The organism is Enterococcus sp. DIV1682a (genome assembly GCF_051711005.1).
GTDB classification, from domain to species: domain Bacteria; phylum Bacillota; class Bacilli; order Lactobacillales; family Enterococcaceae; genus Enterococcus_B; species Enterococcus_B hirae.
Genome location: NZ_JBIOLT010000001.1, coordinates 1,687,059 through 1,744,729, shown reverse-complemented (window position 1 = coordinate 1,744,729; position 57,671 = coordinate 1,687,059). Strand labels below are relative to the sequence as shown.

The window sequence follows — 57,671 nt, the reverse complement described above, 5'->3', positions numbered from 1 at the left end:
TTGTTTGGTGGCGCTCATTATGAGAAAAGTTTTGCGAAAGATTTATTAGATAGAGAATCTAATATTCTTTTGCTGGATGAATTTGATAAGGCACATCCATCCTTTCATAGTGCTTTTTATCAGCTTTTTGATGAAGGTATATACGAAGACCAAAACTATTATTTGGAATTAAAAAAATCAGTTATTATCTGTACGTCTAATTATCAAGATTTAGACGAAATAGAAAAAGAGCTTGGCAGTGCAATCTTTAATAGATTTGATAAGATAATTGAGTTTACTGATCTAAGTAATGACGCAAAAAAAGAAATAGGTAAAAGATGGTTTTTAGAACTAAGCACTCAGTATGAAGAGCAATATGGAAAAAAATTACCTCAAGTCATAAAAGAAAGGTTAGAGAGTTCCTATAGTGAGTGTGAAAATGCTCGACAAATTAGACATTTAATAGAAGATACATTTTCTCATTATCTAGTTTCTGGAATTGAATAGAATCTCTAAATTAATATTTAATAAGCTTATAGTGTAGTTTAAGTTCTGGTGATTTACAAGTTCACAGAAAATTTTACTTAATTCAAAATTTATTTCGTGCTTGGATTATACTTATATCTTCACAAAGTAAATAAGAAGTATATACAGAACATGATTTCTGTATGCAGTCATATTTTATGGAAAAAACTATAGTAACTTGAACTCGTTTTTATAGTAATATTTTTTATATAATATATACGCTTTCTCAGCTGTATATCCTTTAGAAAATTCCAAGTACTGGAGGATTCTTTTTCGTAGTGCTGCCTTGCTCATAAAAAAGTAGTTGGCTACTTCGTCAAAGTTTCTAAATTTTCTTAGTGCATAGGAAAGCGCTTGATCGTTCGCCATAAGAATACTGACGCCTATATTGGCTCTAAGTTCTTTTTCATAGTCTTCTGGTAAACAGGTGTCTTCTAAATTCATATCAAAAAATGCATGAGATTCTCCAAGATAGGGTATATCCCTATAGTAATGGATGATCTCATGCATTTTTTATAAAGTTTTGGCGTTCAAGCATTATATTTTGATTAATGGTGGTAATAAGCTCACCATATACTTTCGTAATTGATCCAAGCATTTTCTTACTTAAGTTATTTTGAATAGTAATAAGTCACTTCATCTGAGCGTTCATTATAAATAAAGTAGAGAATTAAAAAAATTACTTAAAACAGGAAATGTCCAAACGTCGCTATATGTATTTGTAGATATCTTATTCTTTACTGTTACTACTTTTTTAATAAAAAATGGGCTTGGAAAATTTGCGGTAATTGATATTAAAGAGTAGGAAGAATACGAAAATTATAAAATAGCGAAACAAGTTTCTCAAGAATTAATGAAAGCGGAGCAAATTGGTTGTGTGCAACAAAGAGATGGTGAAAGAGTTTGGATTATAGTTGATAGTTTTTCAAATTAGAGTGACAGATAGATTACAATATAATTCTTTATAAGATTGAGGTAGAAAAACAATTGTTGATTTTGAGAATTTACTCAAATCGAGAAGATCTTGTCAAAAAATGTCTGCTCTTTGTGGAAGGTTAAATGTAGAATGATGAAACAATTGAACAAAAGAGAAAGGATATGCTATAATGAACATGAAAAAAGGAACTGCGCTAACAGTTCCCTTTTGACAGCACCGTTTAAGACGGTGGCTCAGTTTAATAATAGTTACAAAAAATAACCGTTCAAACTGCCTAAATTTAAATTGCGGTTATTTTTTGTCGTTTTTGTGATTGCTGATTGTCAGAACTAACGTTGCAAAAGCTATTGCAAACATTAGCGCTTCAAAAACAGACAAGCTTATTCCTTTCTAGGGATCAAGCCACAAATCAACATAGGCATCACCCCATTTCTATTGGGATTAGCCACCGCATAAACTTTACTGTCTCAACTATTATAGCATATAGACCTAGTTATTTCCTTGGAAATCCAAGCATAACTAGGTCTATTTTTTTTGCCTAAAATAAGAAACCAGGAGGAACTATGAATTTAAAAAAGATCAAGAAAAAGGAGAAAAAAGAGAAACGTCCGAAAGTGAAAAAATTGTCACAACAAAAAGCGAATAAAGTGGTTTTTACTGGCGTTTGTTTGCTAGTGATTGGCTTCAACTATTGAAGTAATTCGAGCAAATGTTGTGACAACTAATTTTGATCAACTATCCAAACAGGTGGGTCAATTAGCTAAGTACAAAAATAAATAAGAAATCTAAGAAGAAGGTTTTATCAAATTATCTTTATAGATATGTAAACGGAAATTCCTATAGAAAATCCAGAAAATCGTTCATTGGCAGAATCAGATGAGCTAACTCTCGAACAAGAGCTATCACTAGATGAGAAAGAGGCGAAAGAGGAGTTTGATGAACCACAGAATCCTGAAGAGATGGATAATCTAAATGTGACCGTGGATAACTTGGAAGAACTTGCATTAACCCAAGCAGGAAAAGCTTATTTTGATCAAGAACAAGATCAAGAATTACTAACGAAGTATGTGCTACCTATGAATCGAATGGAACAATTAGAACCAGATTTTAGAAGTTTGGAAGAATCAGAAAAACTTTTATTTAGTTCAATCGCAGAACAAGAAAATGAGAAAGAGAACACAAAAAATTCCTTCAATTGATATACGCCCTGGTTTAAGCTATACTGTATATACGGTATAACTTAAGGAGGCGTTTAAGATGGAAATCAAGGAAAGAAAAATTAGAAAAAGTGGAAATTCAATCGTTTTGACTTTGTCAAAAGAAGTATTGGAAAAAATTGGTGTAAAAGAAAATGATTTTGTTTATGTAGATGAAGAAAAGTTAATTGAAGCCATCAGTAAAAAAGAGCCAAAATCTTCACACGACTTAAAAATAGACCAATTGATTAATGATTCATTTCATGACTATGAACAGATGTACAAGGAGTTGGCAAACCATTGATCAACTACCTGACAGAAAAAGATATCATTAAAATGAATGTCCACTTAATCAGCTGGCAAACACCAGGTGAAATGACCGGTGTAAGAGATGCAAGTGCATTAGCTATGGCTGTAAACCAGCCGCGTCAGGAAATATTTGGTCAAGAGTTGTACGAAACGATTGAAGAAAAAGCAGCCATCTTAGGAATCAATCTTATTAAGAAACACCCCTTTCAAAATGCAAATAAACGTACCGCTTTTATGGCGATGGATGTCTTTTTACGGTTAAATCAGGTCAAAGTATCCTTTAAACAAAACGAAGCCATTGATTTTGTTGTCAAGATAGCTACGCATGATTCAGAAGATTTTGATCAATTAAAAAGAAGTGTTGTCGACACAATTAATGATCATATGATGAACTAAAAATTTATAATTAAGTGTTTTATAAAAAAGAAAGAAGATTGATGAGGAAATCAGTCTTCTTTTTTTGCGTAACAGAGGTGAAAAATGAAAAAAATTGCGTATTTAATTATAGCTACTTCTTTTCTCATGTTATTTCCATTTCAATTATTCTAATAAACATGTGACTACGCATACTTTTCGCTACACACATATTTCTCTCTTGGCAGAAGCAGGCGTTCCGATCAAAGCGATCATGGAGCGAGTGGGTCATTCCAACATGAAAACAACTTTAGAAATTTATAACCAGGTAACCAATACAACCAAAGAAAAACGAATCCAAGAAGTCGATTCTTGGATTTTTTAGTGGATTTGTTTGGAAAATACGGTTAGTATGCGTATATGAGAGGTTGTGAAAGCGATGGTTTGCTTCAAGAATTAAGAGCGAAAAATCGAAAATAGCTTTCCATATTTTTGAATTTTTTGAACTTAATTCCGCAGAAGCAATCGCTTGAACACCGTTTAAAGAAGGTCGAAAACAGGTACGACTTTTCGACGTAAGGAGAATTTAGTTTAATGAATGAAACAACCAATCCCGCAGAACAAAAGGTTTCTGCGTATATCCATATCCCGTTTTGTGAGCATATCTGTTATTACTGTGACTTTAATAAAGTATTTTTAGAAGGTCAACCCGTAGATGAATATGTCGAGATGCTTCTAAAAGAAATGGAAATCACACTTGAACAACATCCTGTAAAAGAATTAGAAACACTGTATGTTGGTGGTGGGACACCTACGTCTTTGACTGCAGTGCAATTGGATCGTTTGTTAGCAGGCGCTATGGAAATATTGCCTTTTAAAGAAGGAAAAGAATTTACGGTTGAAGCGAATCCTGGAGATCTAACGAAAGAAAAGCTTCAGGTCATGAAAAATTATGGAGTGAATCGTTTATCAATGGGGGTGCAAACTTTTGATAATCGGTTGCTGAAAAAAATTGGGCGGAAACATACCGCAGAGGATGTTTACCAAACAATGCGTTTTTTAGAAGAAGAAAACTTTACGAATGTGAGTATTGATCTGATTTATGCGTTACCTGGACAAACGTTAGAGGGCTATCGAGAGACATTGAATCAAGCACTTGCACTTGATTTGCCCCATTATTCATTGTATTCATTGATTTTAGAAAATAAAACGATGTTTATGAATTGGGTGCGGCAAGGGCGTTTAGAACTGCCTGATCAAGAAACCGAAACGCGAATGTTTGAAGAAACCATACAAGCGATGGAAAAAAAGGGACGTCACCAATACGAGATCAGTAATTTTGGGTTGAAGGGGCATGAATCAAAACACAATTTGATGTATTGGAACAATGATCATTATTTCGGCTTTGGCGCAGGTGCAAGTGGATATCTTGGGAATAAACGATACCGTAATAAGGGACCGATTCAACATTATTTACGTCCATTAAGAGCAGGAGAACTCCCTGTTTTGGAAACTGAAGTACTTTTAAGAGAAAATCAAATCGAGGAAGAAATGTTTCTTGGGTTAAGGAAAAAGATAGGAATTTCCAAACAACATTTTTACGAACGTTATCAGCAAACAATCGAATCGCTTTATTCAAAGGTTTTGACAGATTTAGAAAAAGAAGGATTATTGGTCAATGAATCCGATCGAATTTATTTAACGCCAAAAGGAACTTTTCTAGGAAATGAAGTATTTGAACGTTTCTTGCTTGAAAAATAGTTGTGAGAGGTTAATAAAACCTTTAAATTTCTTTATAGATCGATTAAATAATGGAAGGTATTAAGAAACCTATTTATCTTTAGTGTTGATCTATCAATGTATTTATCAGAGAATGCCGCTTTTAGCACTCGTTAAATGAGAGTGCTAAAAGTGGTGTTCTTTTTCTTGACACACTATGCGCTTCTTGCTATATTAGTAAGTGGGTTAGCACTTAGAAGATATGAGTGCTAATGAGAGGTGAAGAAGATGTTAACACAAAGACAAAGTGAGATTTTACGTCTGATCATCCAAAACTATACGAGTAGCGGTATACCCGTCGGCTCCAAAACCTTAATGGAAGATGGAGTCAAGGCGAGCTCAGCAACGATCCGTAATGACATGAAAGCCTTAGAAGACGCTGGGTTGTTACTTAAAACTCATTCTTCATCAGGAAGGATTCCTTCAGCATTAGGTTATCGGCATTATGTGGACCATTTGCTAAAACCTGCTCGTGTAACCAATGATGATCTGCAGCAGATTCGGCTGTCTTTAAGCAAAGAATTTCATGAAATTAACGAGATTATTCAACAATCTGCTGAGATTTTATCCGAGCTGACTAGTTACACAACCTTCTCGTTAGGCCCAGAAATTAAAGACCGCCGTTTGACTGGTTTTCGTATCGTTCCTTTAAATAGTCGTCAAGTGATTGCGATTGTAGTAACCGATAAAGGAAATGTTGAAAGCCAAGTTTTTACACTTCCTGAAAATCTAGGAAGCCAAGATTTAGAAAAAATTGTTCGCATTGTCAATGAACGATTGGTGGGAGATCCATTGATGACTGTCTATCATAAATTGCGGACAGAGATTCCAATGATTTTGCATAGATATTTTCAGACAACTGAAGGGATATCAAATCTTTTTGATACGATACTCGGACATGCGTTTGAAGACAAAATTTATGTAAGTGGACAAATGAATCTACTAGATTATGAACTCCACCAAGATCTGGAGCAGTTCAAATCGATGTTTTCGTTTATGACAGATACTTATGAATTAACCCAAATGATCGTCCCAACGGATAGTAACATCCACATCAAAATTGGATCTGAATTAGGAAATGAGCTTTTACAAAATATGAGCATGATCCAAGCAAGTTACGAGATTGCTGGACACGGTCGAGGTACAATAGCCTTGTTGGGACCAACCAGTATGCCTTATTCAAAAATGCTGGGTCTGGTAGATGTCTATCGTCAAGAATTAGCGAACAAGCTTGCTGATTATTATCGATCAATTGATTTGACTGGATCTTAGCATGAAAACGAATCACTGACTGATTAACGAAAAGGAGTGTGTCTTGTGAAAGAAAAAAAAGAAGAGTTAGAAAAAGACGTAGCGGATATTCAAGAAGATACGGAAATCGATACGGAAGCGACGGAAGACTCAGGTGTCTCTGACGTAGAAGCTGAAGAATTTGAGCGTTTAAATTTAAAGGCTGAAATGGAAGAGTTGGAAGATAAATATTTACGTGCTCGAGCTGAGATTGCAAATATTGCAAATCGAAGTAAAAATGAGCGTGAACAATTACAAAAATATCGTTCACAAGATCTTGCTAAAAAATTATTACCTTCAATTGATAACTTAGAGCGTGCTTTGGCTACAGATGTGGCTGATGATCAGGGTGCAAGTTTGAAAAAAGGTGTCGAAATGGTACTAGAAAGCTTGAAACAAGCACTTAAAGAAGAAGGAATCGAAAAAATCCCAGCAAAAGGAGAGGCTTTTGATCCGAACCTCCATCAAGCTGTACAAACCGTGCCAGCGACTGAGGAACTTCCAGCTGACACAGTCGTCGAAGTACTACAAGAAGGTTACAAATTACATGACCGCGTATTAAGACCAACAATGGTTATTGTTGCGCAATAATGTCATGATATAAAATTAACTAAGATAAGGAGACGTTAATTATGAGTAAAATTATCGGTATTGACTTAGGTACAACCAATTCAGCAGTAGCTGTTTTAGAAGGAAACGAAGCAAAAATTATTGCAAATCCAGAAGGTAACCGTACAACTCCTTCTGTTGTCTCATTTAAAAATGGGGAAATTCAAGTGGGTGAAGTTGCTAAACGTCAAGCAGTAACGAATCCAAATACGATTTCATCGATCAAACGCCATATCGGTGAACCAGGCTATAAAGTAGAAGTAGAAGGAAAATCATATACACCACAAGAAATCTCTGCAATGATCCTTCAATATATCAAAGGATTCGCTGAAGACTATCTAGGTGAAAAAGTTGAAAAAGCAGTTATTACTGTGCCTGCTTACTTCAATGATGCACAACGTCAAGCAACAAAAGATGCTGGTAAAATTGCTGGCTTAGAAGTTGAACGTATTGTAAATGAACCAACTGCTGCAGCGCTTGCTTATGGCTTGGATAAAACAGATCGTGATGAAAAAATCCTAGTATTTGACCTTGGTGGTGGTACGTTCGACGTATCTATCCTTGAATTAGGTGATGGCGTATTTGATGTACTATCAACAGCTGGAGATAACCATCTAGGTGGGGATGACTTCGATAACAAAATCATTGATCACATGGTAGCTGAGTTCAAAAAAGAAAATGGCATTGATTTATCACAAGATAAAATGGCATTGCAACGTTTGAAAGATGCTGCAGAAAAAGCGAAAAAAGATTTATCTGGAGTATCAAGCACACAAATCAGCTTACCGTTCATCACAGCTGGCGAAGCAGGTCCTCTTCACTTAGAAATGACATTGACTCGTGCGAAATTTGATGAATTAACCGCTGATTTAGTAGAGCGTACAAAAATTCCAGTACGACAAGCCTTGAAAGATGCTGGTTTATCACAATCTGAAATTGATGAAGTTATCTTAGTTGGTGGTTCAACACGTATTCCTGCAGTTGTTGAAGCAGTAAGAAAAGAAACTGGAAAAGAACCAAACAAATCTGTAAACCCAGATGAAGTAGTAGCGATGGGTGCTGCTATCCAAGGTGGGGTTATCACAGGTGATGTCAAAGACGTTGTGTTACTTGATGTTACTCCGTTATCATTAGGTATTGAAACAATGGGTGGCGTCTTTACTAAATTAATTGATCGAAACACAACGATCCCTACAAGTAAATCACAAGTGTTCTCAACGGCTGCAGATAATCAACCTGCTGTAGATATCCATGTCTTGCAAGGTGAACGTCCAATGGCTGCTGACAATAAAACATTAGGAAGATTCCAATTAACAGATATTCCTGCAGCACCACGTGGTGTGCCACAAATCGAAGTTACTTTTGACATTGATAAAAATGGTATCGTGAATGTTTCTGCTAAAGACCTAGGTACACAAAAAGAACAAAAAATCACGATTAAATCTTCTTCAGGTCTAACTGATGATGAAATCGAACGCATGGTAAAAGATGCAGAAGCGAATGCAGAAGCAGATAAAGCACGTAAAGAAGAAGTGGATTTACGTAACGATATTGATGCTTTACTATTCTCAGTTGACAAAACACTAAAAGAATTAGAAGGTAAAGTTGACGCAGAAGAAGTGAAAAAAGCGGAAGAAGCTCGCGATGAATTGAAAGCTGCTGTTGAAGCAAACAATATCGAAGAAATGAAAACAAAACGTGATGCATTGAATGAAATCGTGCAAAATTTGACAGTTAAATTGTATGAACAAGCTGCGCAACAACAAGCACAAGAAAATCCAGAAGCAGCGCAAACAGGTGCAGATGATGTAGTAGACGCTGACTTTGAAGAAGTCGACGGAGACGACAAAAAATAATCTCATTAAATAATCGTTAGCTGTTTAGTAGAAATGACAAGTTTCAGTAGAGAAGGTTTTCCCCTTCTCTAGCTGGGACTGTTATCATACAATACAACCTTTTGAATACGTTGTTAAACAATATTAAGCAGGATCTAAAAGACGAGTGAATCGAAGTTTATATAACAATTTACTTTACCATTCGTTTTTAGTGTTAATGCTTGAAAGAAGGTTTAGCAAAAGAGATCAGCTCTAAGAAATAATCCGAAGAATGCGAAAATAGATTCTCATATTTTCGAGATTCTTCGGATTATTTTCCGATAGTGCTACATTTAGAGTGGTCTAAAAGGTTAGTAGGCGTTCACTTTCAAGAATGATGCGCAAAATAGAGACCTTATTGTTTGGAGATTTGATGTGCATGATTATGCCTGTTGAATAACAGAAGTCATAAGAACAATGGGAGAATTTCTTGGACAATAGCTGTTGCTTTGAGGTAGTTCGATCTGGTCATAAGATAAGATTTGAGGAACATTCTTTCTTCAATTTGGAAAACTTGACTTAGGTATGAGCCTTAAACTAGCTTCCTTTTTTAAATACTTGAAAGTAGCAGTTTTTGTTTTCGTAAAAGTATGATATGATAACAAGCGACGTGGAAATGATGAGAACCAATAGGAGGAAAGCCTATGGCAACAAAACGTGATTATTATGAAGTCTTAGGGCTCTCAAAAGGAGCTTCTGAAGATGAAATTAAAAAAGCTTATCGAAAGCTATCAAAAAAATATCATCCAGATATCAATAAAGAAGCTGATGCAGAAGAAAAATTCAAAGAAGTATCAGAAGCTTATGAAATTTTAAGTGACCCGCAAAAACGGGCAGCTTATGATCAATATGGACACGCAGGTACCGATCCAAACTATGGCGCTGGTGGAGCCGGTGGAGGCTTTGGTGGTTTTGGCGGCTTTTCAGGTGGCGGTTTTGGTGGCTTCGAAGATATCTTTGATTCATTCTTTGGCGGTGGTGGTCGTACGGTAGACCCTAATGCGCCAAGACAGGGTGCGGATTTACAGTATACGATCGATCTTTCTTTTGAAGAAGCGATTTTTGGCGTAGAAAAAGAAATCAAGTATAACCGAGAAGAAATTTGTCATACTTGCCATGGAAATGGTGCGAAACCTGGAACACAACCAACAACTTGTCATAAGTGTCATGGATCAGGGACAATCAATGTGGAACGTCAAACGCCACTTGGCCGTGTGATGAGTCGTCAAACTTGTGACGTTTGTCATGGTACTGGTAAAGAAATCAAAGATCCTTGTCCAACTTGTCATGGTTCTGGTCACGAAAAGAAAGCACATTCTGTTAAGGTGAATGTACCAGCAGGTGTAGAAGAAGGACAACAAATGCGTCTGGCAGGTCAAGGTGAAGCTGGAGAAAACGGCGGACCATTTGGTGATCTATATGTTGTATTCCGTGTGGAAGAAAGTGATATTTTCGATCGTGATGGTTCAGAGATCTATTACGAATTGCCATTGAGTTTTGTACAAGCTGCTTTAGGTGATGAAGTAAAAGTGCCAACCGTTCATGGAGATGTCAAACTTAAAATTCCGGCAGGTACGCAAACAGGAACGAATTTCCGTTTACGTGGCAAAGGAGCGCCTAAACTTCGTGGAGGAGCTACTGGGGATCAACATGTGAAAGTGAAGTTGATCACGCCGAAGAACTTAAATGAACAGCAACGTGAAGCATTGCGTGCTTTTGCTGAAGCTGGTGGCATCAAAGTAGAAGAACAACAAGAAGATGGCTTCTTTGATAAAGTGAAAGATGCCTTTGGCGGTAAGAAAAGAAAATAAAAGAAAAGCAAATCAATAAATTCAGTTAGTGTCTCTGGCAGTTAGACCAACATCTAATTGCTGGAGAATCGCCAGCCTCTTATTGATTTGCTTTTTTTATTTAGACAGGAGAAAGTGGCAAACAAATAATTAAAGCAGGGACGAAAGAAGAGGACAAAAAGGAATCAAGTGTTTTTTTGTCAATTTTATAAATGCCTTTAAAATAAAGACCGTTGCAAGGGATAGGCATCCTTTTGCAACGGTCTTTAACAATTTCATCATCTTAAGGTTAAATATCTAGTACTTTATCTAGGAAATCTTTTGTTCGTTCATTTTGTGGATTTTCAAAGATTTGTTGTGGTGTGCCATCTTCTAGGAAATTCCCTCCATCAATAAACATGACACGATTGGCAACTTCTTTAGCAAAGCCCATTTCGTGTGTAACGATAACCATCGTCATCCCTTGCTTAGCTAATTTTTTCATGACGTTCAAGACATCTCCGACCATTTCCGGGTCTAGTGCAGAAGTTGGTTCGTCGAAGAGCATGATATCAGGATTCATCGCTAGAGCACGAGCGATAGCGACCCGTTGTTTTTGTCCACCAGAAAGCATTTCTGGATACATGTCTTTTTTATCTTCAAGGCCGACGGTTTGTAGCAATTTGATTGCTTTCTTTTCAGCGGCTTCTTTTGATTCTTTTTTCAAATCCATAGGTGCTAATGTAATGTTTTCTAGCACTGAAAGATGTGGGAATAGATTAAAATGTTGGAATACCATTCCAATGTGTTGTCTTACCAAATTGATATCGGTGTTTTTGTCCATTAAGTGGGCCCCGTCAATGATGATTTCGCCGTCTGAAGGCTCTTCTAGACGGTTTAAGCAACGTAGGAAGGTACTTTTCCCTGAACCGGAAGGACCGATGATACAAACAACGTCACCTTCGTTGATTGAAACATTGATATCATTTAAAACGGTATTTTCACCGTATTTTTTTACAAGATGTTCAACTAGAATTTTTTCAGCCATCTTATTTCACCTTCTTTTCTAAAACTTTTGCTAATTTTGTCAGAATAGTAATGAGGATCAAATACATGATAGCAATAATTAGATAGACGTACGTACTTTGTGTCGTACGTGCAACGATAATTTTACCAGTTTGCAGTAACTCTACCACACCGATCGCTGAGATGATTGTTGTATCTTTCAATGAAATAACGAATTGGTTCACGAAAGATGGCAACATGATCTTGATTGCTTGTGGTAAGATGATTTTTTGCATGGTTCGATTATATGAAAGTCCTAAACTGCGAGAAGCTTCCATTTGACCAACTGGCACAGCTTTGATCCCACCACGAACGATTTCTGCGATATAAGCGCTGGCGTTCAAAGTTAGTGTGATAATCCCGGCAATGAAGTCGGGAATAGTAAATCCGACGATACCTGGTAATCCAAAGAAGATGAAGAATGCAAGAACCATCATTGGAATACCGCGGATGACATCGACATAAATACTTGCAATTGTTCGTAGGGCTCTGATTGGCGCTACACTGAATAAACCAAAGATAACACCAACAACTAATGCCAAGGCGAATGAAATTAAAGTTAATAAGATCGTTTGCCATAAACCTTTTAGTAAAACTTTGTAGTTGTTTTGTAATAGACCAGTTAGTGTAGATTCATCTTTGCTGGCTTTAGTAGGCGTATTATCTGTTGAGATATATTTGTTGATGATTTTATCGTATTCGCCTGTTCGTTTTAATTCTTTTAGACCTTCGTTGAACATTTGTAATAGTTCAGGATTTTGGCCTTTTTTCACAGCAAAAGCGTATTTACCACCAGATTCTTTAGCAATCGGTGTTTCTAATTGTTGATTGTTTTTAATTGCATAGCCGATAACAGGGTAGTCGTCCATCATGGCGTCAATTGCGCCAACTCTCAATCCGTCATATAACTGATCTGCAGAATCGAAGTACTTGATGGTATAGCCGTACTGGTCTTCGTGGGCATTTAAGAAATCAGCACTTTCAGTTCCAACTTTGGCACCTACTGTTTTTCCTTTTAGGTCTTCATAGGACTTGATTGAATTGTCTCCTTTTTTGACAGCGATTTGAATCCCGCTTTCAAAATAAGGATCTGAGAAATCATAGCTTTTTTTTCGTTCATCGGTCACAGTCATTCCTGCGATCATTCCATCTGCTTGACCAGATTCTAACGCTTGTAGCGCAGCAGAGAAACCACGATAATCCATACGTAGGTTAAATCCTTGCAGTTTGGAGATTGCCTCCATTAATCCAACATCAATTCCCTCGTATTTGCCTTCAGCGTTTTGAAACTCGAAAGGTGCAAAAGCTGAATCGCTGGCAATGACATACGTCTCTTTCTTAGGTTCTATTTTTTGCATCGTCTCGCTCGTACTTGAGTCAGCAGTAGTTTTATCGTCAGCTTGTACAGGATTGCTAAGCGCAAATGTGACAAGTCCTGTCATTATGAAAATAATCGTATGAAGCAAATGCTTTTTTTTCATAATTAACCTCCTAAAATTTCAATAACTTTTCATATTTTCCTATTATATGCGAAAACTAATAATAGATACAAGCTGAGTTGCTGAAAAAAATAAAAAAAATGTCATTTTGTGACAATTTATGTTATAAAATGTAACATAATGAATGTAGAGAGGAATCTGACGTAAGATAAATAATTACTTAAGGGACATTATTGATATATAATTTTGCTGCCTAATTTACTACTTAATACATGTATGAATTTATATAATATAGTAGAAAAGAAAAAACTTAAAAGTAGCGAAAGTATGTTCGGTGTGGTATAATAAATCAACAAGGAATGCCTTTGCTTTCCTTTTCTTTTTTGTGGTCGTAAAATGAAGAGGAAAGAATGAAAAGGAGGATGAAATATGATAGAAAGAGATACCTCCCGACACTTTGAGTTGGTGTCAAAATATCAACCAGCAGGAGATCAACCCGAAGCCATTACACAGTTAGTTGATGGGGTAGTTGGTGGAAAAAAAGCTCAGATACTTTTAGGAGCAACTGGTACAGGGAAGACGTACACCGTTTCGAATTTGATTGAAAAAGTGAATAAGCCAACATTGATTATTGCCCACAATAAAACATTAGCTGGACAATTATATGGGGAGTTCAAAGAATTTTTCCCCAATAATGCAGTTGAATATTTTGTATCTTATTACGATTATTATCAACCTGAAGCTTATGTCCCTTCAAGTGATACTTACATTGAAAAGGATTCTAGTGTCAATGATGAAATTGATAAATTACGACATTCGGCAACCAGTTCGTTATTAGAACGAAATGACGTGATCGTGATTGCTTCTGTTTCTTGCATCTTTGGTTTGGGTTCACCTTTTGAGTATCAAAAACAAGTCGTTTCAATTAGACAAGGAGCTGAGCTTGATCGTAATCAATTGATTCGTGATTTAGTTAGTATCCAATTTGAGCGCAACGATATTGATTTTCAACGTGGTCGTTTTCGAGTACGTGGGGACGTTGTGGAGATTTTCCCAGCCAGTCGGGATGAACGTGCGTTGCGTGTTGAATTTTTTGGTGATGAGGTCGAAAGGATTCGTGAAGTCAATGCGTTGACTGGTGAGGTCTTGGGAGAAACTGAGCATGTGGCGATATTTCCAGCGACTCACTTTGTTACAAATGGTGAACACATGGAACATGCGGTTGCAAATATCAAAGCGGAACTGGAACAACGTTTGACAGTTTTGCGGAATGAGAATAAATTGTTAGAGGCCCAACGGCTAGAACAACGAACGAACTATGATATTGAAATGATGTTAGAGATGGGTTATACATCTGGGATCGAAAATTATTCGCGACACATGGATGGTCGAAAAGAAGGTGAGCCACCATACACATTACTTGATTTCTTTCCCGAAGATTCATTAATGATTATTGATGAATCGCATGTGACAATGCCGCAAATTCGGGGAATGTACAATGGTGACCGCGCAAGAAAACAGATGTTAGTCGATTATGGTTTTCGTTTACCATCGGCATTAGACAATCGTCCGTTACGATTAGAAGAGTTTGAAAAGCACGTGAATCAAATCGTTTATGTATCTGCTACGCCTGGTCCATATGAGTATGAACAAACGGATACAGTGATTCAACAGATCATCCGACCAACTGGGCTACTAGATCCAATCATCGAAGTGCGGCCGATCATGGGGCAAATTGATGATCTGGTAGGAGAAATCAATGAACGAGTTGAAAAAGATCAGCGCGTGTTTGTAACTACATTGACAAAGAAAATGTCTGAAGATTTGACTGATTATTTTAAAGAATTAGGAATCAAAGTCAAATATCTGCATAGTGATATCAAAACATTAGAACGTACCGAAATCATTCGTGATCTTCGTTTAGGTGAATTCGATGTACTTGTAGGAATCAACTTGTTACGTGAAGGACTTGATGTACCGGAAGTTTCGCTAGTAGCGATTTTGGATGCAGATAAAGAAGGCTTTTTACGGAGCGAACGTTCTTTAGTACAGACGATTGGACGTGCAGCACGGAATGCAGAAGGAAAAGTGATTATGTATGCGGACAAAGTGACTGATTCGATGCGCAAGGCTATCGATGAAACTGCTAGACGACGTAGTATCCAAGAACAATATAATCAAGAGCATGGTATCGTGCCGAAAACAATCATCAAAGAGATCCGTGATTTGATTTCCATCACGAAAGAATCCGAAGATGATGCAAAAGAAACGGTTCAAGTATCCTATGAAGAAATGACAAGAGAAGAAAAAGCTACATTATTAATGAAATTAGAAAAAGAAATGAAAGATGCTGCTAAAGCATTAGATTTCGAGACAGCCGCAAATGTACGGGATATGATTCTTGAACTAAAGGCGTCAGAGTAGGAGGATTATATGGCAAATGATAAAATAATTATCCATGGTGCAAGAGCCCACAATTTAAAAAACATCAATGTGACAATTCCGCGAGATAAATTTGTGGTGGTCACTGGATTATCTGGTTCTGGGAAAAGTTCGTTAGCATTCGATACATTATATGCAGAAGGACAAAGAAGATATGTCGAAAGTCTTTCTGCTTATGCACGGCAATTTTTAGGGCAAATGGATAAACCGGATGTTGATAGTATTGATGGGCTAAGTCCAGCAATTTCAATTGATCAAAAAACAACTAGTAAAAACCCTCGTTCAACAGTAGGAACTGTCACAGAAATCAATGATTATCTCCGATTGCTGTTTGCACGTGTGGGGCATCCTATCTGTCCGAATGATCACATTGAGATCACCAGCCAATCTATTGATCAAATGGCTGATAAAGTTTTAGAATTACCTGAACGAACTAAAATTCAAGTTCTTGCGCCGATCATTGTCAAGAAAAAAGGCCAACATAAAAAAGTTTTTGAACGTATTCAAAAAGAAGGATACGTACGTGTTCGAGTGGATGGAGAAATCTATGACTTAAGTGAAGTACCGGAATTAGAAAAAAATAAAAAGCATGATATCGCAATTGTCATAGACCGTGTCATCATAAAAGAAGGAATCCGTTCACGTTTGTTTGATTCAATCGAAGCTGCCTTGCGTTTAGCAGAAGGCTATGTTTTGATTGATGTCATCGGAGAAGAGGAAATGCTGTTTAGCGAGCATTACGCTTGTCCTTATTGTGGCTTTACTGTTGGTGAATTGGAACCAAGACTGTTTTCTTTCAATGCGCCATTTGGTGCTTGTCCTGATTGTGATGGTCTTGGTGTCAAATTAGAAGTGGACCAAGATTTAGTGATACCTGATCGTACGAAGACGTTGAGTCAAGGAGCTATCGTCCCTTGGAATCCAATCAGTTCACAATACTATCCACAGATGCTGGCTCAAGCCTGTGAAAGTTATGGGATTGATATGGAGACGCCTTTTGAAGAGTTGCCACTTGAACATCAAGAAATCGTGCTCAATGGGACAGACGAGCTGTTCCATTTCCACTATGAGAATGATTTCGGTGGTGTTCGTGATGTTGAAACAACTTTTGAAGGGGTATTGAAAAACATTAAGCGTCGGTACCATGATACAAACAGTGATTTCACAAGAGAGCAAATGAGACAATATATGACTGAATTGACTTGTCAAACTTGTCATGGGTATCGTTTGAATCCTCAAGCTTTATCCGTTCAAATCAATGGGACGAATATTGGACAAACGAACGAGTTGTCTATCCAAAAAGCGGTTAACTTCTTTTCAAATTTGACCCTTTCAGACCAAGAAAAAGTAATAGCTAAACCGATTTTAAAAGAAGTGAATGATCGACTTTCATTTTTAGAAAATGTTGGTCTCGATTATTTAACGCTGAGTCGTGCATCAGGAACTCTTTCAGGAGGAGAAGCACAGCGGATCCGTTTGGCCACTCAAATTGGCTCGAATCTCTCAGGGGTTCTTTATATTTTAGATGAGCCTTCTATCGGACTCCACCAACGAGATAACGATCGGTTGATCGGTTCATTGAAGAAAATGCGTGATCTAGGGAATACATTAGTCGTGGTCGAGCATGATGAAGATACGATGCGTGCGGCAGATTATTTGATTGATGTAGGCCCTGGTGCCGGGCATCAAGGAGGAGAAATCGTTTCAGCTGGCACGCCTGCGGAAGTGGCTGCTGATGAAGACTCTTTGACTGGACAATATCTATCCGGTAAAAAGAGTATCCCAGTTCCAACTGAACGCCGAAAAGGGAATGGAAAAGCCATCAAAATCACTGGGGCAACGGAAAATAATTTGAAAAATATTTCAGTGGAATTTCCTTTAGGTGAATTTGTTGCGGTGACTGGTGTGTCCGGTTCAGGTAAGAGTACATTGGTCAATAGTATCCTAAAACGAGCTCTTGCACAAAAAATCAACCGTAATTCAGCAAAACCTGGTAAATTCAAATCAATTTCCGGTTATGAAAGTATTGAAAAAATCATTGATATCGATCAAAGTCCGATTGGGCGCACACCACGAAGCAATCCTGCGACATATACTAGTGTATTTGATGATATTAGAGATTTATTTGCACAAACAAATGAAGCTAAAATGCGTGGGTATAAAAAAGGCCGTTTTAGTTTCAACGTTAAAGGTGGACGTTGTGAAGCCTGCCGAGGCGATGGAATTATTAAGATTGAAATGCACTTTCTACCTGATGTTTACGTTCCTTGTGAAGTTTGTCATGGGAAGCGATATAATTCTGAAACGCTAGAAGTTCATTATAAAGGAAAAAGTATTGCAGATATTTTAGAAATGACGGTTGAAGATGCCGTTGAATTTTTCCAACCAATCCCTAAGATTCATCGAAAACTTCAAACCATTGTCGATGTTGGTCTAGGCTACGTTACGATGGGGCAACCAGCTACAACATTATCTGGTGGGGAAGCACAGCGGATGAAACTCGCTAGTGAATTACACAAAATAGCGAATGGTAAGAACTTTTATATTTTGGATGAACCAACGACTGGTTTGCATACAGATGATATTGCCCGGCTACTTGATGTCTTGCAACGTTTAGTAGATGCAGGGAATACGGTATTAGTGATCGAGCATAACCTTGATGTTATTAAAACCGCTGATCATATTATTGATCTTGGACCAGAAGGCGGGGAAGGTGGCGGTACGATTTTAGCCACTGGTACACCTGAAGAAATCATTGAGGTGAAAGAGAGTTATACTGGTCGATACTTAAAAAAAATCATGAATGGTGAAAACCAACTGGATAGTTAAAAAAAAATTAAAATCAAGTATCTATTCTTGTTTTATTGACTAGTATAGACTAAAATACGAAACATGGTAGTTCTTTCTACACTAATTGGTATAGATAAAAACTTCCTATAAGTTCAATCCGTTCAAAAAAGAATTGAGCAATCGGAGGAGATTCCTTTGATTGCTTTTTTCTTTATGGTATGATATTCCTTGTGTAGTTGAAAAAGAAAACTAGAGATTATGAGTAAGTGAGAGATAATGATGAACAGTAATGTAAACGAAGAATTTATTCCTATTTTATTGGGTAGCGACATGAATGTCTATGGAATGGCACGTTCATTTCATGAAGCGTATGGCAAAGTTTGCCAGGCGTATGCATCAAATCAGTTGGCACCAACTCGCTATAGCAAAATCGTCAAAGTTGACGTAATTCCTGGCTTTGATAAAGATCCGGTCTTTATTGAGTCCATGTTACGTTTAGCAAGAGAGAAATATTCAGATCAAACGAAGAAGTATCTCTTGATCGCATGTGGAGATGGCTATGCAGAACTGATTTCACAGCATAAAGAAGAACTCTCAAAGTATTTTATTTGTCCTTACATCGATTATTCGTTATTTAAACGTCTGATTAATAAGGTTAGTTTTTATGAAGTTTGCGAGGAATACCAGTTACCTTATCCCAAAACGTTGATTGTTAGAAAAGAAATGTTAGTTGATGGACATTTGAATCAAGAGTTACCATTTGACTTTCCAGTGGCATTAAAGCCGGCAAACAGCGTGGAATACTTATCTGTCCAATTTGAAGGTCGAAAAAAAGCGTTTATTATCGATAATCGTGAAGAATTTGACTTGATCTTAGGTCGTATTTACGAAGCAGGTTATACAAGTGAAATGATCGTCCAAGATTTCATTCCTGGGGATGATAGTAATATGCGTGTGTTAAATGCTTATGTCGATGAAAACCATCAAGTAAGAATGATGTGTTTAGGTCACCCATTACTAGAAGATCCAACACCAGCTTCGATTGGTAATTATGTGGTAATCATGCCAGATTATAATGAAAAGATCTATCAAACGATTAAACGATTTTTAGAAGATATTTCCTATACTGGTTTTGCGAATTTTGATATGAAATACGATCCAAGAGATGGTGAGTACAAACTTTTTGAAATCAACCTTCGTCAGGGAAGAAGCAGTTTCTTTGTCACTCTTAATGGCTTGAATTTAGCAAAATTTGTGACAGAAGACCGTGTATTTGAAGTTCCATTCACAGGGACTACCTATGGGACGAGCCAATCGGATCAAGCAAAATTATGGATGGGTGTACCTAACAAGGTCTTTTTAGCTTATGCAAAAGCAAATGAAGACAAAAAAGTTGCAGAAAAAATGATTAAAGAAAATCGTTATGGAACGACTGTTTTTTATGAGAAAGATCGTTCGCTCAAACGCTGGTTATTGATGAAGTATATGTTTAGAAATTACATTCCTCGATTTAAAAAATACTTTCATGTGAAAGAAGGTTGATTCATGGAAAACTTTTTTAGTATTTTGGGCGGAATGGGAACGATGGCCACAGAGAGTTTTGTCCGTCTAATCAATCATCGAACCAAAGCCTCAAAAGATCAGGAATATTTAAATTATGTATTATTTAATCATGCGACAGTTCCTGATCGAACGGCTTATATTTTAGATAGGGAACAAGAAAGTCCAATGCCTTACCTACTAGATGATGTTGAAAAACAAAATTTACTCAAACCAAATTTTATCGTTTTAACGTGTAATACAGCTCATTATTTCTTTGATGAACTTCAAGCAGCCACTGAGATTCCGATTCTTCATATGCCACGAGAAGCGGCAAATGAGCTTGTCAGACAAAATACAACTGGTAAAGTAGCCATCCTAGGTACGGAAGGTAGCATGAAAGCTGGAATTTATGAAAAGGAAGTGAGACAGCTAGGCTTTGAGGCTGTCATTCCTGATGCTCAACTTCAGGCGAAAATCAACCATTTGATTTATCATGATATCAAAGAATCAGATTATTTAAACAAAGAACTATACTACGAAATTTTGGCAGAAGCGGTGGCGCGATTTGATTGCGAAAAAATTATTTTAGGCTGTACAGAATTATCGTTGATGCAAGAGTATGTAGGGGAAAATGAATATCCCGTCATTGACGCACAGTCAATCTTAGCTGATCAAACGATCGCCCGTGCCTTACAACACCGACAAGCTACCATATCAAGTTGAAAACTTTTATGAGCAAAGATTAGGGGCGGATACCTACAGTGGTATTTGTCCCTATTTTTATCGACAACTTCATTTTTAAGAATGTTTAACTGGTAATGATACGCCCGGAAGTGATATAATTTTAGGAAGAGATATGAGAGGGGGCCGTTTGATATGGCTGATAATTTACAACTAGTAATCATCACAGGGATGAGTGGCGCTGGGAAGACGGTCGCTATTCAAAGTTTTGAAGATATGGGGTATTTTTGTATTGATAATATGCCACCAAATCTAATTCCAAAGTTTTGGGAATTGATCAAAGAATCGGGTAAAGTGACGAAAATGGCATTAGTGGTAGACTTGCGTTCACGCTCGTTTTTTGAAGAAATCCAAAATATGTTAGTCGAAATTGAGAATACGGATTTTATCGATACGTCGATTTTATTTTTAGATGCATCCGATGAAGAATTAGTCGCACGATACAAGGAAACAAGACGTACCCATCCAATGGCAATGAACGGTTTAGTCACGGAAGGAATTCGTAAAGAACGTGCGATATTGAATGATCTAAAGATGCAGGCCTCGGTCATTATAGACACGACGACTTTAACGCCACGTCAGTTAAGGGAAAAAATCAATCAAACGTTTAAGACCAAAGGCGATCAAGGCTTTCGAATCGAATTTGTTTCCTTTGGATTCAAATATGGCTTGCCAATTGATTCAGATATCGTGATGGATGTACGCTTTTTACCAAATCCCCACTATATCCCTGAATTAAGACCTTTGACAGGAAAAGATCAACCAGTTTATGACTATGTGATGTCATTTGATGAAACTGAGCTGTTTTATAATAAGTTTTTAGATTTATTACAGACGGTTTTACCAGGATATATCAAAGAAGGTAAAAGCAGCTTGACGATTGCTATTGGCTGTACCGGAGGGCAACACCGTTCAGTTGCGTTAACAGAACGTTTATCAGGTGCTTTGAAAGAAAATTATAAAGTCAATGTGACTCACCGTGACAAAGATAAACGGAAAGAGACGGTGAATCGCTCGTGAAGATGAAAACTTACCGTATAAGAAAGCCCAAAATCGTTGTCGTTGGGGGTGGCACAGGCTTACCGGTTATTTTAAAAAGCTTGCGTAACCAAGGGGCTGATATTACAGCGATCGTAACTGTCGCAGATGACGGGGGCAGTAGCGGTGCAATCAGAGAATCAATTGCGATGGCGCCCCCTGGCGATTTGAGGAATGTGTTGGTTTCATTGTCGGATATGCCACAATTTTATGAAGATATCTTTCAGTATCGTTTTAAAAAAGAAGATCAATTTTTAGCCAATCATACGATTGGTAATTTGATCATTGCCGCTGTCGCAGAAATGAGAGGAAGTACATACGAAGCAGTACAACTCCTATCTAAGATGATGCATGTGGACGGTCATATCTATCCTTCTTCTGAAACACCATTAACACTCCATGCAGTTTTTAAAGATGGTACTACTGCGGTGGGGGAATCAAAAATTGCGGTCGATCGAAAAACGATTGATCATGTCTATGTGCGAAATACCACGGATGATAGCGAAGCCAAACCAGCACGAAAAGTTGTTTCTGCCATTATGGAGGCAGATATGGTCGTTTTAGGACCGGGTAGTTTGTTTACTAGCATTTTACCTAATTTGGTCATCCAAGAAATTGGAGAAGCAGTAGCTAAAACAGAAGCCGAAGTGGTGTATATTTGTAATATCATGACACAAAAAGGTGAAACAGAACATTTTACAGATGCTGATCATATTCGAGTGTTGCATGAACATTTGAAACGACCATTTATTGATACTGTTTTAGTTAACACAGAAAAAGTACCAGCAGGTTATATGGATCCCGAAATTTACGATGAATACCTCGTACAAGTAACCCATGATTTTCATGGATTACGGAATGAAGGTTGTCGAGTGATTTCGACTGACTTTTTAGAATTAAAAAATGGAGGTGTCTTCCATGATGGTGAAAAAGTTGTGGAAGAGCTATTTCGTTTGGTTTTTGGTTCCAAATATTAAACGGTAGGTTACTAAAAGAAAGGAGGAGAATAGGGTGTCATTTGCGGCAGATGTCAAAAAAGAACTTACTGGACTTGAAGTTCACCGCGAACATGCAAAGGCGGAATTAGCTGCACTTTTGCGAATGAATGGATCTTTAGGGATTGTGAATCAACAATTTATCTTAAACGTTCAAACAGAAAATGCAGCTATCGCCAGACGGATCTATTCTCTTTTAAAAGATCATTATAATGTCCGAAGCGAGTTACTCGTTCGAAAAAAAATGAAATTGAAAAAGAATAATGTCTATATCGTTCGTTTGAAACAAGGAACGAAAAATGTACTGATGGATCTAGATATCATGGACGGAATGATGTTCAATGGGCATGTATCTGATGAAATTTTAGGAAATGCACAAAAAATGCGATCCTATCTAAGAGGAGCATTCATGGCGTCTGGTTCAGTCAATAACCCTGAAACTAGTCGTTACCATTTAGAAATTTTTTCCATTTATGAACAACATAATCAAGACATTTGTGATATGTTAAATTATTATGGTCTTCATGCTCGAACATTGGAACGTCGAAACGGCTATATTTCATATTTAAAAGGCGCAGAGAAAATTGCTGACTTTTTAACCTTAATTGGTGCGACGAATTCGATGTTGCGCTTTGAAGATGTCCGTATCGTACGTGATATGCGAAACTCAGTCAACCGACTTGTCAATTGTGAGACAGCTAATCTGAATAAAACGATTGATGCTGCAGCAAAACAAATCGAAAATATTGAATTGATTGAAAGTAGAGTTGGATTAACTGCACTACCAGAAAAATTGCAAGAAATTGCAGAATTGAGATTAAAGCACCCAGAAGTCAGTTTAAAAGAGCTAGGAGAAATGATTCCATCAGGAGCGATCTCTAAATCCGGAATCAATCATCGAATCAGAAAGATTAATGAATTTGCAGAAAAGTTGCGCGAAGAAGCAAGTTAAGTGAAAAAATTTTTAATTTTTTAATTAATGAAGATTTTGGGACAAGTATTTGTCTCAGAATCTTTTTTTATTATATTTCCAAAAAAAGTTCTAATCAGTGTCCTTTAATATGTTAAAAAGTAAGTAGCAAGTCCCATTGATAACGGTTATTGCTACTAAAAACAAAGGAGAATAATTACTATGGAAAATAAGGTTAATAATAAAAGAAAGAAAAAACAAAAAAAAGATACAGAGAAACAAGAGATTCATATGAAACGCCTTCCTAAGGTTAGCCCGAAAAAACTAACGTTTCGGAAACGCCGCAATAAGGAGCAAATGAATAAAATCCATAGAGAGTTCATTCATGGACTTGAAAATAAAGTAAGTGTAAAAGAACTTACTAAGCGATTAAAGATTAGTAGACCAACTGCTTATAGGATACTTAATTTAGAAATCGCACGTAGCATATACCAAGGTTTTTCGGTACCTCAGATAGCTGAAAGACTACATAAAAGTTCAAATAGTATAATGGGAAAAAAACATGCATTCATCATAAATAATTTTCGAAGGAATGGTAATATCCGACTCATTCCTGAGATGATTGGTTGTTCAGAAGATTACGTGATAGAAAAATTAGTCGTTCACAAGCTTAAAAAAAAGGAAAATATAATGAAGATCTCTGAAAGCTTGGATATTTCTGTAGAAAAAACTAAAACGATAATAGAGGATTATGCAATAAGAAAAATTCATGATCAAGGGTATACAAGGGAAGAATTAAATAGAATATTACCTGTGAGTTTAGATGGATATCCAAGGATACTTGAGGTTTTCCAAAAAGTTGAAAAAAATAACAAATTAGTGGGAGATGCAAAAAAAAGCATTAAAAAAACAAATACCGTGTTGTTAAGAAAAAAAACAAAAAAGAGGGAAAGATTAAGTTTCGATGATCTTGTCAAGAAAAGAAAAATAGGTATGAAAATTGGGAAGATTGCAACTGAACAGGAAACGGATCTATCAATGGTGAAACATCGAATGGCTAAATTTATTATAGATCATTCAATTAGGGGAATATCTAGACAAGAAATAAGTAACCAGCTTTGTTTAACTCAAACTGAAATAAAAACATTTCCATATCAGTATATTAAAAACAATATATTAAAGAACCAAAAAATTCAAGGAATTGCGGAAAGAAATGGCTGCACGTTGGCTCAAATTTATAAGATATATGTAGAGGGAGCAATTGAAAAAAATGTATCCATTAATGAAATTGCATGTACGCTAAAGATAAACGAAGAAGCCGTTCAAGAGATAGTGAATAAAATTCAGAACGAATCTCAACCAGAATTAAACACCCCAGAACCACCTATCATTGAGAAAGCAATCTCTGAAGTTAAGAAAAATCTGATACAAGAAGGCACGATCCAACCACCAAAACCAATATCTATGGCTGAATCAACAAACCAGTTTCATCAAATCTACACTAAAACGAATAGATTAGATCCATTGCGTGAAATCATTGTTAGTGAGTATAAGGAGAATCAAAATATAGGAGTAATTTCATATCAATATAATTTATCACCAGAAGAGGTCCAAGAAATAATATGTGATTACATCCGAAATGAAGAAAAGAAAGGGAGGACAGTTAACGAGATTGCGACAGAATTTTCTTATTATTCCGTTCCTAATTCCGATGGAAAACTGCGGTTTATCCATAAAGATGAAGTGTTATCTCTAGTTAAAAACAATTCGTTGTACCAAAGCACGAGTCACCAACCACTACAACCAATATCTATGGATGAATTAACCAGCCGTTTTGATCAAATCGAGCTTAGATCAAATAGCTCAGACCAAGTGAAAGGAAAATATGAAAAGAGTCAAGAAATGAAATCAGAAGGAGAGAGGAAGAGAAGAAATTCAGAATCGGATCCTGGCGCCCTGGACCTAAGTCTGAAAAAAGCACGGGTAGACTCACCCATATTGTCACAGCCAAAAAGTTTTTCATCGACTACAACTCGTGCCGTTGAAAAAGTACAAAATGTCATCGAACAGAAATGGCAACAGCATCTAAATAACCCACGTGTCCAAGCTAGTTTACGAAGCTTTGTCAACGAAAGGTCTTAGGATAGATGGTGTATCAATTCGTTTTTTATATTTTTCTAAATTAAGATCTGGATAGTCGCTCAATCAAAAATGACCCAAGGACCTTAAAAATAGGCTAGGCTATTTTGAGGTTCTTTGGGTCTTGTTAGGATCGGAACGATAGTGTCAATCCTGATCAATAATGATTACAAGTACATGTGATAGTCAGGATTATTACTCGTTAATGTAATCAATTAGCTCTTCTTTTTTGATCGATTCATCAAAAATATGCTCTTCCAAAATAACAGTTGGAACAAAACGGATATTGGCAGCATTCGCCTCAGCTATAATTGCTTGAGAGGCAGGAGATTCTTCTTGGTAAGTTAGACCTAACTTATTTTGAGCATAATCTGCTACTTCTGCTAGACTAAGATTTTTCCAATCATCCTGCGAATCAAATACTTTTTTGATTTCTCGTAAAGCTACTTGACCGTCTGACGTATCAATATGATGATGCATCACATTCCCACGTTGCAAACTTTCTTTTTCTTTATCAAAAAGTTTGATCACCCGTTGCAAACGACCTTTACTTACAGCTTCTTCGAGTAATTCATAAGATTCGTTGAACCATTGACGGCAATAAGGGCAAGCCAGATTGATAAACTCTGCCATTTTCTTAGGAGCATCTAAGTTTCCATAATGAATGCCAGTTTCGGTATTTGTTTTATCTGCTTTAATGATAGATATATCCATGTATAATCACCTCTTAGATTCATTTTAAGCATTTTTCAGGAAAAAGACTAGTTTTTTGTTTAATAAAGCATGTATCTTCTCATGTGAGTACTTTTACAGAATAGGTAGGTTTTCAGGAGCTTTTGCGTTATAATAGGTGGGATATTTGAGAGAATTTGAACAAGGATGATGACAAATGCGAAAAATGAAAACAATGGACGGAAATACAGCTGCCGCTTATATTTCTTATGCTTTTACAGAATTAGCTGCAATCTATCCCATTACGCCCAGCTCAACGATGGCAGAATTAGTGGATCAATGGTCTGCTAGTGGGAAGAAAAATCTTTTTGGACAACCAGTTAAAGTGGTTGAAATGCAATCTGAAGCAGGAGCGGCTGGTGTTGTGCATGGTTCGCTCAAAACAGGAGCGCTGACAACGACTTATACAGCTTCTCAAGGATTGTTGTTGATGATACCCAATATGTATAAAATCGCTGGTGAATTACTACCAAGCGTATTTCATGTCGCAAGTCGTGCAGTCACGACGAATGCGTTAAATATCTTTGGGGATCATGGGGATGTCATGGCTGCTCGATCGACTGGATTTGCGATGCTTGCAGAAAGTAGTGTGCAAGAAGTTATGGACTTAGCACCCGTAGCACATTTGGCTTCGATTGAAGCAGAGCTGCCATTCTTGAATTTTTTTGATGGTTTTCGTACGAGCCATGAAATCCAAAAAATTGAAGTACTAGAATATGACGAGTTAGCATCGTTAATCAATCAAGAGAAACTTGCTGCGTTTAGAAACAGAGCGATGAACCCTAACCACCCAACTGTTAGTGGAACGAATCAAAATCCAGATATTCATTTTCAGCAAAGAGAAACGATCAATTCGTATTACGAACAATTACCTCGCATCGTACAAAAATACATGCAAGCAATCAATGAATTACGTGGAACTTCCTATGATTTAGTCACTTATCATGGTGCTGCCGACGCGACAGAAGTCATCATTTCGATGGGGTCGGTAGCGCAAACGATTGAGCAGACAGTCGATTATTTGAATAGAAATGGCCGGAAAGTCGGTTTCTTAAATATCCATCTTTATCGCCCATTCCCAATTGAAACATTGTTGCAAAAACTTCCTAAAACTACACAGTCAATTGCCGTATTAGATCGAAGCAAAGAACCAGGAGCTGGTGGGGAACCATTACTGCTAGATGTTCAAAGTGCACTTTATGATGCAACAATCTGTCCTAAAATAATTGGTGGGCGGTATGGATTAGGATCAAAAGATGTGACACCAGATCAAATCATCAGCGTTTTTGACGAGTTGCAAAAAGATGAACAAATGAAAAAACGATTTACAATCGGGATAGTGGATGATGTTACCTATCATTCTTTGGCACCAAGACCAACATTGGATTTAACGGATGCTGAAACTTACCAAGCTAAGTTTTGGGGTTTTGGTTCTGACGGGACAGTCGGTGCAAATAAATCTGCTATTAAAATCATTGGTGATCATACAGACAAATACGCCCAAGGCTATTTTTACTATGATTCAAAAAAATCAGGTGGATTGACGATTTCCCATCTCCGTTTTGGAAACACGCCAATTCGTTCTACTTATTTAGTTGAACATGCTGATTTTGTCGCTTGTCATACGCCTGCTTACTTGCACAGCTATGATTTAGTTAAAGGGTTGAAAAAAGGTGGCACATTTTTATTGAATACTTTATGGACAGATGAGCAGTTAGAAACGCATCTGCCTCTTCGTCTAAAAAAATATTTGGCAGAAAATGAGATTCAATTTTATACGATCAATGCGATGAAAATTGCTCAAGAAGTTGGATTAGGTCGTCGTATTAACACTGCCATGCAAACGGCTTTTTTCAAATTAGCAAACATTATTCCTATTGAAGAAGTGATTCCGCTCTTGAAAGAAGAAGTGCTTAAAAGCTATGGTCATAAATCAATGAAAATCGTAGAAAAAAATAACCAAGCGATTGATCATACCCTTGAACTTCTCCATAGAGTTGAAATCCCCAAACATTGGCGATCATTAGAACTACCTAGCAAAAAAGAAGAGACAACATCACGTTACGTAAAAGAGATTTTTACGCCGATCAATGCTCAAGAAGGAAATCAACTGTCAGTAGGTACTTTAGTAGCCAACCAGATGACAACTGGCGAGATGCCATTAGGAACAGCAGCGCTGGAAAAACGAGGTGTAGCCCTAGAAGTCCCTGAATGGATCAGTGACCGTTGTACGATGTGCAATGAGTGCGCATTTGTATGTCCGCACGCAGCCATCCGCCCATTCTTAGCTGATGAAGAAGAGCTGACTGAAGCGCCTGAAGGATTTATCGTTCGTGATATGAGAGGACCTGACGGGTTAAAATATCGTATCCAAGTTTCCGTGGAGGACTGTACAGGATGTGGATTATGTGTGGAGGCTTGTCCAGCCAAAGGAAAAGCGTTAGTGATGAAACCTTACGAGGAACAAAAAGAACAAGCGGTCAATTGGGCGTTTGCAATGACATTGAGACAGAAAGAAAACCCTATGAAAGGAAAAAATACGGTAATGGCTACCCAATTTAACCAACCGTTGCTTGAATTTTCAGGTGCTTGCTCTGGTTGCGGTGAAACGCCATATGTGAAACTTTTGACCCAAATGTTCGGAGACCGAATGATGATCGCTAATGCAACCGGCTGTTCTTCAATATGGGGAGGAGCTTCGCCAGCATCACCGTTCACAACGAATGCTTGTGGGCAAGGTCCAGCTTGGTCTAATTCCTTATTAGAAGATAATGCTGAATTTGGCTATGGTATGTTACTAGCTGCTCAAACCCGTCGTGAAGCTTTGGCGCAATCTGTTCGTGAAATCATGCCAAAAGTATCGAGTGCGCTTCGACTGTTGATGGAGGATTGGCTCAACCATTTATTCGATAGCGAAGGAACACAACAACGAGCAGCTAAACTTCAGGCTGCGATGGTAGCGGAAGTACAGCAAGTCCCAGAATTGGAATCCATTCTTGAGCACAAAGATATTTTTGTCAAAAACAGTCAATGGATTATTGGCGGAGATGGTTGGGCTTATGATATTGGCTTTGGTGGTATCGATCATGTATTGGCTAGTGGGGCAGATGTGAATATCCTAGTATTGGATAATGAAGTTTATTCTAATACTGGGGGGCAAACCTCTAAAGCAACGCCAACGTCAGCTATTGCAAAATTCTCCGCAAGTGGGAAATATGCGTCGAAGAAAGATTTAGGAATGATGGCAATGACTTATGGGAACGTCTATGTCGCTCAAATTGCTTCTGGTGCCAATCAAATGCAAACAATCAAGGCGTTTGAAGAAGCAGAGAAATACCCAGGGCCATCACTAATCATTGCGTATACGCCTTGTATCACCCATGGTCTGTTGGGGGGCATGAAAGAATCGATTAAAGAAGCCAAAGAAGCTGTTTCATCAGGCTATTGGTCCCTCTATCGTTATAATCCAAGTTTAATTGAAAAAGGGAAGGTTCCGATGATTTTGGATTACAAAAAACCAGACTTTTCAACAATGGGCGATTTTATGCGTAAGCAAGTCCGGTTTTCTTCACTAGAAAGTGCCAACCCTCAATTAGCTGAAAAATTGTTTGAAAAAACGGTTCTAGATGCAAAAACTCGTTTTTACAATTATGCTTCACTCACTGGACAGCTTGATAAAATTAAAGAAAAACTAGAACCGTCTGATCCGATTGTAAAAGAAGAGGAAGTCGAAACGAAAAAGAGAAAAAAAGAACGTAAGATCGATGATGAAGCAGCAGCCAGAAGAGCTGCTAAAAGAGCAGAACGTGCAGCACGTCGAAAATGATGTTTTGATGTTTTGTTCATTGATCCAACTATCTCATTCGGTAAATGATAAGCAAACAATTTAAAGGGCGGAAAAATCGATCGAATAATTTATGTAATTTTCTTGAAAAAAAGTAGCCAGAATCGTCTCATATTTCCAAACATATGATATACTTAAAGGGAAATCTCAAAAGAGAAGAGAGGCTTTTTATGTCATTTCAAATCGGGGAACTTTTTAATTTAGAGTATTGGCAACAAATGTTTTCCGGTGACTTATTTTCTCTGAATTTTTTGGTAAACATACTGGATATTTTAGTCGTATGGTATTTGGTTTACAAACTGATCCAGCTACTAAGAGGGACGAAAGCGATCCAATTGCTCAAAGGCGTTGCCATCTTTATCGTGATTCGAATTGCGGCTGAGTTGATTGGGCTACACACGCTGTCATGGCTGATGAATCAAGTCATAACTTATGGTGTGATTGCAGCAATCGTCATCTTCCAACCAGAGATTCGTCGTGGGTTAGAACATCTGGGAAGAAGTTCGTTATTCAAACAAACGAAAAGCGAGCAACAAGAAGACGAGAAGATGATCCTATCCTTTGATAAAGCTATTCAATATATGTCGAAACGTAAGATTGGTGCTCTGATTACGATCGAGCGTCATACTGGTTTAGATGAGTATATTGAGACAGGCATCGCATTGGATGCAGATATTACTGGTGAGTTACTCATTAATATCTTTATCCCCAATACGCCGCTGCATGACGGGGCAGTTATTGTCAAAAATGGAAAAATTGCAGTTGCCAGTGCCTATTTACCTTTATCAGAAAGTATGTTGATTCCAAAAGAATTTGGAACACGTCACCGAGCTGCTGTCGGTATCAGTGAGGTCAGCGATGCAATAACTATCGTGGTCTCGGAAGAAACAGGAGATGTAAGTATCACTTTAGACAATCAATTGATACCAGGGTTATCGCAAGAAGAGTATTTATCGATCTTACGAAAACAACTAATTGTAGAAGAAAAAAATAAAAACAAAAAGAATGGGCTTCAATCTTTCTTGGACGCAATGACTAAGGGAGGGGATCGGAAATGATCTCAAAAGAAAAGCGTACGAGTATTCTGTATGGGTTTGTTGCGTTATTGTTTAGTATCATTCTTTATTTCAATGCGAATGGTCAAACGATGCAAAACACATTATCTGGAAACGAGTCCTATTCGCAGACAGCTTCTGATGTTTCGATCCAACTTTTATATGATACCGATAAGTATTATATCCATGGTTACGAAAACACTACTACTGTCAAATTGGCTAGTGCGAATCGTATCCAGTTGATGGCTGAGGCAAATGAAGACACCCGTACCTTTAGGGTCACCGCAGACTTAGCACATCTAGGTGAAGGAACCCACGAAGTGCCATTGAAAATCAAAAATCTAAGCAGCGCTGTCACCGCTAAGTTGCAACCGGAAACGATCACGGTTACAATTGAAAAGAAAGTGACCAAAGACTTTGAAGTTAAGGCTATTCTGCCAACAGAGACGACGCCTTCTGGTTATAATTTAACTGAAACAACCGTCGATCCGACGAAGGTCACGATCACCACTGGAGATAAGACTTTAGCGGAAATTCATCAAGTGGTTGCAAAAGTCAACCCGTCAATGATAACGGACGATGGTGTGAATAGTAATGTATCTGTACAAGCGTTAAATTCAGCTGGTGAGCCGTTGAGTATTGTTTCTGATCCAGTGCAAGTCAACGTCACGTCAGATGCAATCAAACCGAAAAAAACGGTTAGCCTATATGGTATTCAACAAGGGACAAAAGGCGAAGGAATTAAGAACTATAATTTCAAGTTTTCCGAATTAGAGGCTGAAGTCACAGGGACGACGGAACAACTTGCTCAAATAGGGGATAGTATCGCTGTGCCAATCGACATATCAGGAATTACTCATCGAACGACTAGGACGATTCAGATTCCTGTTGAACAAGGAATGAGCGTCTCGCCTAAATCGGTTAAAGTTGAGATAACACCAGTGCTGGAATCGACAACTAGTGATTCTTCAGTCGATAAAAATCAAAGTTCGACTAAAAGGAATGACTCAACAACGTCAACGACAAAGTCGACTACATCGAGCACGTCACTTTCTAGTGTCCAGACAGAAAGCAAGCAAACTTCTGAAAGTACAGATTCGAGTGAATCCACTATGCAAAGTACACAAGAGAGTCAAACGTATTCTTCGGAAAATTAAGTTAAAGGAGCAAATTTACAATTATGGGTAAATATTTTGGAACGGATGGTGTCCGTGGCGAAGCCAATAAAGAATTGACACCAGAATTAGCGTTTAAGTTAGGTAGATGTGGCGGATATGTATTAAGCCAACATGAAACAGAAGGGAAACGTCCACGGGTTTTAGTTGGGCGTGATACCAGAATCTCTGGGCAAATGCTAGAAGAAGCCTTAATTTCTGGTTTGTTATCAGTTGGTATTGAAGTATTTCAACTTGGCGTCATTTCCACACCAGGAGTTGCTTATTTAACAAGATTGCAAAAAGCCAATGCCGGCGTGATGATTTCTGCTTCACATAATCCTGCACAAGATAATGGAATCAAATTTTTTGGTGCTGATGGGTTTAAATTAGTGGATGAACAAGAATTAGAAATTGAAGCATTGCTTGATGCCGAAGTGGACGAATTGCCACGTCCTTCAGCAGAGGGATTAGGAACAGTAGAAGAATTTCCAGAAGGCTTATTAAAATATTCTCAATTCTTAGTGCAAACGATCAATGGGGATCTATCAGGCCTAACCGTTTGTGTCGATGCGGCAAATGGGGCGACAGCAACTTCTGTCAACCGTTTATTCGCAGACTTAGAAACAGATTTTTATACGATGGGTACCAGCCCTAATGGCTTAAATATTAACGATGGTGTTGGTTCAACACACCCTGAAAAGTTAGCTGAAATGGTTGTTGAAAAAGGCGCCGATGCCGGTTTAGCATTTGATGGTGATGGGGATCGAATTATTGCAGTGGACGAACTTGGGAACATCGTTGATGGTGATAAAATCATGTTCATTTGTGCGAAATACCTTTCAAAGAAAAATCGTTTGAAAAAAGATACGATCGTTACAACGGTCATGAGTAATCTAGGATTCCATAAAGCGGTGGAAGAAATTGGCTTGAAGGACGTAGTTACTCAGGTTGGTGACCGCTATGTTGTAGAAGAAATGCGAAAAAATGATTATAATTTTGGTGGAGAACAATCTGGTCATATGGTCTTCCTTGACTTTAATACTACAGGTGATGGAATGCTATCAGGAATCCAATTACTGAATATCATGAAGCAAACTGGGAAGAAATTATCCGAGTTAGCGAGCGAAGTGACGATCTACCCACAAAAATTAGTAAATATCCGAGTAAGCAACAAAAATGGTGCAATGGAAGTTCCAGCGATCAAAAAAGTGATTGAAGAAACTGAGGCTGAGATGGCTGGTGAAGGAAGAATTTTAGTTCGTCCTTCTGGAACTGAACCATTATTACGTGTCATGGCTGAAGCGCCAACGGATGAAAAAGTAGCATATTACGTGGATAAGATTGCTGCAGTTGTTCGAGAAGAGATCGGACTTGAAGAATAAGAACTAAAATTTTTCTCATTTTAATAGTAATCGACTGTTATTTACAAAAATGTTTTCTTGTTTTTGTGAATAACAGTTTTTTTGTCCGTAGGAAAACAAATTTGGGTTGCTGTCAAATGCTTGTTCCAAGACAACTACTTTTTTGTATAAAATTAGCGTTGGGTTTAGAATATTCTCCGTTAAAAGTTGTTATGATAGAACTTTAATTTCTAATTATACGAAAAAAAAGGGCTTTTTTTATCTCTGAATAGATTAAACTAACTTGCGAAACAACTAATTTAGAGGAGGTAAATATGAAAATTTTCAAAAAACTGATTCGATTGATGATGATTGTTTTTCTATTTGTAAAACCGGTCATTGTAGTAGCGGTTGATCCATCTTATGCACCCTCTTATCAACTAGCAGAAGAGGTGATTATAAAAAATGGTGAATTTAATGATGGGTTGAATCACTGGATCGTTTCCAATCCTGGAAGTAACAATCCTGCACTTGTGACAGATGAAAGTGGCAATCATTATGTAATGGCATCAAATGGAGAGAATATCCTGCAATATGTTCAGTTAAAACCGAAAACGACCTATCAATTCACTTATTATGTGATCGGAGACCCTTCGTTTCCAGCAATTGTGGAATTTGGCACGCTTAATCATGGGGAAGGGTTTATTTCGTTGAAGGATGAGAGACATTATAATGATGCTTGGAAACAACATGAATTTAGCTTTACGACTCCGGAAGGTGAAAATACATATATTATCCGTTTTGCGTCTAGTGGAAACGGGACAGCATATTTTGATAACGTTCAAGCCACTGCATTAGATTTGGAAGCTCCTACCAATCCTAAAAATCTGAAAGTCAACGACGTTTCAAGTGATAGTGTTAGCTTGTCTTGGGAAGCTGCAACAGACAACGTAGGCGTAATGGGTTATTTGGTTTATCGAGACAACCAACTGATTCAAACAGTCACCGGTGCAGACCTCGCCTATACCGACAATGGATTAACGGAAGATACTACCTATACGTATGAAGTAAGAGCAGTTGATCAAGCGGGGAATGTATCAGTAGCGAGTAATGCAGTGACGGCTAGGACAAAATTGGCGAGTAGCAGCCCACCTGCAGTGCCTTTGAATTTAAAAGTCACTAGTGTAACAACTGATAGTGTCAGCTTATCGTGGGAATCAGCGACAGATAGCATTGACGTAATCGGTTATATCATTTATCGAGACAATCAGTTAATTCAAGGAGTGATTGGTGCGGAGGAAGTAGCATACACGGATATAGGATTAATGGAAGATACGATGTATACATATCAAGTGAGAGCAGTTGATCAGGCAGGAAACATATCAGAAATGAGTAATACAGTAACAGCTAAGACAAAACAAACAGAAGAAATTCTTCCTCCTGCAGCTCCTTTGAACTTGCGAATCGATGATGTAACAACTAACAGTGTCAGCTTGTCATGGCAAGAAGCAATCGATAATGTTGATGTAGCTAGTTATAACGTTTATCGAGATGATCAGTTGGTCCAAACGCTAACTGGTATGGATTTAACCTACATAGATACAGGCTTGATGGAAGATACCACCTATACCTATATAGTCAAAGCTGTTGATCAATCAGGGAATCTATCAGAAGCAAGTAATGCGGTAACGGCTAGGACAAAATCAGCAGAAGATCTGACTCCTCCTACGCCACCTTTGAATTTACGAATCGATGATGTAACAACTAACAGTGTCAGCTTGTCGTGGGAAGCAGCAATCGATGATGTGGGTGTCACTGGTTATCATGTCTATCGAGACGATCAGTTAGTCCAAACACTTTCTGGTACGGACTTAACTTACATAGACACAGGATTGATGGAGGCTACCACTTATACCTATAAAATCAGAGCGGTTGATCAAGCTGGTAATCTATCAGAAGCAAGTAATGCAGTGAAAGCAAGAACGAAAATGACAATTGAGGTGAGTCGCCCGTTGCCCCCTACTAAACTGAGATCAGCCCGTGTCACAGAACATGAAGTGGCTTTAATGTGGGACGCACCTAATGAATCGAAGGAAATCATGAGCTATCAAGTTTATCGAAACAATGTATTGGTAGGAGAAGTAGCGAGGGAAACCTCACTATATACTGATAAAGATTTACAGGAAAATACGAAATATTCTTATGTAGTTAAATCGAAAAACAAAGAAGGGAATCTCTCGGAAGAAAGTAATAAAATTATTGTGCAGACAAGCAAAAAACATGAGACGGTTCCTCCTTTAGAGGAAGAGATAGTAAAAGAATCAACGGAAAAACCACCTGTGGCAAAAGAAACCGAAACAATAAATAATGGAGCAATTAATAAAGGAAAAGAGGAAGCAAAAGTGAATAAGAATACTGCTAAAAAGGTGAGTAAACAGTTACCAGCTACGGGTAATAAAGTTAGTCCATTGCTACAACTACTGGGGCTAACCATAGTGAGTGTAACAATCCTGTTATCTTACAGGAGACAAAAAAAGAGCCATCAAGCAAAACAGCCCGGAACTAATGCTTAGCTCCTTTAGATGGGGGACTCGATGCAAAATAGGTTAAAACAATAAAAAGTCATTTTCGAACTGATTGATGACTACACAAAAAAGCCAAAAAGGCAATGAAAATTAAATTTCATTGTTTTTTGGCTTTTTTCATGATAATTCATATTAGATTTATTTTTGAGGCAATTGTTCTATTCAACAGTCACAGATTTTGCCAAATTTCTCGGTTTATCAACATCAAGACCTCTTAGCAAGGTCGCATAGTAGGCAATCAATTGTGTAGGGATCACTGTGATTAATGAAGTAAGTAAAGGATGAACAACAGGCAATACTAATTGGTCATCTGATCGATCTAAGCCTTTTGTAGCCATGACCAATGTTTTTGCTCCACGACTTTCCACTTCTTTTAGATTTCCTCTCGTGTGTGCACCTGTTATCTCTTCGCTGATCATCCCGATAACCGGTGTGTTCGTTTCAATCAGCGCGATCGTACCATGTTTTAATTCCCCAGCTGCGAAACCTTCTGCTTGGATATAACTGATTTCTTTTAACTTCAATGCAGCCTCTAAAGAGACAGCATAATCTGTTCCACGTCCAATATAAAAAGCGTTTCTTGCATCCATTAGATAGTCAGCTGCTAACTCCTGTAAGTAGTCCTTTTGAGAAATTAGTTCTTCCATGCCATTCGCTACGATACTAAGCTCGTGCGTTAGATCGAATTCTCTAGCTGAAGAAAGATTTTTTTCATGACCAATTCCTTTAGCAAGTGCAGCTAAAACAGCGATTTGAGCAGTATAAGCTTTTGTTGAAGCCACGGCGATTTCAGGTCCAGCATGTAGTAAAAGAGTGTAAGAAGCTTCCCTTGATAAAGTAGAGCCAGGTACATTAGTGATTGTCAATGATGGGTAATTCAATTCATTCATTTTCACGAGTACTTGTCGACTGTCTGCTGTTTCTCCACTTTGGCTTAAGAAAATAAAAAATGGTTTCTCTGAAAGTAAAGGCAAATTATAACCAAATTCACTTGCAAGGTGGACTTCCACAGGAATACGGGTTAATTGTTCTAAAATAGGTTTTCCAACTAAGCCAGCATGGTAACTCGTTCCACAAGCAACAATGTAGATACGGTCACTGTTTTTAGCTGTTTCTAAAAGTTGTTTGTCCATCAGTACTTCATTCTCATGGTTCACGTAAGTTTGGGCAATCTTTCGCATAACGATCGGTTGTTCATCGATTTCTTTCAACATGTAGTAAGGATAAGTGCCCTTTTCAATATCAGCTGCATCAATTTGTGCTTCAAAAGAATTTCGTTCAACTGGTTGACCTGAGATCGTTTCGATTGAAATCTCATTTTTAGTGACGATCACTAATTCGCCATCTTCAATTTCAACAAATTCTTTCGTATAAGCCAGCATAGCCATTGCATCGCTGGCGATAACATTGAATCCGTCTCCCAGACCAATTAAGAGAGGGCTTTTGTTTTTAGCGACAAAAATTTGATCTGGCAGAGTACGATCAATTAATGCGAAAGCATAAGAACCTTTGATTAATTGAAGTGTTTTGACAAAGGCAGATTTTGTATCCAGTCCTTCATTTGCAAAAAATTCAATAAGATGAGCAATGATCTCAGTATCCGTTTCCCCTGAAAATTGATCCGTTTCTAAATAATCATTTTTTAGTTCAGCAAAGTTTTCAATTACACCGTTATGGACAAGAACAAAACGTCCGCTTTGAGAAGTGTGAGGGTGCGCATTTTTTTGAGAAGGTTCGCCATGAGTTGCCCAACGAGTGTGACCGATTCCGATTGTTCCCGCTGTTTCGTTTGTTAGCTTATCCTTTAGGTTCTGAATTCTACCTTGTGCTTTGACCAAAAAATCATTTTCATGATTCGCAACAAAGATTCCAGCCGAATCGTATCCCCGATATTCTAATTTTTCTAAACCATTGATCAATCCTGGTGTTACGTTTTCTAATCCAATCATTCCGACAATTCCACACATAAAAAACATCCTACTTTCTATAATATAATCATTATGAAAGTTTCCAGCTGCTGGAATCGATTTTTGTTCTATCTTCACAGATAGGTTTTGATCGATCCTATAGAGTGCAGTCCCTAGGGTCATCCGCCGAATATTTCGATAAACCCTTTCCTCGTCATCTGTAACTACAGACCAGGCGCTATTCCTTAAAATGAGAATGGTATATATAAACTCCTTTTTGTATTTTTCTGGAAACTTCTTAAATGATAACGTTGTTGTGTGACGTTTGTCAATAAAAAAGAGAAGAAATAAAATTGGTCTATATGGTTGTGGCGGGAGGGTCGAAATGAAGTTTTGACTATCATCTTTTTGCAGACTTCGGTACAATATGAGAGTAAGTAAAAGAAGGAGGATGAAAAATGGCATCAAATATCGCAGTCTTGACATTAGGCATGCTAAAAAAACAGTTGGCCGAACTTGAAAAAGTAAATACAGTGGATGATGAAACCAAAATCTTTTTAGATACTGGTTGGGATAGTATCCAAGAAATTGCGCCTGATGCGTTGACTATTGGAGAAGCGCAACAATTCGTAGTAGAAGATGAGTGGACAAAAGAGAAGTTCAATGGATTTACATTAGTCGAAAAAGCAGAAAAAATGAATGCAACTGGAGAAAAAGAAACAGTGATCGTTATCAAAAATTTATATTAAGCGAGGGAGAGTATGAATAAAAAGCGTTGGATAGCAGTGTTGATTGCGGCAGGCTTATTGGTTGTTTCGTTGGTATCATCTAGCCTGACGTCAAATTCAAAAGAAGAAAAGCAAATGAGTGGTTTGAATAGCTTATTATATGGCACTAATGAGTTATCGCCCACGGTTCTGGAAGAAGGAGATAGTTCAGAAAAAATCGTAAAATTGACTGTTGATGGGACGATCACTAGTGATGGAACATCAGGTTTGTTTGCAACAGAAGGATACAATCACGCTAAGTTTATGGAGCAATTAAATGCTATAAAAGAAGATAAAACGATCAAAGGGATGATGTTAGAAGTCAATTCTCCTGGTGGTGGTGTTTATGAAAGTGCAGAAATAGCTAAGACAATCAGTGATATCCGAAATGAACGAAATATTCCAATGTATGTCAGTATGAAAAATACAGCTGCTAGTGGCGGATATTATATCTCAGCCCAAGCAGATAAAATCTATGCAACAGAGGAAACAGTCACTGGGTCCATTGGTGTCATCATGTCAGGTCTTAATTATTCTGGACTTTTAGAAAAATTAGGGATCGAGGATACGACGGTAAAAAGTGGTGCATTGAAAGATATGGGTTCAAGTACTAGACCACAAACGCCAGAAGATCAAAAAGTCTTACAAACTTATATCGATAATGCCTACAATCGATTTGTCAAAGTAGTCAGTACTGGACGAAATCAATCAGAAGAAGAAGTCCGAAAAATTGCGGATGGTCGTATTTATGATGGAGAACAGGCGAAAGCAGTCGGATTAGTGGATGAAATTGGGTATCCACAAGACGCGTTAAAAGCAATGAGAAGTGAGCAACATTTAGAAAACGCTCAGTTAGTAGAATATGAAACGAATACTACTGGTTTTGCAAACACATGGTTCGGTTCGAAACTTGCTCAGCTTCAAGGCCTAAAAGCTTCTGAAACAAGTCAAATCTTGTCTTTCTTAGAAAATCAAGGAACCGTTCAATCACCAAAGGCAATGTATTATTACGGAGGTGAGTAAGCATGACGAAGCAACCAGAAGATTTAACTTCACATAACAAGGCAGATCGTCCTGCTGTAGGGCCAGATCCGAGCTTTTCTCAAAAAGTACTGCAATCTTTTAAAGAAAAACCACTATCTGAAAGTGAAATTAAAGTAAAGCAACAACAATGGCAACAGTATACCAAAGAAAAAGAGGAAACTATTAAAGTAAATGACTTTCCTAAATATTTTTATGCAGGGTTTTGGATAAGATTTCTTGCTTTTATAGTGGATCTTATATGTATTGGTTCAATCACACGTTTGACCATTGGATTAGCGGCTAATTTAGACTGGTTAAAAGTATCCGATTCTTATTTAAGTATTTATGGTTTTGCTGCTTTGCTGATTTACCTTAGTTATTTTATTTTATTCACGAAATTAAACCATGGACAAACAATAGGAAAAATGATTTTTGGGATTCGTGTGATTTGCTTTAATGAATCAGATTTGAGTTGGACAACAGTGCTGGTGAGAGAAGGCGCTTGTCGGTTCATTTTGAAATTCCCATTACTTTTTGTTGGCTATTTACCGACAATCTTTAATCAAAGAAAACAGCATATTGGTGATTATTTTTCAAATACGAGTGTAGTCACGCTAAATCTAGTCAAAGCCTTTAATCGAGAAATTAATGCTTGATTCATTTTATTTTTTCAACATGGCAATCTAAAAAAGATTGTCATGTTTTTTTATGTTTGATACTATAGTTTTATTCATGATTTTACTGGCAAAGAGTCGAAGGGAGAACGAACATTGGAGCCGATTGATTTTCCTGATAAATACGAAAATCTTATGCGTCTAGCGCAACAAGCATTAGCTGATCATCAATATTTACAAGCAAAGACATTTTTACAACGAGCATTGGAGCTTAAAGGAACATTTGAGGCGAATCGTCTACTTGTCCTTTGCTTAGTTGAGCTAGATGAAAAAAAAGAAGCGCTGAATCAGGCGTTTCCTTATGAAAATGACTACCTGACAGATGAAAAAGTGGCAGCTTTTTATTTTGATCTGCTGATCCAAACAAAAGATTATCTTTATGCTCGCAAGTTAATTGCCAGCTATGATTTTTCTGATTTATTTGAGCAACTCATGGTAGAGAAGATCCAACAAGCAGAAAATTTCACGAGTCAAAATGACCGTCAAAAAATACGTAAGATTCATCTTAGTGTTGAAAAAATGCCGACAATGCCACCTGCAGAACAACTTTTGGTTGTGTCTGAGATTGAAGAGTTGCCTTATCATGAATTGGTACAAACAATCAAAAAAATGATTATCTTACCAGAGATCCACTTATTAGTGCGAGCAAAAATGTTAGAGTCACTCGTGCAAGTGAAGAAACACCAGCCAGTTGTTTATTTAACGATGGATCAGACGTTTATAGAAGTCATACCTGCAACATTACCAAAACCAGAAAAGCAAAAGGCTTATGAACAGTTAATGCGATTAGCAGAAGCTTATGAAGATCAAGATGCCTATCTTAGTACAGTGCTAAAAGAAGAATTTATGATGCAATCCGCTCTTCTTTATCCTGTTTATGATACATATGTCGGTGATCCTAAAAAATGGTTTGCTGATACACTTAGCATGTATGATCCAAACTATAATAATAGACAAACAGAAGCAGAGGAAGCAGATTTCCTAGAAAAAAGGGGAAATATTTTAAGGGAAATGCTACTCTTTCAAAGTGACCGTTGACACTTATCAGATAAAAAAGTCATGAAAAACGTGGATTCTAACCATTCAATATGTTTACAATTTGAAAGGGTTAGTGTACTATTTAAGGGTATGCATGAAACGTTTTTGATGTATAAAATGAATTTTCTAAACTCGGAGGGAACTAAATGACTGCAACATTTGAAAAAAAAGGCACAAACGATGGTGTTTTAAAATTTACGATTGCGCAAGATGAAATTCAAAAAGGATTGACAGCTGCGTTTAATAAAGTTAAAGGAAACTTGAACGTACCAGGGTTCCGTAAAGGGAAAGTTTCACGCCAAGTATTCAACCGTATGTACGGAGAAGAAGCTCTTTATGAAGACGCATTGAATGCTGTCTTACCTGAAAGCTATGAAGCAGCAGTTAAAGAAGCAGGTATCGAACCTGTATCACAACCTCAAATCGATGTTGAAAGCATGGAAAAAGGGCAAGATTGGGTGATCACTGCTGAAGTAACAGTTAAACCTGAAGTGAAATTAGGTCAATATAAAGATTTAGTTGTTGAAAAACAAGACCGTGAAGTTACTGAAGCGGATGTGGAAGAACGTATCAAACGTGAACAAGAAGCTCAAGCAGAATTAGTAATCAAAGAAGATGCTCCAGCAGAAAATGGCGATACTGTAGTGATTGACTTTGAAGGCTTTGTTGATGGCGAAGCATTCGATGGCGGAAAAGGTGAAAACTATTCACTAGAACTAGGCTCTGGTTCATTCATTCCTGGCTTTGAAGATCAATTGATCGGTAAAAAATCAGGTGAAAGCTTAGATGTAACAGTTACTTTCCCAGAAGACTATCAAGCAGAAGACCTTGCTGGTAAAGAAGCAGTGTTCAAAGTAACGGTTCATGAAGTAAAAGCTAAAGAAGTACCTGAATTAGATGACGAATTTGCAAAAGATGTAGATGATGAAGTTTCTACATTAGCAGAATTGAAAGAAAAATATCTAAAAGAATTGACAGAAGCAAAAGAAAAAGAAGCAGAAGACGCAAAAGATGAAGCTGCAATCCGCTTAGCTGTTGAAAATGCAGAAATCGTTGATCTACCACACGTGATGGTTCACGATGAAGTACACCGTTCAATGGATGAATTTTTGAACAACATGCAACGTCAAGGAATCTCTCCTGACATGTACTACCAATTAACTGGTTCTACAGAAGAAGACTTGCACAAACAATTTGAAGGCGAAGCAGAAGTACGCACAAAAACAAATCTTGTAATCGAAGCTATCGCTAAAGCAGAAGGACTAGCAGCAACAGAAGAAGAAATCAACGCTGAAATCCAAGAATTATCTGAGACATACAACATGCCAATCGAACAAATCAAACGAGTGTTAACAGAAGATATGTTGGAACATGATGTGACAATGAAAAAAGCAATCGATTTGATTACTGGAACTGCTACTGAAGCAAAATAATCATCTTTTATTGCATTTTATCAAAGAGGAAACTGAGAGGTTTCCTCTTTTTGCATATTTTCGATTTTTGGTTCTTGTTTAGTGCTTTTGCTTTTTTTTGAATTATGGTATGATAGTAAAAGACTGTAAAGTCTGTGATAGTTTCTTGCATTTATGATGCAAGTTAAGGGGTGAAGACCATGTATGATAATCCAAGTGGCAATGAGACCGTACGTTGTTCTTTTTGCGGGAAAACACAAGAAGAAGTAAAAAAAATCGTGGCTGGTCCAGGGGTCTACATCTGTAATGAATGTATTGACCTATGCAAAGAAATCATTGATGAAGAATTTTATGAAGAAGCGGTACGTGAATTCACAGAAGTACCAAAACCATTAGAAATTTTGGAAGTCTTAAATAATTATGTGATTGGTCAAGATCGTGCAAAACGTTCATTAGCTGTAGCAGTATACAATCACTATAAGCGTGTTAATCAACAATCCCAAGAAGATGCAGATGATGTTGAACTGCAAAAAAGTAATATCTGTCTGATCGGTCCTACTGGATCAGGGAAAACTTTCTTGGCACAAACATTAGCTAAAACGTTAAATGTACCTTTTGCGATCGCTGATGCAACCAGTTTAACTGAAGCTGGTTATGTTGGGGAAGACGTCGAAAACATCCTATTGAAATTATTGCAATCAGCTGATTACAATGTGGAACGAGCTGAAAAAGGGATCATCTACATTGACGAAATCGATAAAATTGCTCGTAAAAGCGAGAATGTTTCAATTACTCGAGATGTTTCAGGTGAAGGTGTCCAACAAGCCTTATTGAAGATTTTAGAAGGGACAGTTGCCAGCGTTCCCCCTCAAGGCGGTCGGAAACATCCTCATCAAGAATTTATCCAAATCGATACGACAAATGTTTTGTTTATTGTAGGTGGTGCGTTTGATGGGATTGAAACAATTGTTAAAAATCGTCTAGGAGAAAAGACAATCGGTTTCGGGACTAAAAATCAAAAATTAGCAGATGGCGAAAGTGTCATGCAAGAAATCATTCCAGAAGATCTATTGAAATTTGGTTTGATTCCTGAATTTATTGGTCGTTTACCAGTAATGGCAGCACTTGAAAAATTAACGACAGAAGATCTTGTGCGTATTTTGACAGAGCCAAAGAATGCTTTGGTCAAACAATACCAAAAATTACTTGCTTTGGATAATACGGAATTAGAATTTGAACCAGAGGCATTAACAGCAATCGCTGAAAAAGCAATTGCCCGAAATACTGGGGCACGTGGACTACGTTCGATCATCGAAGAAATCATGATGGATATTATGTTTGACATCCCATCTAATGAGAATATCGAAAAAGTGATCATTACGAAAGAAGCTGCTGAATTAACAGGAGAACCGACTGTCGTTTATAAAGATTCTGAGAAAAAAGCGGGATAAAAGCAGATAGAAGCTGGAGTGCTGTCGTGAAAGTTAGTTATTGCTTTTGCGGCAGCTTTGTCTTTTTATCGAAACTATTGATTAATGATTAAGGCATTCTATTGACAGCAGGCGATTCAACGTTGTGATTACTCAAAATCGACAAATAGGGAAGATGACTTTCGTTTATGTAAAAACGTACTTTCCGCAATCAACTGCAGTTTTTCGATCGTTGAATCTTAGAATGAAATCAAAAAACCTCAAAACATGAGAAGCTGTTTCGAGATTTTTTTCTTTAAAGAACGAATCAATTCATGCTTCTCGCAACCTGTTACACGGCGTTTAAGAAGCGACTCTTCGTTTATCAGAGATTGTTTAATAAAGTGATATTAAACAATCTTCTCTCATCTCGATAGAGTTCATTTCTTCTTCAACGACCTTTTTTAGGAGAGATTTTATGAAAGTACATCAAGCAGAAATAGTGATTAGTGCAGTTGCACCAAAACAATACCCAGAATCTGATTTACCAGAAATTGCTTTAGCAGGGCGTTCAAATGTCGGAAAGTCTTCTTTTATCAATACGTTGATTGACCGAAAGAATTTAGCTCGCACTTCGGGAAAACCAGGTAAGACCCAAACATTGAATTTTTATTTGATTGAAAATGCGTTACACTTTGTCGATGTCCCTGGTTATGGTTATGCCAAAGTATCAAAGACTGAACGTGCAAAATGGGGTAAAATGATCGAAACATATATTACGACCAGAGAGCAGTTGCGAGCAGTCGTTTCTTTAGTCGATTTACGTCACAAACCTTCCCAAGAAGATATCCAGATGTATGAATTTTTGAAATATTACGATATTCCAGTGATTGTCGTAGCGACTAAAGCGGATAAGATACCACGAGGAAAATGGAACAAGCATGAAAGTGAAATCAAAAAAGCGTTGGATTTTGATAATAATGATCAGTTTATTTTATTTTCTTCTGTCACAAAGCAAGGAAAAGAAGAAGCTTGGCAGGCAATTGAAGAAGCAATTTCAGAATAAAAAACTAGTAGCAGACGAAGGACTCAAAGAGGAGAACATTCGCTTGCTACTAGTTTTTTTCTATTTTTTTGTCTGTTCTTTTTTTTCGTCATTTTTTGGTTTCAAAAAGCGATCGATTTCTTCTTTTGAAGCAACTGTTTTTTCTGGATCAACAGCAAAGGATTCAAATAATTTATCAAGATTATCTGTACGTTCAAATTTAAGCCCCAAATTATTCACCTCTTTGATTATTTGTTTCTATTCTACCATGGATAGTTACTAAAATAATTGGAAGTCGTTAAATTTTAGTTTTTTCTTATGCTTGGTTATAATTTAATTATAAAACACTTTGAAAGGAGTGAGAGCAGAGTGGAAGAACAACAATTATTAATGACGATTCAATTAACCGATTTGAATCAAAGTCAAAGAGAAAATGAATTGGAAGATTGGTTCTTTTTTATTCGGATGATGTTTAGTCCCTCATTTTTTCAGACTTCTCGTCAGACAGCACGAATATTTGAATGGACAACCTTTAAAAAGGAAGCAATGCAGGAATCTCAGTTCGCATTTGGTTGGCTGACTGTAAAAAATGAAACGAATGAGTGTCGTTTTCATTTTGATGGTCAACAATTGATCATTAAGAATATTTTGGAGAAGAATATTTTCTTACAACATGAATCGGTGATCAGAGATTATATCCAGCTTAAAATGGATAAAAATGGCGTATTTGCTTACTTACGTTCATACAATGAATTTAAGTATCATAATATTAAAGAAATTGAAGAACGGTTGAAGTTTGAAACACAAGAAGCTATTGATAAGTTGCCAAAGATGAGAGAACGATCGGGAGCGGTTGTGATTGATTGTAATCAATTGCCTGGTTACGATCTATCTCATGAGGGATTATGCTTTACTTCTTGTTGGGAAATGTATTACAGCTCTTACTACTATCGCATCATTCCGAAACAAGTATTTTTAGATGTCCAACAAGTGGAATTTGTAAAAGAGAAACAAAATGGTGTGATCTGTATTCAATTATATCGTGACCCTTTCAAATGGGCCGAGGAAACGAATCGACATTTTCAGACCTATTATCGCGACCAATTGGGATTTGATCATCTTTCTTGGGACAATGGCGTTGGGCTTTTGAAACCTCCATACATTGAGTATGCTTATACCGATCAAAGTATTCAATCTGTTCAATACCAAAATGAAAGAATGCAACCGACTCAGAAAAAGGATGCGACGTTCTTCGTTACTCGAAGTTATAATTTTGTCAATGATGAATACCACGAAAAGCGAGTAAGAGGGCGGTTGAATACACAAGCTTATTTTCCTTGGGTAGATGAGCAGCGGGCGCAGATGATGTTTTACAAAGTGATTGATCCCCGTATTTCTTTAGATGATGGGATCGAAGCTTATTGCTACTATATAAGAGAATACTTAGAGATCGCAGTTGACGATGAAAAATATCAAGAATATTTAGTTACTTTACGATTATACGTACCTACTGAAAATTTGACACAGCTCCCATTGAATGAAATTCGCGAAAAACTATCAGATATTCAGTTTAAGCGAATAAGAAAAAGACGAGGACGTTTAAGCTTTGACGTGAAAAAAGGTGTAAATCATCTTAGAGTAGAAATCTATGATTATCCCAAGTTGAACAAATTTGCGACATTACAAAAAATTTGAGGTGAGCACATGGATAAACACTTATATTATCGGGTCATGTTACCTACAGCATTTGTAGCTTTTTTGATGTTCTTTCTTCCCAACATCCCTGTACGATCAATTTTGGGCTTTATCATTATGTTCATTGGATTAGGAAGGTACTATTATTTAGTGCATAGAAAATAAAGCATATAAAAGGTTGTGGAAGAATCGTACAGCGAATACCGTTCGTACTTCTTTACAACCAATCAAGAGTCTGAACCAGTTGAAAGTTCAGACTCTTTTTTGAATGTTTTAGATTGTCTGTGAATGTTTTTGAATGATTTTTATTGATTAATAAAAAGAATTATGCTACTATATGTCGTGAGGTGATCGTGGAAATGCTTACAGAAGAGCGCAGACAAAAAATACTACACTTGTTAGAACAAAATAAAATAGTGAAATCTCAAGATTTAGTAACACTTCTAAACGCTTCTGAATCAACGATTAGACGTGATTTGCAAGAGTTGGAGAATGATGGTCTGTTAGAAAGAATCCATGGTGGCGCGAAAAAAGGGCAACTTTTAGGGTTTGAACAGAATATGAGTGAAAAAACGCTCAAAAACGTTCAAGAAAAACAAACAATCGCTCGATTAGCAGCTCAATTAATCAATGACGATGACGTTATTTATTTAGATGCTGGGTCCACGACGTTAGAAATGATCCCATATTTGCAAGAGAAAAAGGTAACGGTAGTAACTAATTCAGTGAAACATGCAGCTAGTTTGGTTGATTTGCAACTTCCCACCATCATATTAGGTGGACAAGTTAAATTATCAACAAATGCTGTACTAGGAAATAGTACAATCAGCCAGTTAAAAAATTTCTATTTTAATAAAGTGTTTATGGGAATGAACGGTGTTGACTTGAACCGTGGATTTACAACGCCAGATCCGGAAGAAGCAGCCGTGAAACGTCTAGCAATGGAAAATGCGGAAGAAAGTTTTGTCCTGATTGATCATTCTAAGTTCAACAAGCTTAGTTTCACTTCTGTGGCACCTTTAGAAGCAGCCACGATCGTAACCGAACGTTGTCCATTGGAATTTGTTACCGATTATCGGGAACGGACAACTATCAAGGAGGCAGCTATACAATGATTTATACAGTAACATTAAATCCGTCGATTGACTTTATCGTACGTGTCGATGGGTTAAAAATCGGGGAATTGAATCGAATGAAAGAAGACTTTAAAGTTCCTGGCGGAAAAGGGATCAATGTTTCTCGAATTTTGAAAAGAATTGACTCTGATTCGACAGCCCTTGGTTTTTTAGGAGGCTTTACAGGAAACTTTATCGCAGAGTGGTTGGAAAAAGAAACAATCCAAACTTCTTTTACAACAGTTCAATCAGATACTCGGATCAATATCAAATTAAAATCTGATTCTGAAACGGAGATCAATGGTTTAGGCCCAACGATCTCAGATGAAGAAATCCAATCATTCAAGCAAGCGCTAAGTGTTGTGAACAAAGGGGACATCGTTGTCTTATCTGGTAGTACTCCTGCCAGCTTAAGAAAAGGGTTCTATCAAGAATTGATTGAGATCATTCGTGAAAAAGAAGCAGACTTTGTGATTGATACAACTGGGGATGATCTAAAAAATTCTCTTGCTAAAAGACCATTGTTGATCAAACCTAATAACCATGAATTAGCCGAATTATATCAGACACACTTTGATCGTGTGGAAGAGATTTTGCCATATGGTAAGAAACTATTAGCTGAAGGGGCACAAAATGTCTTGATATCAATGGCGGGAGATGGTGCCTTGTTATTTACTAATGAAGGTGCTTACCGATCAAACGTATTAGTTCGCCCGTTAAAAAACTCGGTTGGTGCAGGAGATTCAATGATTGCTGGATTTATTGGTGCTTATAGCAAAAATCAAGATCCAGTGGAAGCATTTAAATGGGGAGTCGCTTGTGGAAGTGCGACAGCATTTTCTGATGATTTAGCTTCTAGAGCATTGATTGATGAACTGTTACCAGAAGTTGAGATAACAAAAATAGATTCGTTTTCAGGAGGATTATCATGAATATCAAAGATTTAATGATCAAAGATGCAATGATCATGGACCTACAAGCAACTGATAAAAAAGGCGCAATTGATGAAATGGTCCAAAAAATGTTTGCTGCCGGAAGAATCTCAGATATTGAAACCTATAAAGAGGGGATTTTAGCACGAGAAGCGCAAACTTCTACCGGACTAGGTGACGGCATTGCGATGCCTCACGCAAAAAATGCAGCAGTAAAAGAAGCAACCGTACTATTTGCTAAAAGTAACAAAGGGGTCGATTATGAGGCATTAGATGGTCAGCCGACTTACCTATTCTTTATGATCGCAGCTCCAGAAGGCGCAAATGATACACACTTACAAGCGTTAGCTGCCTTATCCCGCCTTTTAGTGGATCCAGATTTTGTTGCAAAATTAAAAGAAGCAGATTCACCAGAAGCTGTACAAGAATTATTCCAAACAGCGGAAGATCAAAAAGCTGCGGAAGAAAAAGCAGAACAGGCAAAACAAGCTGAAGCTGAAACAGTTGATCCTAAGAGCAAGTTTGTTATTGCAGTAACCGCTTGTCCAACAGGAATCGCCCACACTTATATGGCGGAAGATGCTTTGAAGAAAAAAGCGAAAGAAATGGGCGTAGAGATCAAAGTTGAAACAAACGGATCAGAAGGTGTTAAAAACTTATTGACAGCTGAAGACATCGCTCGTGCGGATGGTGTAATCGTAGCAGCAGATAAAAAAGTTGCCATGGATCGTTTTGACGGGAAAGAACTTGTCAATCGTCCGGTTAGCGACGGGATTCGTAAGCCAGAAGAACTGATCAATCTTGCTTTAAGCGGTACTGCACCAGTTTATCATGGACAAGGGAAAGATACTGGTTCTGATGAAGGAAATGCAGAAGGAACCGTCGGCCAACGAATCTATAAAGATTTGATGAATGGTGTTTCTCATATGCTGCCGTTTGTTATTGGCGGTGGGATTGCGATTGCTCTTTCTTTCATGGTAGACCAATTTATGGGTGTACCACAAGATCAGCTTGCAAACCTTGGGAATTATAATCAAATTGCTAGCTGGTTCAACCAAATCGGTCAAGCTGCTTTTGGTTTCATGTTACCAGTTCTTGCTGGATTTATTGCTTCAAGTATCGGGGATCGCCCTGGTTTGATTGTTGGTTTTGCTGCTGGTGCATTAGCTAATACTGGCGGTGCAGGCTTCTTAGGAGCTTTGATCGGCGGTTTCTTAGCTGGATATGTCATTGTGTTCTTGCGCAAACTATTCAAGAAATTACCTAAATCATTAGACGGAATCAAAACGATTCTCTTTTATCCCGTGTTTGGGTTGTTGATTACCGGTTTCTTGATGTTGTTGGTTAATGTACCGATGAAAGCAATCAATGATGCATTAAACGGATTTTTAACAAGCATGAGCGGTTCAAACGCTGCGTTACTTGGAGCTTTACTTGCAGGAATGATGGCTGCTGACTTAGGTGGACCAATTAATAAAGCGGCTTATGTTTTCGGTACAGCTACGCTAGCAACAACAGTTGCGACTGGCGGTAGTGTCGTGATGGCTTCTGTTATGGCTGGTGGGATGGTTCCACCATTAGCAATTTTTGTTGCTACTCGTTTATTTAAAAATAAATTTAGTAAAACAGATCAAGATGCTGGTCTAACGAATATTGTGATGGGCTTGTCCTTTGTAACAGAAGGATCGATCCCATTTGCAGCAGCTGATCCGATCCGCGCCATTCCAAGTTTCATTATTGGCTCTGCTTTAACAGGTGGTTTAGTTGGTGCTTTCGGTATCAAATTACTTGCTCCTCATGGTGGGATTTTCGTTGTATTCTTGTTAAGTCATCCAGTCTTGTACTTAGCATTCATCGCTATTGGTGCAATCGTTTCTGGTGTGATTTATGGTTTACTAAGAAAATCACCAACAGTAACAACAGCATAATTTTCAATTTATAAATATGAGACCTTCTTACGGAATTTAACAATAATTTTCGTAAGAAGGTTTTTTTGTGAGATTAAATGCAAAATTTTTGAAAATTAAAAAATGGAAAGCGAAATTGATCAATAGATGAATAAATATAGGATTTGTGATTAGAAATTAGTTATTTATTGACGGATATAAATGTGTATAGTATCATTTTTTTGTAATCTAATGTTAATCAAAAGCGCTTTTATATAAAAAAAGAATGGTTATAGAGGAGGGGAATATGAAAAAAAGTACAAAATGGGTTGTTTTATCGCTCTTTATTCTTTGTGCTAGTATTGTCCCAGTCAATGACTTTGATGCACAAGAAAATTCTGAGAATAGTGTAAATCTCCATGACAATGTGCAAACGAGCACAAGTGATGAGTACTCCGTTTCCTTTGAGACAACTACGGAAGAATCCCATGAAGATGTCAATAATCAAATCACCGAAGCATCAACAAGCAGCGAAGAAACAAAACAAGTGTTAGCAGAAAACGCTGAACTGTCCGACGAAATTGGTGCAATTAGTCCTTTGGTTGGAGAAGGATCATTAGAAAGTCCTTATACTGCAGCAACAGCAGATGAATTAATTAGGGTAATGAGTGAGATCAATAATGATTCAGGTTCGGGAACCTATTATGTTGCTTTGACAGCAGACATCGTGTATACAGATGCGGATGTTTTTGAGTTTTATAAAAATGTCGAGATCGATGGTCAAAATCATCATATGCTATATACCAACGCTTCCAACTCAACCGCTTCGAATACTGGCTATCGAGTGAAGATTAGTGGATTAAGAATCAAATTGAAAAACATGAATTTTGGAAGCGCGACACTAACTGATGAAAATGGCGTTATCTATGGCAACCAATCTTACTACGGGATCTTAGGGGCTGGAAGTTTATCTGTCCTCTCATTTGACGCGGTTTTTGAAAACGTCAATTATTATGGCAAGACCGGGGCGCAACCACTTCTAGCTTGGCATACAGAATCCACCTTCACCTTTGAGGGGGAAAATGAATTTGTCAGTGAAGCAGGAGCAAACAGCGAAGAGTTCATGGAAGGAAACAACATTACATTTGCGAAAGATTCGACGACGATTATCAACCACCAAACGAGTACGAATCTCGCTTTGTTTTATGGTTCAGCTTCTGGCGGATCGGGTGATCGGAAAATACGAGTCACTCTTGAAGAAAATGCGAATGTGCAATTGACATCAAGCAAAGATTATTTTTCTTATGATGGGACAGGATTAATTTTTACGATTGGTCAAAATGCTAAATTTTTGTATGAACAAACAGGTAACAAGCCAATGAATTTTACGAATGGTCAAGCAGCAGAAATCAATTTTGGCGCTAATTCACAAACTTCAATGATCAGCCAAGGCAGATTCAATTCAAATGGAAATGTTGTAATGAATGCGGATGAGCCCGATTTTGTTCGTTTTCAAAATACTTCTAATACCAACGGCTTGTTTGCTAGAAATATGACATTTAACCGGATCGATGGAGTAGCAGGAGAAATAGGAGGCTATCAATTTAGCTATTTAGCAACTGATCAAAGTTTACAAAAAAAGGAAGTAGTAGGAGCTGGTACAGCTACATTAAATGACAGTTACTTTACAAATACAGCTCTAAAACAAGCAATCTATCAAAAAAAAATCAATATTACCGATTGGAAAGCACAGCCGAGTGTAGCGGTCGGACAAAGTCAATTAGACACTACGATCAATGCTTACGAGCCAGCCAGTCGGATAGGAAAGGCAACGACGTTTAAATTAAGTACGAAACAACTTTGGAGTGAAACCGATTTAACGACTGAGGAAGCACAACAACAAGTTGAGCTTGCTGATGAAAATACAGATGGGATGATCGAAGTCGAAGAAACCGCGGGAATGACATGGACAAAAGAAAAACTACCAGCTGGAACTTATTTTGTCTATACAAAAATAGCTGGTGCCGTCAACGATGATCCCGAACTTCAAGCCTATTTAACTGAAAGCCTTTGGGTAGAACAACAGGTGGAAGTAGTCAAAAGTCCATTAAGTGTGGAAGTACCTTTAGAAATGATATTTGAATCGAAAACAGAAGGTGCATTCGACACGGCATCTTCGACCAAACCAATCATTAGTTCGAGTAACTATCCCATTGATTTTACGATTGGCACGGTTCAAGATCTTACAGCTGATTCATCAGTTGTGCTAGTCAATCAATTTTCTGGCGGAAATCATAACGAGTTGATTCTTAATCTTGTTGCCACTGATGGGACAACGATGGGACCGTTGGTTGTCGGGCAAAATAATGTGGACAGATTGGAAATTGCCCCTTTTTTAACAGAACCAATTGAACTTTATTTAGCTGGAGAATTTTCAGGAAACATTTTACAAAAATATTATCCTAGTTATGCCTTTACTTATCAACTATCAGCTAAAGAATAAAGGAGAAAAACAATGGAAGAAACAAAACGGAAAAAACAAAAACAGGTACTACTCATTCTACTAGGATTATTGTTGTTGCTAAGTGGCTGGCTAGTGTACCGCTATTATCTTCAAGCAAAACCAGAGCCCGTTACTATTGTCAGTGGCGAATTTTTACCCGCTGGGAAAGATGCCCAAAAAATCTCTGACTCTGAAAAGAAAAAAATTGCGCAGGTTGCAGTAGATAAAAGCAAATTCAATTTAGTTATCTCACCTGAAGCGAAAATCGATCGACAAACAGGGAGCGGCGAATTGATGATAAAAAATCCCAGTGAAAATGGCTATCCGATCAATGTAGAAATTAGAGAAAAAAAGAACAATCAACTTGTTTATACTTCCGGTGCGATTCAGCCCGGGTATGAAATAAAAAATGTCACGTTGGAACAGGCATTAGAAAAGGGGGAGTATCCATCAGTTGCTTTATTTAGTTTGTATGACCCAGACACCAACGAAAAAAAAGGTCAAGTGGCTGCAGGAGTTACATTAACAGTTGAATAAAAAATAAAAGGGGTTTATTGATATGATGAAAAAAGTACTTGTAAGTATGTTGTTTAGTGGGAGTTTTGTTGGATTTGTTGCGCCCGCAATGGTTCAAGCGGAAGACGTGATTGGTGTTGACCAAGCCGATATTCAAATCAATGGTACGATTGGATTAGATAACACAGATCCAGAAGAAGCGATTGAGGAAAGTCATGACAATTGGATCAATGTGACATTAGATACAGCGACCATTTTCTATAACGTAAGCGGGCGAAATGATATTGAATCTCCAACCTATAATATTGAAAATAAATCGGGACGTCCAGTTGATGTATCCATTGCAGATTTCGCGCAAACAAATGCCGAAAGTATCACAGAAATTTCTAGTCTAAATCTTGTTTCTCCAGCAGCAACGAACACTTCCTTGATTGCCGCAGGAACACTCACAGATTTTGCGACGACACCAGTCAAACTCTTTACATTAGCAAACAATGAAGGAAAACTAACTGCAAATGGTACCGCAAATAATGCTTTTTCGACCACCTTCAATTATGCTGGAACAGTATCTTCTACCACAGCAACCAAGAGTACACCAACGTTCAATTTGACGTTGCAATTAGATGCTGTATCTTGGACAGCAGCGCCTTAAACTGATTAAAAAAGTTAGAAGGGATAATATGAAGGCAACACTTGACGTAAAAGGATCACTTGGAATTGATGCCGAACTGCCAAATGACCAGCAAGAAAGTGCAGGGGCTCAAAAACCAGGTTATGTGATTAAAACAGAAGTAAAAACGATGAGTACCTTCCCCAAAACAACGGACACAGACAGTTTAATGATTAGTTTCTTGGGAATATTCCTTGTAGGAGTAACAATTACAGTGAAGTATTTTTGGGGAAATAAAGAAAGAGAATAAGATGAAAAGTTTTTTTAAAGATAAAGATACTGGTTGTATTTCCCTATAAAATAAAAATTTGCTCTTACCACTAGCATACTGGCTAATCGTAAGAGCAAATTTTTATTGCCTAAAAGGCTTGTTTCGTCGTTAAAATCGAAGAGCGAGCAACAATCGTTTTCCGTATGCTTGAAAGATGACGTTCATCGGTTAAGATGACTAAAATGTCGCCAACATTCATGATTGTATCCCCATGAGTCAAAATCTCTTTATTTCCTCTAATAATAGAAACGAGTAACATATGTTTTGGCCAATTGAAATCTCTGACCATTCGTCCATCCAATGTACTTTCCGCAGTGATTGGAAAATCAAAGGTTGTTTTGCCGACTAATATTGGTTGTTTTTCTTGTTGAATCAATCGCTCGAGTAAAGATTCGTAAATCGGATTGCCTCCTAATAAATCATTGCTAACGTAAGCGAAGAGTGAAACGACACCTAAAGGCATCAAATGATTCAAAGAACCGACCATCTCCGTTACTAAGATAATTGCAGTCAACGGGGCTTTTCCGATTGCTGTAAAGTAACCTGCCATCGCAATCACGAGAAAGTCTTTGACATAAATCGGATTCATACCAACTAAGTTCACTAAAGCCCCTCCATAAAATGCTCCAATCAGCGCACCTAAAGTTAGGATTGGTAAAAAAATCCCGCCCGGTAAACTGGCGCCATATGAAACCATAGAAAAGAAAAACCGTAAGATAAACAGACCTGCAATCAATGTTAATGGGTAAAAGGCATGTCCTGAAGTGATGATGATCTGGTTTCCGCCACCAAGGATTGTTGGCCAAAAATAGCCAATCGGCAAAACTAAAAGAAAAGGAACGATTCCGTGAAAGTGTGCAGGAATCGGCAGCTTTCGATAAAATTTTGGTAAGCTAAGCAAAACGATCTGATAAATATACCCTAGCACACCGAGAATAATACCTAGAATAATTAAAAAACCATAATATTTTAACGGTAAAGACGGAATTTTTCCTAGAGACAATACAGGTTTCAAACCGAAAAAATAAAGTGACACAAAATTAGCAGTGATCGCTGATGTAAAGGATGTCAGCCAAACTAATGGAGAGAAAGAATGATGGATTTCTTCTAAAACAAATAATAACCCAGCAATCGGTGCATTAAATGCTGCTGCTAATCCTGCACTCGCTCCGCTAGAGATAAGAATTTTCTTTTCAGCTGAAGAGCTGTTTAATAATTGGCTTGTTCCTTCACCCACCACTGCGCCTAACTGGATTGATGGACCTTCTCGACCTAAGAATAAACCGGAACCAACCGATAACACGCCTCCAATAAATTTTTTCCATAGAACAGAAAACCATGAGACTGTTAATTCTCCTTGTAATTGTCCTTCAACTTGGGGAATGCCGCTTCCTTTAATATCGGGATCGCTTTTGATAAGAAATCCCACAAAAATAGCAATAATAATTGAAGCTGCTAAGATAAATGCTAAATATAAAGGTTCTTGTTGACTATGAAGGTAAACTTGTTCGGTTAATTCACCAAATTTCTCAATTGCCAAGCGAAAAATGCTAACGATACCGCCAGTGAGCAACCCAACTAAGAGCCCTTTTAAAATATAATATAGTTGTGTTTTGTCGACATGTTTAAATAATGTTTTTGCTTTCATTGCTAATCCCTCGTTTCAATTTAATTTAGCGTGATTTTTTCTTTTTTACAAGAGGAAAAGAAAAGAAATTTTTTTTCATTGCAAATCCATCGCTTTGCAAACAAATTTTCATTTCGCTTGCAGTGATCAGATTGCGGTTATTACTACCCTATTCATAGATAATATATGCTTTAATGAAAGCTGGGGAAATGCTATAATTAAACGGATTGATAAAAGAAAGGATGTTGTAAATGTCATCCAAAAGTGAATTATTGAATGGGATGAATCCTCGACAAAAAGAAGCGGTTCTTCATACCGAGGGACCACTATTATTGATGGCCGGTGCAGGTAGTGGGAAAACGAGGGTCTTGACCCACCGAATTGCTTATTTGATTGAAGAAAAGGAAGTAAATCCGTGGAACATCCTAGCGATTACTTTTACCAATAAAGCCGCTAAAGAGATGAAGGAGCGGGTAAATGCCATTTTAGAATATGGTGGCGAAGATGTTTGGGTATCGACTTTCCATTCCATGTGTGTGCGTATCTTAAGAAGAGATGTCGATTTCATCGGTTACAACCGAAATTTTACCATTATCGATTCTTCTGAACAGTTGTCTTTAATGAAACGTATCTTAAAAGAATTGAATATTGATCCGAAAAAATACGATCCAAGAAGTATACTTGGAACGATTTCGCAAGCAAAAAACAACTTGCAAAACCCTCAGGAGTTTGCCAAGTTGCTGGGA

General features: G+C 37.5%; 45 protein-coding genes and 1 pseudogene (2 of these 46 cut by a window edge). 40 read left to right on the top strand and 6 right to left on the bottom strand.

From position 1 onward, the window contains the following. The 11 genes and pseudogenes from IGJ23_RS07855 to dnaJ all read left to right on the top strand — a co-directional run. Positions 1-486: the end of an AAA family ATPase gene (locus tag IGJ23_RS07855; protein ID WP_438774817.1), read on the top strand. 624 nt of this gene lie to the left of the window's left edge; 486 of the gene's 1,110 nt are visible here — the last part of the coding sequence; its start codon lies beyond the left edge, outside the window; the stop codon is at positions 484-486. A 1,518-nt stretch (positions 487-2,004) separates the two neighbouring features. Continuing rightward, complete coding sequence (locus IGJ23_RS07850) at positions 2,005-2,136, top strand: hypothetical protein (protein WP_256991307.1); 132 nt, start codon at positions 2,005-2,007, stop codon at positions 2,134-2,136. A gap of 168 nt (positions 2,137-2,304) precedes the next feature. After that, positions 2,305-2,640, top strand: a complete 336-nt coding sequence (locus IGJ23_RS07845; RefSeq protein ID WP_053766767.1) for a hypothetical protein — start codon at positions 2,305-2,307, stop codon at positions 2,638-2,640. Positions 2,641-2,698: 58 nt separating this feature from the next. Further along, the gene (locus tag IGJ23_RS07840) at positions 2,699-2,941 is read left to right on the top strand and encodes a hypothetical protein (RefSeq protein WP_010718931.1); all 243 of its coding nucleotides are present in this window, start codon (positions 2,699-2,701) and stop codon (positions 2,939-2,941) included. Beyond that, on the top strand, positions 2,941-3,342 hold the full coding sequence (locus IGJ23_RS07835; RefSeq protein WP_053766865.1) for a type II toxin-antitoxin system death-on-curing family toxin: 402 nt from the start codon (positions 2,941-2,943) through the stop codon (positions 3,340-3,342). Before IGJ23_RS07840 ends, IGJ23_RS07835 begins: the two co-directional genes overlap by 1 nt. 154 nt (positions 3,343-3,496) lie before the next feature. After that, positions 3,497-3,685, top strand: a pseudogene (locus IGJ23_RS07830) (tyrosine-type recombinase/integrase); the annotation flags it as partial. Positions 3,686-3,894: 209 nt separating this feature from the next. Continuing rightward, on the top strand, positions 3,895-5,061 hold the full coding sequence (gene hemW / locus IGJ23_RS07825; RefSeq protein WP_438774816.1) for a radical SAM family heme chaperone HemW: 1,167 nt from the start codon (positions 3,895-3,897) through the stop codon (positions 5,059-5,061). A gap of 246 nt (positions 5,062-5,307) precedes the next feature. Beyond that, positions 5,308-6,351: a heat-inducible transcriptional repressor HrcA gene (gene hrcA, locus IGJ23_RS07820; RefSeq protein WP_010718939.1), complete on the top strand. Its 1,044-nt coding sequence runs from the start codon at positions 5,308-5,310 to the stop codon at positions 6,349-6,351. Between the two features lie 45 nt (positions 6,352-6,396). Then, entirely contained in the window at positions 6,397-6,960 is a 564-nt protein-coding gene (gene grpE / locus IGJ23_RS07815; RefSeq protein ID WP_438774815.1) for a nucleotide exchange factor GrpE, read from the top strand. A gap of 41 nt (positions 6,961-7,001) precedes the next feature. Further along, positions 7,002-8,834: a molecular chaperone DnaK gene (dnaK, locus tag IGJ23_RS07810; RefSeq protein WP_010718941.1), complete on the top strand. Its 1,833-nt coding sequence runs from the start codon at positions 7,002-7,004 to the stop codon at positions 8,832-8,834. Between the two features lie 662 nt (positions 8,835-9,496). Further along, positions 9,497-10,663, top strand: coding sequence for a molecular chaperone DnaJ (gene dnaJ, locus IGJ23_RS07805; RefSeq protein WP_010718942.1), 1,167 nt, complete (start codon positions 9,497-9,499; stop codon positions 10,661-10,663). A gap of 268 nt (positions 10,664-10,931) precedes the next feature. On the opposite strand, the gene IGJ23_RS07800 is transcribed toward dnaJ, so the two are convergent. Further along, a complete protein-coding gene (locus tag IGJ23_RS07800) occupies positions 10,932-11,669 on the bottom strand; it encodes an amino acid ABC transporter ATP-binding protein (RefSeq protein WP_010718943.1) in 738 nt (245 codons plus the stop codon). 1 nt (position 11,670) lies between these two features. Further along, complete coding sequence (locus tag IGJ23_RS07795) at positions 11,671-13,167, bottom strand: amino acid ABC transporter substrate-binding protein/permease (RefSeq protein WP_010737741.1); 1,497 nt, start codon at positions 13,165-13,167, stop codon at positions 11,671-11,673. Positions 13,168-13,554: 387 nt separating this feature from the next. Here IGJ23_RS07795 and uvrB point away from each other — a divergent pair, with 387 nt between their 5' ends. The 8 genes from uvrB (at position 13,555) to IGJ23_RS07755 (ending at position 25,725) form a co-directional block, all read left to right on the top strand. Then, positions 13,555-15,549: an excinuclease ABC subunit UvrB gene (gene uvrB, locus IGJ23_RS07790; RefSeq protein ID WP_438774814.1), complete on the top strand. Its 1,995-nt coding sequence runs from the start codon at positions 13,555-13,557 to the stop codon at positions 15,547-15,549. A gap of 9 nt (positions 15,550-15,558) precedes the next feature. After that, positions 15,559-18,396, top strand: a complete 2,838-nt coding sequence (gene uvrA, locus IGJ23_RS07785) for an excinuclease ABC subunit UvrA (protein ID WP_081127457.1) — start codon at positions 15,559-15,561, stop codon at positions 18,394-18,396. Between the two features lie 237 nt (positions 18,397-18,633). Further along, a complete protein-coding gene (locus tag IGJ23_RS07780) occupies positions 18,634-19,899 on the top strand; it encodes a D-aspartate ligase (protein WP_438774813.1) in 1,266 nt (421 codons plus the stop codon). Between the two features lie 3 nt (positions 19,900-19,902). Continuing rightward, a complete protein-coding gene (locus IGJ23_RS07775) occupies positions 19,903-20,622 on the top strand; it encodes an amino acid racemase (protein ID WP_010718948.1) in 720 nt (239 codons plus the stop codon). 153 nt (positions 20,623-20,775) lie between these two features. Next, positions 20,776-21,660 carry an RNase adapter RapZ gene (gene rapZ / locus IGJ23_RS07770; protein WP_010718949.1) on the top strand — a complete coding sequence of 295 codons (885 nt, stop codon included), beginning with the start codon at positions 20,776-20,778 and terminating at the stop codon, positions 21,658-21,660. Next, complete coding sequence (locus IGJ23_RS07765) at positions 21,657-22,655, top strand: gluconeogenesis factor YvcK family protein (RefSeq protein ID WP_010718950.1); 999 nt, start codon at positions 21,657-21,659, stop codon at positions 22,653-22,655. Before rapZ ends, IGJ23_RS07765 begins: the two co-directional genes overlap by 4 nt. 34 nt (positions 22,656-22,689) lie before the next feature. After that, positions 22,690-23,625, top strand: a complete 936-nt coding sequence (whiA, locus tag IGJ23_RS07760; RefSeq protein ID WP_010718951.1) for a DNA-binding protein WhiA — start codon at positions 22,690-22,692, stop codon at positions 23,623-23,625. Positions 23,626-23,805: 180 nt separating this feature from the next. Next, positions 23,806-25,725: a hypothetical protein gene (locus IGJ23_RS07755; protein WP_063627222.1), complete on the top strand. Its 1,920-nt coding sequence runs from the start codon at positions 23,806-23,808 to the stop codon at positions 25,723-25,725. Between the two features lie 192 nt (positions 25,726-25,917). Here IGJ23_RS07755 and IGJ23_RS07750 read toward each other — a convergent pair whose 3' ends face one another. Next, positions 25,918-26,436 carry a thioredoxin domain-containing protein gene (locus IGJ23_RS07750; protein ID WP_034698266.1) on the bottom strand — a complete coding sequence of 173 codons (519 nt, stop codon included), beginning with the start codon at positions 26,434-26,436 and terminating at the stop codon, positions 25,918-25,920. A 175-nt stretch (positions 26,437-26,611) separates the two neighbouring features. Between IGJ23_RS07750 and nifJ the strand changes: the two genes are divergently transcribed. From nifJ to IGJ23_RS07725, 5 genes are all read left to right on the top strand, one after another. Further along, entirely contained in the window at positions 26,612-30,280 is a 3,669-nt protein-coding gene (nifJ, locus tag IGJ23_RS07745) for a pyruvate:ferredoxin (flavodoxin) oxidoreductase (protein WP_368024321.1), read from the top strand. Between the two features lie 188 nt (positions 30,281-30,468). Then, positions 30,469-31,356: a diadenylate cyclase CdaA gene (cdaA, locus tag IGJ23_RS07740; RefSeq protein WP_010737735.1), complete on the top strand. Its 888-nt coding sequence runs from the start codon at positions 30,469-30,471 to the stop codon at positions 31,354-31,356. Further along, entirely contained in the window at positions 31,353-32,510 is a 1,158-nt protein-coding gene (locus tag IGJ23_RS07735) for a CdaR family protein (RefSeq protein WP_010718959.1), read from the top strand. The genes cdaA and IGJ23_RS07735 overlap by 4 nt, the downstream gene beginning before the upstream one ends. Before the next feature lie 23 nt (positions 32,511-32,533). Next, a complete protein-coding gene (glmM, locus tag IGJ23_RS07730; protein ID WP_010718960.1) occupies positions 32,534-33,892 on the top strand; it encodes a phosphoglucosamine mutase in 1,359 nt (452 codons plus the stop codon). Between the two features lie 293 nt (positions 33,893-34,185). Further along, positions 34,186-36,423, top strand: a complete 2,238-nt coding sequence (locus IGJ23_RS07725) for a fibronectin type III domain-containing protein (RefSeq protein ID WP_207431981.1) — start codon at positions 34,186-34,188, stop codon at positions 36,421-36,423. 170 nt (positions 36,424-36,593) lie between these two features. Here IGJ23_RS07725 and glmS read toward each other — a convergent pair whose 3' ends face one another. Next, positions 36,594-38,402 carry a glutamine--fructose-6-phosphate transaminase (isomerizing) gene (gene glmS, locus IGJ23_RS07720; RefSeq protein ID WP_207431983.1) on the bottom strand — a complete coding sequence of 603 codons (1,809 nt, stop codon included), beginning with the start codon at positions 38,400-38,402 and terminating at the stop codon, positions 36,594-36,596. A gap of 398 nt (positions 38,403-38,800) precedes the next feature. Here glmS and IGJ23_RS07715 point away from each other — a divergent pair, with 398 nt between their 5' ends. The 7 genes from IGJ23_RS07715 (at position 38,801) to yihA (ending at position 45,731) form a co-directional block, all read left to right on the top strand. Continuing rightward, positions 38,801-39,091, top strand: a complete 291-nt coding sequence (locus IGJ23_RS07715; RefSeq protein ID WP_010737730.1) for a hypothetical protein — start codon at positions 38,801-38,803, stop codon at positions 39,089-39,091. Positions 39,092-39,103: 12 nt separating this feature from the next. Then, positions 39,104-40,132 carry a signal peptide peptidase SppA gene (gene sppA, locus IGJ23_RS07710; RefSeq protein WP_010718964.1) on the top strand — a complete coding sequence of 343 codons (1,029 nt, stop codon included), beginning with the start codon at positions 39,104-39,106 and terminating at the stop codon, positions 40,130-40,132. Positions 40,133-40,134: 2 nt separating this feature from the next. Continuing rightward, positions 40,135-40,788, top strand: a complete 654-nt coding sequence (locus IGJ23_RS07705; protein WP_207431985.1) for an RDD family protein — start codon at positions 40,135-40,137, stop codon at positions 40,786-40,788. 114 nt (positions 40,789-40,902) lie between these two features. Next, the gene (locus IGJ23_RS07700) at positions 40,903-41,844 is read left to right on the top strand and encodes a hypothetical protein (protein WP_010718966.1); all 942 of its coding nucleotides are present in this window, start codon (positions 40,903-40,905) and stop codon (positions 41,842-41,844) included. 146 nt (positions 41,845-41,990) lie between these two features. Beyond that, positions 41,991-43,277, top strand: a complete 1,287-nt coding sequence (gene tig / locus IGJ23_RS07695; protein ID WP_010718967.1) for a trigger factor — start codon at positions 41,991-41,993, stop codon at positions 43,275-43,277. A 179-nt stretch (positions 43,278-43,456) separates the two neighbouring features. Further along, positions 43,457-44,707: an ATP-dependent Clp protease ATP-binding subunit ClpX gene (gene clpX, locus IGJ23_RS07690; RefSeq protein ID WP_010718968.1), complete on the top strand. Its 1,251-nt coding sequence runs from the start codon at positions 43,457-43,459 to the stop codon at positions 44,705-44,707. Between the two features lie 436 nt (positions 44,708-45,143). After that, entirely contained in the window at positions 45,144-45,731 is a 588-nt protein-coding gene (yihA, locus tag IGJ23_RS07685) for a ribosome biogenesis GTP-binding protein YihA/YsxC (RefSeq protein ID WP_010718969.1), read from the top strand. A gap of 60 nt (positions 45,732-45,791) precedes the next feature. Here the strand turns inward: yihA and IGJ23_RS07680 are convergent, their stop codons facing one another. After that, a complete protein-coding gene (locus tag IGJ23_RS07680; RefSeq protein WP_010737727.1) occupies positions 45,792-45,941 on the bottom strand; it encodes an SPJ_0845 family protein in 150 nt (49 codons plus the stop codon). Between the two features lie 159 nt (positions 45,942-46,100). Between IGJ23_RS07680 and IGJ23_RS07675 the strand changes: the two genes are divergently transcribed. The 8 genes from IGJ23_RS07675 (at position 46,101) to IGJ23_RS07640 (ending at position 55,277) form a co-directional block, all read left to right on the top strand. Then, positions 46,101-47,405: a hypothetical protein gene (locus tag IGJ23_RS07675; protein ID WP_251849229.1), complete on the top strand. Its 1,305-nt coding sequence runs from the start codon at positions 46,101-46,103 to the stop codon at positions 47,403-47,405. A gap of 359 nt (positions 47,406-47,764) precedes the next feature. Next, positions 47,765-48,520: a DeoR/GlpR family DNA-binding transcription regulator gene (locus tag IGJ23_RS07670; protein ID WP_411244963.1), complete on the top strand. Its 756-nt coding sequence runs from the start codon at positions 47,765-47,767 to the stop codon at positions 48,518-48,520. Further along, entirely contained in the window at positions 48,517-49,452 is a 936-nt protein-coding gene (gene pfkB / locus IGJ23_RS07665; RefSeq protein WP_010718974.1) for a 1-phosphofructokinase, read from the top strand. The genes IGJ23_RS07670 and pfkB overlap by 4 nt, the downstream gene beginning before the upstream one ends. Then, positions 49,449-51,380 carry a PTS fructose transporter subunit IIABC gene (locus tag IGJ23_RS07660; RefSeq protein WP_438774812.1) on the top strand — a complete coding sequence of 644 codons (1,932 nt, stop codon included), beginning with the start codon at positions 49,449-49,451 and terminating at the stop codon, positions 51,378-51,380. The genes pfkB and IGJ23_RS07660 overlap by 4 nt, the downstream gene beginning before the upstream one ends. Positions 51,381-51,645: 265 nt before the next feature. Next, positions 51,646-53,841 carry a hypothetical protein gene (locus tag IGJ23_RS07655; RefSeq protein WP_438774811.1) on the top strand — a complete coding sequence of 732 codons (2,196 nt, stop codon included), beginning with the start codon at positions 51,646-51,648 and terminating at the stop codon, positions 53,839-53,841. A 12-nt stretch (positions 53,842-53,853) separates the two neighbouring features. Then, positions 53,854-54,378, top strand: a complete 525-nt coding sequence (locus IGJ23_RS07650; protein WP_010718977.1) for a hypothetical protein — start codon at positions 53,854-53,856, stop codon at positions 54,376-54,378. A gap of 22 nt (positions 54,379-54,400) precedes the next feature. Then, entirely contained in the window at positions 54,401-55,009 is a 609-nt protein-coding gene (locus tag IGJ23_RS07645) for a hypothetical protein (protein WP_010718978.1), read from the top strand. Between the two features lie 28 nt (positions 55,010-55,037). Next, entirely contained in the window at positions 55,038-55,277 is a 240-nt protein-coding gene (locus IGJ23_RS07640) for a hypothetical protein (RefSeq protein WP_010718979.1), read from the top strand. 109 nt (positions 55,278-55,386) lie between these two features. Here IGJ23_RS07640 and IGJ23_RS07635 read toward each other — a convergent pair whose 3' ends face one another. Then, the gene (locus IGJ23_RS07635; RefSeq protein ID WP_438774810.1) at positions 55,387-56,946 is read right to left on the bottom strand and encodes a ClC family H(+)/Cl(-) exchange transporter; all 1,560 of its coding nucleotides are present in this window, start codon (positions 56,944-56,946) and stop codon (positions 55,387-55,389) included. 230 nt (positions 56,947-57,176) lie between these two features. Here IGJ23_RS07635 and pcrA point away from each other — a divergent pair, with 230 nt between their 5' ends. Continuing rightward, positions 57,177-57,671, top strand: partial view of a DNA helicase PcrA gene (pcrA, locus tag IGJ23_RS07630; protein WP_438774809.1) — the beginning only. 1,743 nt of this gene lie beyond the right edge of the window; 495 of the gene's 2,238 nt are visible here — the first part of the coding sequence; it begins with the start codon at positions 57,177-57,179; the stop codon falls past the right edge of the window.

Bases quoted from the DNA above. Each gene is read 5' to 3' on its own strand.
- IGJ23_RS07850 (WP_256991307.1), top strand. From the start codon at position 2,005: ATGAATTTAAAAAAGATCAAGAAAAAGGAGAAAAAAGAGAAACGTCCG.
- IGJ23_RS07840 (WP_010718931.1), top strand. From the start codon at position 2,699: ATGGAAATCAAGGAAAGAAAAATTAGAAAAAGTGGAAATTCAATCGTT.
- hemW (WP_438774816.1), top strand. From the start codon at position 3,895: ATGAATGAAACAACCAATCCCGCAGAACAAAAGGTTTCTGCGTATATC.
- hrcA (WP_010718939.1), top strand. From the start codon at position 5,308: ATGTTAACACAAAGACAAAGTGAGATTTTACGTCTGATCATCCAAAAC.
- dnaK (WP_010718941.1), top strand. From the start codon at position 7,002: ATGAGTAAAATTATCGGTATTGACTTAGGTACAACCAATTCAGCAGTA.
- dnaJ (WP_010718942.1), top strand. From the start codon at position 9,497: ATGGCAACAAAACGTGATTATTATGAAGTCTTAGGGCTCTCAAAAGGA.
- IGJ23_RS07800 (WP_010718943.1), bottom strand. From the start codon at position 11,669: ATGGCTGAAAAAATTCTAGTTGAACATCTTGTAAAAAAATACGGTGAA.
- IGJ23_RS07795 (WP_010737741.1), bottom strand. From the start codon at position 13,167: ATGAAAAAAAAGCATTTGCTTCATACGATTATTTTCATAATGACAGGA.
- uvrB (WP_438774814.1), top strand. From the start codon at position 13,555: ATGATAGAAAGAGATACCTCCCGACACTTTGAGTTGGTGTCAAAATAT.
- uvrA (WP_081127457.1), top strand. From the start codon at position 15,559: ATGGCAAATGATAAAATAATTATCCATGGTGCAAGAGCCCACAATTTA.
- IGJ23_RS07780 (WP_438774813.1), top strand. From the start codon at position 18,634: ATGATGAACAGTAATGTAAACGAAGAATTTATTCCTATTTTATTGGGT.
- IGJ23_RS07775 (WP_010718948.1), top strand. From the start codon at position 19,903: ATGGAAAACTTTTTTAGTATTTTGGGCGGAATGGGAACGATGGCCACA.
- rapZ (WP_010718949.1), top strand. From the start codon at position 20,776: ATGGCTGATAATTTACAACTAGTAATCATCACAGGGATGAGTGGCGCT.
- IGJ23_RS07755 (WP_063627222.1), top strand. From the start codon at position 23,806: ATGGAAAATAAGGTTAATAATAAAAGAAAGAAAAAACAAAAAAAAGAT.
- IGJ23_RS07750 (WP_034698266.1), bottom strand. From the start codon at position 26,436: ATGGATATATCTATCATTAAAGCAGATAAAACAAATACCGAAACTGGC.
- nifJ (WP_368024321.1), top strand. From the start codon at position 26,612: ATGCGAAAAATGAAAACAATGGACGGAAATACAGCTGCCGCTTATATT.
- cdaA (WP_010737735.1), top strand. From the start codon at position 30,469: ATGTCATTTCAAATCGGGGAACTTTTTAATTTAGAGTATTGGCAACAA.
- IGJ23_RS07735 (WP_010718959.1), top strand. From the start codon at position 31,353: ATGATCTCAAAAGAAAAGCGTACGAGTATTCTGTATGGGTTTGTTGCG.
- glmM (WP_010718960.1), top strand. From the start codon at position 32,534: ATGGGTAAATATTTTGGAACGGATGGTGTCCGTGGCGAAGCCAATAAA.
- IGJ23_RS07725 (WP_207431981.1), top strand. From the start codon at position 34,186: ATGAAAATTTTCAAAAAACTGATTCGATTGATGATGATTGTTTTTCTA.
- glmS (WP_207431983.1), bottom strand. From the start codon at position 38,402: ATGTGTGGAATTGTCGGAATGATTGGATTAGAAAACGTAACACCAGGA.
- IGJ23_RS07715 (WP_010737730.1), top strand. From the start codon at position 38,801: ATGGCATCAAATATCGCAGTCTTGACATTAGGCATGCTAAAAAAACAG.
- sppA (WP_010718964.1), top strand. From the start codon at position 39,104: ATGAATAAAAAGCGTTGGATAGCAGTGTTGATTGCGGCAGGCTTATTG.
- IGJ23_RS07705 (WP_207431985.1), top strand. From the start codon at position 40,135: ATGACGAAGCAACCAGAAGATTTAACTTCACATAACAAGGCAGATCGT.
- tig (WP_010718967.1), top strand. From the start codon at position 41,991: ATGACTGCAACATTTGAAAAAAAAGGCACAAACGATGGTGTTTTAAAA.
- clpX (WP_010718968.1), top strand. From the start codon at position 43,457: ATGTATGATAATCCAAGTGGCAATGAGACCGTACGTTGTTCTTTTTGC.
- yihA (WP_010718969.1), top strand. From the start codon at position 45,144: ATGAAAGTACATCAAGCAGAAATAGTGATTAGTGCAGTTGCACCAAAA.
- IGJ23_RS07675 (WP_251849229.1), top strand. From the start codon at position 46,101: ATGACGATTCAATTAACCGATTTGAATCAAAGTCAAAGAGAAAATGAA.
- IGJ23_RS07670 (WP_411244963.1), top strand. From the start codon at position 47,765: ATGCTTACAGAAGAGCGCAGACAAAAAATACTACACTTGTTAGAACAA.
- pfkB (WP_010718974.1), top strand. From the start codon at position 48,517: ATGATTTATACAGTAACATTAAATCCGTCGATTGACTTTATCGTACGT.
- IGJ23_RS07660 (WP_438774812.1), top strand. From the start codon at position 49,449: ATGAATATCAAAGATTTAATGATCAAAGATGCAATGATCATGGACCTA.
- IGJ23_RS07655 (WP_438774811.1), top strand. From the start codon at position 51,646: ATGAAAAAAAGTACAAAATGGGTTGTTTTATCGCTCTTTATTCTTTGT.
- IGJ23_RS07650 (WP_010718977.1), top strand. From the start codon at position 53,854: ATGGAAGAAACAAAACGGAAAAAACAAAAACAGGTACTACTCATTCTA.
- IGJ23_RS07645 (WP_010718978.1), top strand. From the start codon at position 54,401: ATGATGAAAAAAGTACTTGTAAGTATGTTGTTTAGTGGGAGTTTTGTT.
- IGJ23_RS07640 (WP_010718979.1), top strand. From the start codon at position 55,038: ATGAAGGCAACACTTGACGTAAAAGGATCACTTGGAATTGATGCCGAA.
- IGJ23_RS07635 (WP_438774810.1), bottom strand. From the start codon at position 56,946: ATGAAAGCAAAAACATTATTTAAACATGTCGACAAAACACAACTATAT.